We start from the raw sequence: 43394 nt of genomic DNA, 5'->3' as shown, positions 1-43394 counted from the left end.
TTCCGGCTGTCTGTGCGCCGCCAGGGACTCGAACCCCGGACCCGCTGATTAAGAGTCAGCTGCTCTAACCAACTGAGCTAGCGGCGCCTGCTGACAGAGAAGACTCTAGCAGCGCCGTGCGGCCGAGCCAAAATCGAATACCGGTCGCCCGGCGTTCACCCGCCGGTCACGACGGCCGCCCCGGCGGGAACCGGCGCGCCCGGCTCGCGCGCCGCCCGGACGCAGGCCCACAGCACCACCGCGGCGCCGGGCAGCCGGGGGAGGCGTTCCGCCGGGGCGACGAGCCACCGGCCGGCGCCCTGCCCGGGGGAGTCCGGGCTGTTCACCATCCGCTGCAGGGGCGGCACGGTCACGGCGTCCCCCCGGCCGTGGCACAGCAGCGGCGGCACGTCCCGGGCCCACTCCTCCCAGGCCAGCAGCCGGCGCAGCCGGGGCGCCGCACCGGGCTGGACGAACAGCAGCACCCGCCCCCGGTGGACGGCCACCGGCCCGCTGCCCGGCCCGGACGCCCACAGCTCGTCCAGCACCCGGCGGCCGAACACCGCCGGCATGCTGATCACGTCGAACGCGCGCCCGCAGGGCAGGACGGACGGCGCCCAGGGGTGGCTCTCCCACAGGGCGCGCATGCTGCGCGGGTACTCGCTGGCGGAGGCGAGCCAGGCCTCTCCCGCCGCGCCGACGCACTCCACCGACGGGTGCGTCACCGAGGGGTACGTCACCGAGGGGTACGGCACCGACTGCTGCGTCACCGACTGCTGTGTCCAGATCTCCACGGGGAGCAGCCTGCGCGGTGCGGGCCCCCGGCGGGACGGAAAGCGCGGTTCCCCGGACAGCGCGGCCGGGGACGGCGTACCCTTCCCCGCCGCGCATATGCCCGGGGCCCGTGCCCGGCGGCGGCCGGGGGTGTCAGTCCTCCTGCCGGCGCGGCTGGAGCAGGGTGCGGCCGTACTCGATCATCTTGGCGGCGTAGTCCGGGGTCCAGTCGGCCCGCTGCGCGACCTCGGCGTCGGACAGCGCGTCGAACCGGCGCGGGTCGGCGAGCTGGGCGGCGGCGACCGCCTGGAAGTCGGTGGCCCGCTCGGCGGCGGTCCGGAAGGCCAGCGCCAGCTCCGTGGAGCGGCGCAGCAGCTCCGCCGGGTCCTCGATCGACTCCAGGTCGAAGAATCGTTCCGGCTCGGGTTCGGCGGACTGCGGCTCGAACAGCAGTTGCACCGGGCGTACGCGCCTGGTGGGCTCGGACGACTCTGGGGAGTCGGGCATGGACGGACACCTCCGGGTCTCGGACGGGGGGAAGGGATCGGCTCCGGGCTGCGCCGCCCGGTCGTGGCCGCCGTCCATTGTCTCGCGGCGGTGGCCGGTAGCGGAACGGTGCGCACGCGAGCGCTATTCCCCCGCGCACGCCCGGCGTGCGCCTCGCACGCCGCGCATCCGGATCGCATGCGAACCGGTTGTCCCGGTGTACCCGACCGTCCGACGAAGCCGGAGTGAACCCCGTGCGCGTGAGAAGAGGCCTTACGGCCGTCGCCCTTTCCGTCCTGTCCCTCGTGGGCGCCCTGCTCGCGGTCGCCGCCTCCGTCGCGCCGCCCGCCGCGGCCGCCGAGACGGCGCTGGTGGTGACCGGGCGGCCGAGCGCCCCCGGCGGAGTCTCGACGGCGACCTGCCCGCCCGGCACCCACCTGACCGGCGGCGGCTACCGGCTCCGGCCGGACGCCGCCGGCCCGGTGCGCGCCGACGGCCCCACGCAGGACGCGACCGGGTGGAGCGTCCAGGCGGAGCGGGGCACGGTGGTGGCCTACGCGGTCTGCGAGACCGAGGACTGACCGCCGGGGCCGGGCCGCGGCGGGCGGCCCGGCCCCGCGGCGGCTACCGCAGGCCCCGCGGCGGCTACCGCAGGTGGACCCGGTGGCCGCGCAGGTGCTCCAGCACCTGGTGGTTGGCCTCCCAGCCGTCCGGGAAGGCCACCGGGACGCCCAGCTGCACCGGCTCCGTCGCGGGGTGCTCGTCCAGCAGCTCGGCGATGCCGGCCCGGGCCACCACGATGCAGGCGTGCCGGTGCCGGGAGGCGAGCACGCAGAGCCGGCCGGTCTCCAGGTGGAAGGCGGTCGCGTCGGGGCGCCCGGAGAGCGGGTGCAGCACCACGGTGACGTCGTACTCGCGGCCCTGGAGGCGGTTCGCGGTGTCGACCGTCACGGCCGGCCCGGCCGCGCCGTCCACCGGCACGCCCGCCTTGAGCAGCGCCGCCCGCACGGCCGCCGCCTGGTCCCGGTGGGCGGTGCCGACGGCCACCCGGTCCGCGGTCAGCGGCGCCTCACCCTGCTCGGAGTGGGCGGTCAGCCCCCGCTCAAGCAGCCGCCGGACGGTGGCCGCGACGGCCGCCACGGCCTGCGGGTCGGTCCGTACGGTGTGCCGGGCGGGCAGTTCCAGCAGCGCCCAGCCGTGCTCGGCGGCCCGGTCGATCACCGCGTCCAGGGCCGAGCCGTCCGGGCGCTCGGCGGCCGTCAGCCGGCGGTCCCCGGGCCCGGTGCCGGAGCGGAACGGCGTGTACGGGTAGAACGCCCGCGAGATCAGCGGCGCGGCGCTGGCGGGCAGCCGCCAGGAGACCGGCAGCCGGTGCGGCTCGATCTCCGGGTTGTGCGCCAGCATCGTCACCACCGCACTGCCGGAGGGGTCGTACGACAGCCCGGCCCACTGGTCGGTGCCGACCACGGTGAACGGGTCCAGCTGGCCCGGATCGCCGACGAACAGCGCCCGCTCGAACAGTCGGGCCACCGCGAGCAGGGCGTCCGAGCGCATCTGGTACGCCTCGTCGACGATCGCGTGCCGCCACGGGGCCTCGGCCCGCACCCACTGCCACTTGGCCGAGGTGGAGATCACCACGTCGTGCTCGACCAGGTCGGCGGCCTTGTCGGAGGGCGTGACGTTGGCGTGCTTCAGCACCTCGGGGCCGGGCCGGGAGTCCGCGGCGTGCAGCCGACCGATCGTCAGCTCCGGCGCCTTCTCGGCCAGTCGGCCCACCAGGTCGTCCACCTGGCCGTTGGTCTGGGCGACGATCATCAGCCGCTCGCCGGCCCCGACCAGCTCGCGCGCCGCCCGTACCACCAGCGTCGACTTCCCGGCGCCGGGCGGGGAGTCCACCACCACGCCGCGCGGGGCGCCGGCCGGCGGACGGACGGTGGCCGCCAGGATCCGCGCCACCGCGGCGTCGGCGGCGGCGCCCGGGGCCTGCTCGCCGGGGACCTGTTCGGGGGGCATCGGACGGCTCACTCCCACTCCTCGGAGGCGGACGGCGCGGGTACGGGCGCGGCACCGGGCGGGCCGCCGTGGGTCCAGGGGGTGTCGTCCGGCTCGGGCAGCGGCGCGGACTGGCGCACCGTCAGCTCGAACAGGGTGAAGGTGACCGGCTCGCCGGGCTCGGGCAGGCTGCCCGGCTCCGGATCCTTCCGGCGGCCCATGCCGGAGAGCACCCGCAGGGTGAGCAGGCCCTCGGCGGCGTCCACCGCGACGATCTCCGCCTTCTGCGGGGACGCCCCGTGCACCCGGTGCACCTCCCGGCCGGGGTCCGCGTGCGGGCGGTCGACGGTGCGCACGGTGACCAGCGGGCGCGGCTTGGGGGAGCGGCCGGTGGTGTCCCGGTCCGGCACCACCTCCGTGACCACGCCGCTGAACGCCTCGCCGGCCAGTCGGTGCTCGGCCATCGCCAGCGGGTCGTCCAGCGCCTCCTGGACGTCGAGCCGGGCCTGCTCGCGCTCGCGCTGGGCGAGCTTGCGCGCGGCGGTGACGGCGTCGTCCTGCCGGGGCTGCGGCGGCTCGCCGGCCGCCAGCCGGTCCCGGTGGCCGGTGTAGGACCAGCGGTCGCCCGTCCAGCGCTCCGCCAGGTGGCCGGCCGGCGGCAGGGCGCGCAGCAGGTCCAGGCCCTGCCAGACGTCCCGCCAGGTGGGCAGCAGGACGGCGGCCAGCGCCTCCTCCAGCGCCGTCACCGCGGCCCGCACGGCCGTCCGGGCGCGGGCGGCGGCGGCCTCGTCGCGCTGTTCGGTGCCGTGCTGCAGGGCGTTCACCGCGGCGTCGTAGCGGGCGATCGCCGGGGCGAGCACGGAGGCGTCGAAGTGCGGGTCGGTGGCCGGGCCGGCCGGCGGGTGCAGCAGCTGCCCCCGGTCGTCCCGGGCGGACTCGGCCAGCTCGGCCGCCTCGGCGCCGGTCAGGCCGGGCGGCGGGAGGTGCCAGGCCAGCCGGGCCGCCAGGTGCTGGTCCTCCAGGTGGCTCTGGCCGGTCGCCCAGTGCCGGGCCAGCAGGCCGGTCATCGGCAGCAGCACCGAGGAGCCGGGCACCTGGGCGCGGTCGGTGAGGTGGGTCAGCCAGCGGCCGAGCAGCGGCACCCGGGCCGGCGCCGGGTACGGGCCCGGCTCCTCGTCCTCGGCGGTGCGGCGGAAGCGCGTCGAGCGGCCGATCAGGGCGAGGTGGTGGATGCCGGCGCTGTTCGGCACGATCAGCTGCGGGGCGTCCGTGCACAGCTCGCGGAAGACCTGCGTCTTCTCGCCGGTCTCCGGGTCCTTCTCGGAGCCCTCGATCCGCTCGACGTCCTCGGCGAAGGACTCCAGGTAGGGCAGCAGGTCGGCGGCCAGCTCGGCCAGGAAGTCGAACCGCAGGGTGCGGTTGAGCGGCTGCGGCACCAGGTGCAGCCGGGGGGCGTCGCGGTCGGTGCCGAGCATCACCGCGAGCGGGGCGCCGGACTCGCCGGCGGCGGTCAGCGGGACCAGCACCATCGGCCGGTCGGACAGGTGCCGGTGCCGGACGGTGGCCAGCGGCTCGGCCCGGCCGCTGCGGACGGCCTCCAGCCGGGCGAGGGTGGTCAGCAGGCTCATGCCGGAGCCCCCGCGGAGCCCGTCCCCGGCGCACCGGCCCCCGGCGCACCGGCCCCCTGCGCACCGATGCCCAGGGCCTCGGCGCGCAGGGCGGCCGCGTAGGCCAGCCGCTCGGCGGCGTCGTCCGCGCCGTCCAGGTCCTCGCGCTTGGTGCCGGCGGCGGCCAGCGCCCCGGCGACGGTGCGGATGCTGCCCAGCTCGCCGCGCACGCCCCGGCCGAGCTGTTCGACCCGGTCTTCGCAGCGGGCCCGGGCGCGGCAGTGGAAGCCGAGTTCGCAGGTGGAGAGGCAGTCCGGGCTGTACGCGGCGGGCACCGCCTCGACCGCGGCGGCCAGCTGCTCGGCCGTCCGGGCCGGCTCGCCGTCCTCGTCGGCGGCCAGGTCGAAGTCGGCGCCCGGCGGCAGCAGGGGCAGCAGCCGGCCGATGCCGGTCATCCGGCCCAGTTGGCGGCGGGTGGTGGCCAGTTCGCGGCGGACGTCCACGGCGACCGCCGTGGGCCGGTTGCCGAAGTCCTTCGGGCAGACCAGCAGCACGCTGGTGCGCGGACTGCCCGGCAGCCGCTGCTCGGTGTACGGGTCCTCGGCGAGCGGCTGCCCGGCTGCCGCGGCGGCGGCCCGCTGGAGCGCCAGCACGTACACGGCGGCCTGCCGGGCGGCGGCGCCGACCTTGGCCGGGTCCGCGCTGCCGTCCAGCACCGGGAAGGACTTGATCTCGACCACCGTGCACCGCCCGCCGTGCACCACCAGGGCGTCCGGCTCCAGGTAGGCGGTGCTGCCGGCCACCTCCAGCCGCAGCATCGGGTGGTCCAGCAGCGTCCAGGCCCGCGGGTCGGCGGCGGCCCGGGCCAGCGCCTCGGCCGTCCGGTCGGCGCGCACGGCCGGGCCCGAGCGGTGCAGCAGGTCCGGTACCAGGAGCGGGGCGTGGCCGTCCGCCGGGAGGCCCAGGTGGTGGCGGAGCGGCTCCAGCAGGGGCGCGTAGCCGTCCGCCTTCAGCCGGGACTCGAAGACCAGGCCGCGGGCGATGGCGAAGGGGGACTGGCCGAAGGGGGCGGGGCGGCCGAGCCGGGCCGCCAGCGCCGACTTGTCGACCCCCGCGGCGTCGAGCACCGCGCGGCGGTGGCAGCCCGGATTGGCGGCGAGCGCGGCGAGGGAGCGGGCGTTCAGACTGCGCTGCGGGGCCGGTCCGCGCAGCTCCGCGAGCCGCTGGGCGAGCGGCTCAGCGGGCCCGCGGGGCGGCACGTTCGTCGAGACGTTCATGGTGCGGCCCAGTGTCGCATCCGGGTCCGACAATCCGGTGCGGACCGGTCGCTTCCGGGGCCGCCGGGGCGGCCCCGCGATCGTGGCCGCCGTCCGGGTGGGGGATCATGGAGCCCGGTGCTCGATGGTGAGACCGCCGACCGTTGCCACCGCCTGCCTGCCGCAAGGAGCCCCCATGCCCGCCCGCATCGTGCTGGTCCGCCACGGTGAGACCGAGTGGTCCGCCACCGGCCGCCACACCGGCCGCACCGACATCCCGCTGACCGAGGAGGGCCGGGCGATGGCCCGGGCCCTCGGCGCCCGCCTCGCCAAGGCCCCCTGGAACGGGCTGCCGGACGCGCTCGTCTACACCAGCCCGCTCGGCCGGGCCAAGGAGACCTGCGAGCTGGCCGGCTTCGGCGACCGCGCGGTGGAGCGCCCGGAGCTCATGGAGTGGGACTACGGCCGGTACGAGGGCCGCACCGGCGCGGACATCCGGGCCACCGACCAGCCCGGCTGGCTGATCTGGCGCGACGGCGTGCCCGGCGGCGAGAAGCTCTCCGAGGTGGCCGCCCGGGTGGACGCCTTCCTGGCGGGCCTCAACGCGGAGCACGGCGTCCCCGACCAGGACACCACCGTGATGCACTGCGCCGACCGGGACGTCGTCCTGTTCGCGCACGGCCACCTGCTGCGCATCCTGACCGCCCGCTGGCTGGGCCTGGCGCCCGAGTACGCCCAGCGGTTCAAGCTCGGCACGGCCGCGCTCTGCGTGCTGTCCTGGGAGTACGGCGCTCCGGCGGTGGAGGTCTGGAACGACCTCTCCCACCTGGAGGGCCTGACCGCCGGGCACTGAGCCCGCCGTCCGCCCGGGGCGCCGTGCACCGGGCCGGCCCCGGCATGGCGTCAGGCGGCCGCCGCTCGGTCGTACTCGGCCAGGAACCGGCCCACCTCGGGCACGGCGCCGTGCGGGCGCAGCCGCCCGGCGGTGTCCGCGAGCATGCTCCGGATCCGGGCCGAGCGGACGTCGCCGAACAGCGCGACGGCGGCCGAGCCGTGGTGCGCCGCGCCCGCCAGGTCCCCGCGGCCGAGCCGGTCGTGGGCCAGCTCGGCGGTGTACAGCACCCGGTTGCGGACGAAGTGCGGCTCCTGGAGCGCTATCGCCCGTCCGGCCCGCTCGCTGGCGCGGTCCCAGTCGCCGAGCGCCGACCAGCACTGCGACTCGAGGCCGGCGATCTCGGCCTCGCCGAAGAAGGACATCCACTCCGGGTCCTGCCCGCCGGGCCCCCGGTCGAACAGGCCGTACGCCCGGCCGAGCGCCCGCTCGCAGGAGGACCGGTCCCGGAGCAGCGCCCAGGCACCGGCCTCGCGCATGGCGAGCAGGGCGAGCAGCCGCTCGGAGCCCAGGCCCCGGGCGGCGACCTGCCCGGCCTGGGCGGCCCGCAGCGCCTCCCGCGGGCGGCCGGCGTCCCGGGCGAGGAAGGCGCTGTTGCAGAAGACGTGTGCCTCCAGGGCGGAGTCCCCGGCCATCCGGGCGGTGGCGAGCGCCTCCGAGTAGAACGAACGGGCGTCCGCGAGCCGGTTCGAGTCATGGGCCAACCAGCCGACGGAGATGGCGAGTTCACCCGCCCCGCGCTGGAGCCGGCGTTCCGTGTCGGGGGTGTACTCGCACTCGTTGAGCAGGACGTAGGCGTTGCGCAGCGACTGCCCGGCGAGCTCGTACAGGGCGTCGGCGCCGTGCGCGTCGTCGGCCAGCCGGATCTCCCGGACGGCCTGCTCCACGCCGAGTGCCTCGGCGGCACCCACCCGGCGCAGCGGTGTCACCGGCCCGGACCGTCCGGGCACCAGCGGTTCGCCGCCGAGCAGCGACGGTGCGGTGAACTCCGCACCGGGGGTGGCGCCTTGGCCGGTGAGCACGCCGGAGGCGCGGTCGGCGCCGACCGGGCGGCCGGCGGCCGCGGCGGGTCGGTCGATGCCGATCACGGCGGCCAGCGCGGTGGTGCCGCCGGCCAGGAACGTACGGCGACGCACGTCGTCGTTCTCCTCGTCGAGATAGGGCGATCCATCGGGCCCCCGGGGCACCGTCCCGGCGTTCGGCCTCGGGGGCCCGTCCGGAGCGGCTGGATCCGCGTACGGCGAGGCAGCGTACGGGAGTTGAGTGGAGAGTGGTGAGCGCGGGGCGGGCAGGGGCGGGAACGTCGGGTGGAGCGGAGGGGGTTCGCCCCGCCCGTCGGGCCGGTCCGCCGGGCGGCGGCGGACGGCGGACCGGGGGGCGAAGCCGAGGTCGGTGAGCGTGCGGTCCGGCCACATGTGCCGGAACACCCGCTCGTAGGCGTAGTTGGGGCAGCGGATCTCACCGGACTCGACCCGCCCGACGTAGCGGGCGTCGCAGGACACGTGCTCCCCGATCTCGCGGGCGGCCCTGCGGACGGCCGTGGCGAACTCGCCGGGTGAGCGGTCGCCGCGCAGTGCGCGCATCACGAGGTTGGGGGTCGGTCGGTTCGGCTCGGCCGGTGGGGTGGCTGCCATGGGCCGAGAGTACTCGGAGTCACCGACCGGACACATTCGGTTGGTGGGACATGTGCTGACAACTCCGGGCAAAAGGGGCGATGTTGCGGGATATCTGCCATGAAATGCCATGCCTTGCTGTAAGGCGCCCCGTGGCCTGCGCCACGGCCCCCGCGTTGTCCTGGTACGACGAGAAGCCCGCGTCGTCGCCCGGCCCGTCCCGGCCCGGCGGCCCCCAACGGCCGTGCTTCCGGACCCGACCAGGTACAGGAGGGCCACGATGGCCACCGGACTGCCGCAGTACCGACCCGTCCTCGGGGGAGTGCTCGCCGGCGCGGCTCCCGCCCTGCTCCCCGAACCCGCCGAGGACCGGACCGCCGGCCGGGGGCCGGGCGGAGGCGGTCGCGTCCCCCGCGGCGGCCACCGGCGGGAGCGCTCCCTCCCCGACGAGGGCGTCCTCGTCACCGGCTGCGACACCGTGACCGTCGCCCTGCGGCACGGTCTGGAAGCCGTCGACATCCTGAGACTGCGCCGCGCCTGCGGAGCCGTCCTGCAGAGCCGCAACGGCAGCACCGTCTCCTTCCTCGTCCCGGCGGGCACCTGGGAGACCTGGCACCTGCCCGGCAGCTCCTGTACCGCCGGCGCCCTGGTGCCCGCCGCCACCGACCCCCGCTGGGTGATCCCCCCCTCCGGCACCGGCCCACGGGCCCGCTCCACCGACGCCTGGGTCCTGCGATCCGCCCTCTGCGAGGCCGCCTGCACGCTCACCGCGGGCGGCCTCGGCCCGTTCTAGCGGGCGGCCCGCGCGGACCCGGCCGACCCCTCCGCGGGCCCCGGCCGGACCCCGGGGCACGCCCCTGACCAGCGGGTGTCCTCCGGCAGCGGAGATAATGGCCGCCATGGGACGAAGCAGCAGGGCCGCGCGCGGCCCGGAACCCGAGGCCGCCACCGGACCGGGCGGGCGCAGCCACGCCCAGGGCCCGCTCAGCCGGCCCGTCGGTTCCGGACTCGCCGAGCTGCGCCCCGACCGCGACCGCCCCGCCGCCTGGTCGCTGCTGATCGACGGCGCCCCGCAGTCCCTGGTCGACCTCGCCGACCCCACCCGCCTCGGCTTCGAGTACCAGCGCCGGCTCGGCCACCTGATCGACCTGGTCGCCCCGCCCGGCCGCCCGCTCACCGTGCTGCACCTCGGGGGCGGCGCCCTCACCCTGGCCCGCTACACCGCCGCGACCCGGCCGCGCTCGCGCCAGCAGGTCGCGGAGATCGACACCGCGCTCACCGAACTCGTCCGCGCCGAACTCCCCCTGGAGCGCGGCTGGCAGATCAAGGTGCGCGGCGCGGACGCCCGGAGCGTGCTGGAGCGCACCCCGGAGGGCAGCGTCGACCTGGTGATCACCGACGTCTTCTCCGGGGCCCGCACCCCGGCCCACTGCACCACCGTCGAGTTCACCGCCCTCGCCGCCCGCGCCCTCGCCCCCGGCGGCTGGTACGCCGCCAACATCGCGGACGGCGGCGCCCTGCCCTTCGCCCGCTCCCAGGTCGCCACCCTCGCCGCGGTCTTCCCCGAGCTGTGCCTGATCGCCGACCCGGCCGTGCTGCGCGGCAAGCGCTTCGGCAACCTCGTCCTGGCGGCCGCCCACACCCCGCTCCCGATCGCCGAGCTGACCCGCCGCGCGGCCTCCGACTCCGCCCACGCCCGGGTCGAACACGGCCGCGCCCTCACCGACTTCGCGGCCGGGGCCGTCCCGGCGACGGACGCCACGGCGGCCCCGTCCCCGGAGCCGCCGCCGGGGGTGTTCCGCTGACGGCCCGCCGGCCGCGGCCCCGGTCCCGGCCGGGCTGAGGCCCGACGCCGGTGGGGCGGCGCGGATCGGCGGCCGGGGGGCGCGTGCGCGGCGCGGGGTTGCGCGCCGCCCGGAGCTGCGCGCCGCGCACCGGAAAACCGTTGGCGGACGATCGAGTCGCGGCCGACAATGGCGCTGCCGTCCGCCGCCACCGATCCGAGGGGTGCCATGGAGATCAGACCGGCCCGGCCCGAGGAGGCCGCGCAGCTGACGGGCATCGCGCTGCGGTCCAAGGCGTACTGGGGCTACGACGAGGCGTTCATGGCCGCCTGTCGCGCGGAGCTGACGGTGGACGCCGGGCTGATCGAGCGGTCGGCCACGGCGGTGGCCGAGGAGGGCGGGCAGCTCCTGGGGTTCGTCGCGCTCTCCGGCGTGCCGCCGACCGGGTCGCTGGACCTGCTCTTCGTCGAGCCCGGGGCGATCGGCCGCGGTGTCGGCCGGGCCCTGTTCGAGCGGGCCCGGGGCCTGGCCGCGGCGCTCGGCCTGCGCCGGCTCACCATCGACTCCGATCCGAACGCCGAGCCGTTCTACCGCGCGATGGGCGCCACCCGGATCGGCAGCGCCCCGTCCGGCTCCATCCCGGGGCGCGAACTCCCGCTGCTCGCCCTGGACGTGGCCGCCGCCCGCGGCCTGTCTGACAACTGATCACCGTGCTGGTTCGCGGAGCCAGCGGACCGGGGAGGCCAGGACGACTCCGGCGCGGTGACGGTCGGCGAGCTCGTCGGGCCCGGTCGCGATCGCACGGAACTGCTTGAGGCGGGCGAAGCATCGCTCGACCACGTTCCGGTCGTGGCGGGCCGCCCGGCTGGAGTACGCCGTGTCGCCCAGCAGGCGGTTCGGTGCCGTGCGCGGGCGGCCCGTGGCGGCGCGCGGGATGCGGATGCCGTCGAGGGCTCGGCCGAACGCGGTGGCGTCGTCGACGCTGCCCGGGTGAGCACGACCGACAGCGGCAGGCCCCGGCCGTCCGTCATGAGGTGGAGCTTGGTGGTCAGCCCCCTCGGGACCTGCCGAGGGCCCGGTGCTTGTGCGAGCGTCCCGTACCGCTCGGGGAGACCACGCCGCGGGCCCCGGTCCGCTCACCGCCCGGATCCCGCGCCGCCGCAGGTGCTCGCGGATGGCCTCGACGGGTAGGCCCGGTCGCCCAGGACCACGACGGGTCGGGTGCGGGGCCTGCCGGTCGCCCTGGGCACGCGCAGGGCGGCCATGACGTGTTCGAACGCGGGCGCGCCGCCGGCCTGGCCGGGCGTGAGGTGGGAGCACAGCGGGCGGCAGCGGCCGTCCGCGGCAAGGTGGATCTTCGTTGTGAGTCTGCCGCGCGGGCGTCCGAGGGCGTGGTGGCCGGGTTCGTCGGCCGGGGCTCCTTCTGGCGGGCCCCGGCCGCGTTCTGGTGCGCTCGCACGATCGTGGAGTCGACCGAGACGACCCGGTCCAGGTCTCCCTCCGCGTCGGCCCGGGCGAGCAGGGCGGTGAAGACCCGCGCCCGGGTTCCGTCGATCGCCCGGTTCCGAAACCGGGTGTGGACGCCCTTCCAGGAGCCGTACCCGGCGGGCAGGTGCACCCACGGCGAGCCGGTCCGGAACCTCCAGGCGGTCGCACCGATCACCTGCCGGTGATCGCGCCACCGCCCTCCCCGCCTCGGCGTCCGGTCCGGTAACAACGGCTCTGTCCGCGCCCACTGCGCGTCAGTCAACGGCACGACCAGGCCAACGACCCGATGATCGGAGAGAAATGCCTTAGCGGCTCTCCCACGGCGGCCGCGCCCGGCCGCCGTGGGAGGCCGTCCTCGCCGGTGCCGGGCCCGCGTCCTCGTCGCCGTACAGGGCGAGGCCCGGCCCGCGCGCCGGGCGGGTGCGGGGGCCGTTCAGTGGCCGCTCGGGAGCCCGCGGTGCTTGCACATGGCCGCGCCGGTGAGCAGCAGCCCGGCGGCGATGGGGGCGAGGACGGCGGTCGCGGTGGCGGAGCCGGCGCCGGAGGCGGCCGCCGCGGCGGTGTCGGCGATCGCCATCGCCGCCGGAGCCGGACCGAGGCCCGGTGGGGGAGGCGGCGCGGGCGCGGGGCCGGGGGCCGGGCCGGGGTCGCCGTCCTCGACGGAGGTGGCCGCCGCCTCCCGGAGCAGGGGGTCCGCCGCCGCGGCCTCGCGCTGCCGGGGGACGGCGGGCTCGGCGGCGCCCTCACGGCGGCGGGCGGCGGGGTGTGCGTCGGCGGGGCCGTCCTCGCGGGAGGCACGGGGGCGGTCGGTCCGGGCCTGGGCGGGGGCGGTGTCGAGCAGCCCGGAGGCGAGTGCGAAGGCGTCGGGCACGGCCGCCCGTTGGCCGGGAAGCGGCAGCCCACCGGCCCGGATGCGCTCCTGGAGGGTCCCGCTGACCGCCCCTGCGGCCCCCGCGGCACCGGCGATCCCGCCGACCGGGCCTTCGCCGACCGGCCCGGGGGAGCGGCCCGGCGTCCCACCCGTCGGTGGCCCGGAGCCGACGGGGTGTTCGGCTGACTGCCCGTCGAGGGCGGGGCCGCCGAGGGCGGGGCCGCCGGGCGCCGGCCGGTCGAGCAACGGCGCGGCGTGCAGGGCGCGGCGGACGGCGGGCCGGGCCGGGTCCGGCAGCGGTTCGACGGCGGCCGCGCAGGCCCCGGGAGCGCCGACGCCCCAGAGCTGTGCGAGCAGGGCCCCGGCGGCCGCGACGATCCGCGGGCGGGGCAGCCACCGGGCGATCCCGCGGTGGGCACCGGCGACGCCGCCGGGGGCGGGTACCTGGGCCTTGGTCGCGTGATTGGCTCGCACGTGAATCGAGAACGAGCGGCGGGGCGGTGAGGTCACGCCGCCGTCACGGACAGTCATCGTCCGGGGGCCCCGGGGCCACTGCTCCCGGGGCTACCGACCGGCCCGGGGTCAGGAGTTGGGGCGCAGGGTCCAGGTGACCGTCATCACGCCGGTGACGGCGCCGTCGGCCCGGGTGATCTCGACGGTGACCGGGAACTCGGGGCGGCCGCCCGCGTCCAGCTCGGCGACGACCTCGGCGGCCGGGCGGCCGAGCAGCGCGGTGGCGGTGACCTCGCCCATGGCGAGCTTCTTGTACGCGATCTCGGCGTTCACGGCGAGCGGCACGGCCCGGGACAGCTGGTCGCCGAAGGCGGCCAGCACGATGCAGCCGCTGGCGGACTCGGCCAGCGTGAACATCGCGCCGGCGTGCGGGCCGCCGACGTGGTTGTGGAACGCGGCCTGGTCCGGGAGCCGCAGCACGGCCCGCTCCGGGGTGGTCTCCAGGTACTCGAGCTTGAGGGTGTGCGCCATCGGCACGGTGGAGTCGAGCAGCTGGCCGATCGTAGGTGTGGTCATGGCGACGATGTTACTAGTCGGTAGCTTCTGGGGGCAGGGGTGCGGAAGAGTCGATCGGGCGGGCGTGTGTGAGGGAGCGCACATCCCGGCAGGGGGCGTACGGCTGACGCCGCGCACGGTCGGCGCCGTGCGCCACGGCCGGGGCGCCGTGCGGCTGGGGCGGCGGACAACTGAGGCCGCGTACGGGCGGGGAGCGCGAAAACGCCTGAGGGGCCGATCTCTTGAAGAGATCGGCCCCTCAGGCTCTGGGGTGAGTGACGGGACTCGAACCCGCGGCCACCTGGACCACAACCAGGTGCTCTACCAACTGAGCTACACCCACCATCTGTCCGGTCCGTTCCCGCTCTCGCGTTCCCGTTCCGACAGGAAGAACTCTACAGGATCCGAGAGGGTGCTCGCGCCAGGGTTTCGTCCCGGCCGGGGCGGCACCCCCGCGGCCCTGCGGCCGGGCTCGCCGGGGCGGCTCCGGTGGGCGGTTCCACCGGGCGTTCCCGGAGCGGGCCCACCGGGGCGGCCCCGGGCTCAGCTCTCCGGGGTCCGGTACTTCGCGGCGATCGCGCGCGCGACGTCGGAGTCCGGACCGGGCTGCGGGACGAACACCGCCTCGCGGTAGTACCGCAGTTCGTCGATGCTCTCCCGGATGTCGGCGAGCGCCCGGTGGTTCCCGCCCTTCGGCGGGCTGTTGTAGTACGCCTTCGGGTACCAGCGGCGGGCCAGCTCCTTGATCGAGGAGACGTCCACGATCCGGTAGTGCAGGTGCTTCTCCAGGGCCGGCATGTCCCGGGCCAGGAAGCCGCGGTCGGTGGCCACCGAGTTGCCGCACAGCGGGGTCTTCCCGACCTCCGGCACGTGCTCGCGCACGTAGGCGAGCACCAGCGCCTCGGCCTCGGCCAGGGTCACGCCCTGCTCCAGCTCCTCCAGCAGCCCGGAGGCGGTGTGCATCGCGCGCACCACCTCGGGCATGTTCGCCAGCGCCTCCGCCGGCGGCCGGATGATGACGTCCACGCCCTCGCCGAGGATGTTCAGCTCGGAGTCCGTCACCAGTACCGCGACCTCGACCAGGGCGTCCCGGTCGAGGTCGAGGCCGGTCATTTCACAGTCGATCCATACCAAACGGTCATTCACACAACTCACCCTACGGCGCGATCACGCGCCGCGGGGACCGGTGGAGCCGAGCGGGGTGCCTCGGCCTGGTGCTCCTCCGGCCCGTCGTGACCGCCGTGCCCGCCCGGGTGCTCGCCCTCCCGCCCGGGCAGGACCGCATGGCCGTCCCGTCCGGCCCGGCCCTCGCGCGCCGCCCGGGAGCCCTCGGCCGAGGGCCGGCCGGCCTGGCCGCGGACCTGCGGGGTCCGCGCCTGGCGGCCGCGGAGCTCACCGGGCCCGGCGCCCGGCTGCCCGGCCTGCGCCGGCATCCGTCCGGTGGTCGCCCCGTGACCGCGCCCGGCCGGGCCGGGCTCGTCCGCGGGCCGCTCGGCCGCGCTCCGGTGCCCCTGGCCCTGGCCGCGAGCCCCCGGCTGGGGGAGGCCGTCCTCCGCCGCCGCGTGCTCGGCGGTGCGCGGCGGACGCCCCGTCCCCGCGCCGGCCTGCGGCGGAACGACCGGCGGCCGCAGCGGACCGCGCCCTGCCGCACCCTGCTGCCCGGGGTGCGACTGCTGCGCGGCCTGCTGGTGCGGGTACGGCTGCCCCGCACGGGCGTGGAAGGCCTGACCGGTCGGCGTCCCGACCTGGCCCGGACCGAACCCGCCGGACTGCCCGTGCCCTCCCGGCTGCCCGTGCCCGGTCTGCTGGCCGTGCGGCACCGGCTGCCCGTGCGGGCCGACCGGCACCGGCGCCCCCGGACCGGCCGGGAACGGCTGCGCCGACGGCACGCCGTGGGCCCCGCCGAACAGCGGCCCGCCCGCCGGGGAGACCGCGCCCGCCGGGTGCGGCAGTGCTCCGGACAGCCGCAGGTCGCCGAGCACGCCGGTGGCCGTGGGCGGCTGCTGACCGGGCCGGCGGGCCCGGTAGCTGGTCCGGTACGCGGCCGGCGACACCCCGAGCTGGCGGCGGAAGTGCCCGCGCAGCGCCACCGGCGAACGGAACCCGCACCGGCGCGCGACGTCGTCCACCGACAGTTCCGAGGTCTCCAGCAGCCGCTGCGCCTGGAGCACCCGCTGGGTGATCAGCCACTGCAACGGCGCGCTGCCGGTGAGCGTGCGGAACCGCCGGTCGAAGGTGCGCCGGCTCATGTACGCGCGAGCCGCCAGCACCTCGACGTCGAACTGCTGGTTGAGGTTCTCCAGCGCCCAGGTGACCACCTCGGCCAGCGGGTCGTTGCCGATCTCCTCCGGTAAAGACTGGTCGATGTACTGGGCCTGTCCTCCGCCGCCGCGGCGGCTCGGCACCACCAGGCGGCGGGCCAGCGCGTTGGCCGCCTCGGCACCGTGGTCGCTGCGCACCACGTGCAGGCACAGGTCGATGCCGGCGGCGGTGCCGGCCGAGGTGAGCACGTCGCCGTCGTCGACGAACAGCTCGCGCGGGTCGACGTGCACCCGGGGGTAGCGCTTGGCCAGCGTCGGCGCGTACATCCAGTGGGTGGTCGCCGGGCGGCCGTCGAGCAGTCCGGCGGCGGCCAGGACGAAGGCGCCGGTGCAGAGCCCGATGATCCGGGCGCCCTCGTGGTGGGCCTTGCGCAGGGCGGTGATCGCCTCGACCGGCGGCGGCTGGGAGATCGAGCGCCAGGCCGGTACGACGATCGTGCCGGCGCGGGCCAGGGCCTCCAGGCCGTACGGGGCGGAGAGGGTCAGGCCGCCCGTGGTGGCCAGCGGGCCGTCCTCCCCGGCGCAGACCAGCAGGCGGTAGCGGGGTACCCCGGCGTCCTGGCGGTCCACCCCGAAGACGGAGAGCGGGATGGAGCTCTCGAAGATCGGGGCGCCGCCGAAGATCAGCACCGCGACGGTCTCCCGGCGGCGCCGGCCGGACAGCTTGCGGGGGGCGGAGGCCGCCGACGGGGGCGCGGAGCCGTTCGCGCCGGGGCCGCCGTGGCCCAGTGGACCGTGGCCGGAGCCACCGCCGAGCGCGAGGCCGCCGAGCGGACCGCCGCCCGCCCCGGGGGCGGCCCCGGGGGCGCCGTTCACACCCGGGGCACCGCTGCCGTAGCCGGAGTGGCCCGAGTGGCCGGCAGGTCCGGCATGGCCGAGCTGGCCGCCGTAGCCGGGGTGGCCGGAAAGGCCCGGGTGGGCGGGGTGACCGGGATGGCTGGAATGGCCCGGGTACTCGCCGCCGTAGGGCTGCCCGGAGCTGACGGGGCCTCGGCCGGCGGGCTGCCCGCCGAAGTGCTGTCCGCCGAAGCCCGACTGGCCTCCGTAGCCGGACTGGCCCCCGTAGGGAGCCGCTGCGCCGTGCTCGGCCGCGCCCGGCACCGCGCCGGGGCCGGCTCCGGCGCCCGCCCCGGAGGACGGCACCGCGGAGTACGAGGAGTGCGAGCCGGTGCCCGGGGAGCCGGAGGTGCGGGTGGTGGCGATCGACGCGGTGCCAGTGCTTCTCGCGGACCGACCCGCGCTGCCGGCCGCCGCCTGGCCGCTGTCAGGACCCGCGTCGCTCCTGCTCACCCTGCTCAAGGCGCTCAAGCCCCCTCGGTGGTGTGGTGTGGGTGGTGCGGCACTGCTGGCCAAGATCGAAATCTATCGGGTGGACCGTTGCCGTTGTGACAAGTTCACCATCCGACGCTATGTCGACATGGCAATTTGGCGTGATGCATTCGATCACGAAGCGTGGCACCCGTCGACCTTTCTGGGAAGAGGGCCGGGGCAACGGTGGCTTGTTGTCGCGGGACGCTTCCTGGGGCGTCCGGCTCCGGCGCGCCCGGCCGGCTGGTCTGGGCTGCGGATTTGCCCAAGCGGGAGGGATCGGCGCGAAATTGACCGAAAATCGGCGGTGCACGAGGGGGCGCACAGGGAGAAGTCGTGCGCCTCCCAGGCTTCATCCGGCCAAGCCCGGTACGGCAGAACCGGGAACCGGACCGCCGGGTTACGGTCCTGCGGTGAACACCGACAGCCGGCTCGAACGGGCCAACGACAACGCCGCGGCCTTCTGGCTCGCCCAAGCCCGCGTCCACGGTTGGCAGTCCCGCACCCGCCCGGGGCTGACCGCCGTCCGGTGCGCCCGGACCCCGGACGATGCGCACCGCATCGTGGTGACCCGCCCCTACGAGGAACCGGCCGCCGTCGCTCGGGAGTTGGCGGAGCTGATGGCCGAGTGGTCGACCATACGCTGCACGGTGGAGGACCCGTACGAGGGGCTCGACCTCACCGGACTCGGGGCCACCCGGATGCCGGTCATGCCGGTGATGGTCCGGGACCCGGGGCCGGTCGAGGGTGCGGCCACCGCCCTGCCCGCGGTCTCGCAGGCTTCCGGGGGCGGCAGCCTGACGGTCGATGAGGCGCGGGACGGCGACACCTTCGCGCTGGTCGAGCGGACCATCGTGGAGGGCTTCCCGCTGCCCGCCCGGCAGCCCTGGGTCCGGGCCGAGGCCCTTCCGGAGCGCCTGCTGGAGACACCCGGCTGGCGGGGCTGGCTCGGCCGCGTCGACGGCGCGGTGGCGGGCACCTGTCTGACCTACGACGACGGCCGGGCCACCGGCGTCTACTGGGTCGCCACCCTGCCGGACCAGCGCGGCCGGGGCGTGGCGGGCGCCGTCCTCCGGACCGCCCTGGCCCACGCGCACCCGGACCGCCCGGCGACCCTGGTCGCCACCTCGCTCGGCGAGCCGCTCTACCGCAAGCTCGGCTTCGTCGAGCGGGCCCGGACGTGTTGGTGGACCCGCACACCGGCGCCGACGGCGGCGTAGCGGCGGTGGGCCCGCTCGGTGGGGCTGCCCCACCGGATGCCCGGGTTCGTCGTGCGGGCCCGCACCTGCGGCCGGACGCGGACCCGGCCCCGGCCCGGACCCTGACCCGGACTCCGACCCGGACGCCGGTGCCGGAGTAGCGGCGGCGGGCGGGGCGGGGTGATGGGAAGCCAGGGGGCGGGGGCGCGATAGGGGTGCCTTAGGGGCGAGGGCGAGGGCGAGGGCGGGGGCGAGGAGGCGCGGGGAGGGGCTCGGGGGTGCGGGAGGGGCCGGCCGAGGTGCTACCGGGCGGCCGTCGTGCTGGGCACCGCCGGGGATGCGGTGACGGGTGGGGCTGCGGACAGGGCGGTCGGTGGTACGGCGGGCGCGGTGAAGGCAACGCCCGTCCCGATCCTGCCGTCCGTCCCGCTCCCGGCGCCGGGGCCGGTCTCCGCGCGGGTCTCGGGGCGGTCAGAGGGGCGGCCCCCGTGACGGCCCTCGGCGATCACGGCAAACCCGCCGGATCGGTTTCGGACACCCGGCCCGCCTGCGGAGGCGGATCCCCCGCCGGCCGCGGCGGTAGCGGGAACGGATGTGCTCGGGCCGTCCAGGGCGGCCATCGCGGGACGTACGCCGGACCGTGCGCCGACCAGCGCCGTCGCGTGCACCGGCATGCCCGCCGCCTTCCGCAGCGGCCCGCCGGAGCGGACGCCGGGCCGCGGCGCGGGCGCGTTCCGCGCGGCGAGGACCTGGCCGACGGCCTCGGGCAGACCGGCCGCCTTCAGCGTCGGCCGGTAGCCGCTCTCCGCCCACGGCCGGCCGTGGTGCAGCCAGACGCTGCGCAGCCCGGTGAGCTCGGCGCCCGCGATGTCGGCGGGGGCGTGGTCGCCGATCATCCAGGTGTGCTCGGCCCAGTCGCCGGTGGGGGCGACGCCGCACCGCTGGGCGGCCATCTCGAAGATCAGCGGGTCCGGCTTGACGCAGTCGGCCTCCTCCGAGATGACCCAGCCGTCGACCAGCGGGCCCAGCCCGGTCCGTCGGATCTTCTCCAACTGCGGCCGGGTGCCGCCGTTGCTGACGATCCCGAGCGTCCAGCCGGCGTCCCGGGCGGTGCGCAGCGCCTCGATGTGCCGGGGCGGACAGTGGATGTGGGAGTTGATGCCGCGTCGGTAGTGGGCGATCAGGAACTCGGCGGAGACGTCCAGCCCGTAGCGGCGCCGGACCGCCGACAGTACGGTGCTGCGCGGTACGTAGCCGCCGCCGTCGAGGGTGACGAACCATTCGAGGTCGCCCGGCGGGAGATCGTGTTCGGACAGGAAGTCCTGCGCCCAGGCCCGGTAGGCGGCGTCCCGGGGCAGCAGGGTGTTGTCGAGGTCGAACAGGAGCAGGGGCATGCCGAGCATGGTGCCAGCGGTCGCGCCTATGCACCTGGCAAATGCCAGACGCCGTCGCGAAGCCGTAGGGAGTGGCTGAAACGGCCTGCGCGTGCCTGGGGCGGGGGTGGTTCCCGGGGTGGCCGGGGCTGTGGGGGCGGGGCTTTCGGGCAGGTCGGTGGGCGGGCCGGAGGTCACCGTTCGCGACGCGCCGCAACGGATCGTCGCCGATCCATGACAGTCCGGTCACGGTGTTCCGTGGGGCTGTTGCGCCGTCCGGTCCGCTCAGTCAAGCTCCAGGGAACCTCCTTTCCGGAGGGGGCGCGATCGCCTGCGGGCGGGGCGCATTGCCTCGGCGGGCGCATCCCCCTTTCGCGGGAACAACGTCGCTCCGGAGCTTCCTCGCTGGGCGGGGCCCCAAGCCCGTCGTATTCTGAAAGGAACAGGTCACATACGGTGCTGCGCGGCGCAGACCGACGTCATCCCGTGGGCGGGCCTGCTGCCCGGGCAGCGTTGTTCTCCTCTCCTGTCGGCCCCTCTCCATCGAAGAGCCGTGAGCCATGGCTGGTTTTGAGCCTCCCCGACCGGTGGAACCGGACACGTCCCGCAGCGTGGGCCCGGCCGGTGGTCCTGCCTCCGAGCCCCGCGGTGACCACCCCGGCGCCGACCGCGGCGACAGAGCTGGCAGTGACGACAGCGACGGCCGTACGGACGGCCCTGCCGACGACGGGCACGCCGAAGCCCAGCCCCGCGCTGACGCCCGTGGGCGCGTCCCGGGCGTGCGGAGGGGCCATGAGCCAGCCGCCGGCCCCGAGGCCCCCGGCGCACCCGTCGGGCCGGTCAGCCCCGACGGCGCGGAGAACGCCGGAGCGACGGGAGCAGCAGGAGCGGTCGGAGCGGCCGACGCGACGCTGCCGACGGGCCCGGGGCGGCCCGCCCCGGGGCACGACGGCCCGGTGGGCTTCACACGCGCTCTGCGCGGCCTCGCCCGTCGGGGCAGCCTCGCCCGCCGTGAGCGCTCGGGGCCTCGCCAGCGGCGTGGTGCAGCCCCGGCCGACCCCTCCGGGGCTCCGGTGACGGGCCGCCTGGGCCCGGGGGCCGAGTACCCGGAGGCGGCTTCCGGCGGGACCGGCCCGCTGGGCGGGCGGGCCGACCCGTCCGGGCAGGACATCCCGGCGCCGTCCCTCGACCCCGTGTTCCAGCACGGCGTGGTGGTGGGCTTCGACGGCTCGCTGTCGAGCGAGCGCGCCCTCGCCTACGCCGTCGGCATGGCGCGTCGTTCGCAGTGCGGCCTGGTGATCGTGCACGTCGCCAACCGCCTGCCCGCCACAGTCTGGGCGGGCTGCGAGCCACCCGTGTTCGTCGACCTCCCCGACCACCGGACCGAGGTCCTCGGCTTGGAGCTCGCCTGCGCGGACTTCCTCACCGGGGTGCCGTGGATCCTGGTCGAGCGCGGCGGGGACATCTGCCACGAGATCGAGGAGGTCGGCCGTGAGTACGCCGCCGACGCGATCGTCGTCGGCACGACGCACGGCCTGCTCGGCAAGATCTTCGGCTCGGTCTCCGGGCGGCTGGCGCGGCGGGCCAACCGCCCGGTGATCGTGATCCCCTGAGGCCCGGTTCCGGCGGCTTCCCACGAAGCCACCGCAAGGTCTCCTCCTGATGCCCTCCTCTGCCGCGCCGCTCCTCAACTCCCGTTGTGGAGCAGCGCCTTGTCCGGTATGGCGGCCCGGCAGGCTCGGGTCGGCCCGGAGGCGACCATCAGGATGTGGCCGTCAGGCGCCGACGCCGAGCTCCCGGGCGATGAGCATGCGCTGGACTTCGGACGTGCCCTCCCCGATCTCCAGGATCTTGCAGTCGCGCCAGAAGCGGGCGACCGGGAACTCGTTCATGAAGCCGTACCCGCCGTGGATCTGGGTCGCCTCGCGGGCGTTGTCGACGGCGGCCTCGGACGAGTACAGCTTCGCGATCGCGGCCTCCTTCTTGAACGGTTCGCCGTGCAGCAGCCGGGAAGCAGCGTCCCGCCAGGCCAGGCGGGAGGTGTGGGCGCGCAGCTCCATGTCGGCAAGCTTGAACTGGATGGCCTGGTTGGCGCCGATCGGCCGGCCGAAGGCCCGGCGCTCGCCGGCGTACTTCACGGACTCGTCGACGCAGCCCTGGGCCAGGCCGGTGGCCAGGGCCGCGATCGCGATGCGGCCCTCGTCGAGGATCCGCAGGAACTGGGCGTAGCCTCGGCCACGCTCGCCCAGCAGGTTGGCCGCGGGAACGCGGCAGTCGGTAAAGGACAGTTCGCGGGTGTCGGATGCGTTCCACCCGACCTTCGAGTACTTCTTCGAGACCTGGAAGCCGGGGGTCCCGGTGGGCACGATGATGGAGGAGATCTCCCGGGTAGGCGAGCGGAATTCGCCCTCTTCACTCGAACGAGCGATCGGTTCGGTGAGCGCGGTGACGGTGACCAGTCCGGTGATGTCGGTGCCCGAGTTGGTGATGAAGCACTTGGTCCCGTTGATGACCCACTCGTCGGTGGCCTCGTCGTACCGCGCGGTGGTCCGGGTGGCCCCCGCGTCCGATCCGCCCTCCGGCTCGGTGAGGCCGAAGGCGCCGAGGAGTTCGCCCGAAGTCAGCCGGGGCAGCCACGTGCGCTTCTGCTCCTCGGTGCCGAACCGGTAGATCGGCATCGCGCCGAGCGAGACGGCGGCCTCCAGGGTGATCGCCACCGAGGAGTCGACGCGGGCGAGTTCCTCCAGGGCGAGGCCGAGGGCGAAGTAGTCGCCGCCCATCCCGCCGTACTCCTCCGGGAAGGGCAGGCCGAAGAGCCCCATCTGCCCCATCTCGCGGATGATCTCGTACGGGAACTCCTCCCGCTCGTAGAACCCGCCGATCTTCGGCGCCACCACGTCCTGGGCGAACTCGGCGACGGTGCGCCGCAGTTCCTCGTACTCGCTGCTGAGCCTGTGGTCGAGCATGGTGATCCTCCTGGCGCCCGGCCGGGTCGGCCGCGGACGTGAGCGGGGTGACCGGCGTCCGTCGGACGGTGTGACGGTCGCACGGTGCGATAAGCGGACGGTCTGTCGGGTGGTGCGGGTGGTGCGCGGCACCGGCCGGGTGGTGCGGGCGGCCGGCGCCGGGGCGGCAGCGGACGGGTCAGCCGCCGGTGGGGCCGAGCAGTGCCTGGACGGTGCGGGAGGGGCTCGGCCGGCCGAGGCGCTCGGCCATCCAGCCGCTGGTCGCCACGAGGGAGCGCAGGTCGACGCCGGTCCTGACGCCGAGCCCGTGCAGCATCCAGACCAGGTCCTCGGTGGCCAGGTTGCCGGTGGCGCTCTTCGCGTACGGGCAGCCGCCCAGGCCGCCCGCCGAGGCGTCGACCGTGGTGACGCCCTCGCGCAGCGCCGCGAGGGTGTTGCTGAGCGCCTGGCCGTAGGTGTCGTGGAAGTGCACGGCGAGGCGACCGACCGGGACGCCGGCCCGCGCGAAGCCCGCCAGCAGGGCGGTGACCTGGCCCGGGGTGGCGACACCGATGGTGTCGCCGAGGCTCAGCTCCGTGCAGCCGAGCTCCAGCAGTCGCACCCCGTACCGGACCACCTGGTCGATCGGGACGGGGCCCTCCCACGGGTCGCCGAAGCACATCGAGAGGTAGCCGCGGACCGCGATGCCGGCCCCGGTGGCCCGGCTCACGACCGGGCGGAACATCTCCATGGCCTCGTCCGCCGAGCGGTTGAGGTTGCGGCGCGCGAAGGTCTCGGTCGCGCTGGCGAACACCGCGATGTCGGCGGTGCCGTGGGCGAGCGCGCGCTCCAGGCCGCGCTCGTTGGGCACCAGCACGGGCAGCCGCAGGCCGGGGTGGCGCTCCGGCAGACCGGCGAGCCGGGGTACCAGCTCCTCGGCGTCGGCCAGCTGGGGTACCCATTTCGGGTGAACGAAGCTGGTCGCCTCGACGGTGCGCAGACCGGCCTGTGCGAGTCGGGCGATGAACTCGGCCTTCACCTCGACCGGCACCAGGGACTTCTCGTTCTGCAGGCCGTCGCGCGGCCCGACCTCGTGGATCCGGACCTCCTCGGGCAGCCCGGGGGCGCGGACCGGCTCGGGCAGGCCCAGGTCGAGGGCGTCGGGCTCGCGGGCGGCGGCGGTCACGACCGCACCTCCGCGGGCTCGGCGGGCTCGGCGGGGGCGGCGGCCGGCTCGGTGGCCGTGCCTCCGGCCGTCGCATCCCTGGCGGTCGCGTCCCCGACCGTGTCTCCGGCCGTCGTGTCCTCGACCGGGGCGACCACCACCAGCAGGTCCTCCATGGCGACGGTGGCCCCGGCGGTGGCCCGCAGCTCGGCCACCACGCCGTCGTGCGGCGCGGCGATCACGTGTTCCATCTTCATGGCCTCCAGCACGAGCAGGGGCTGCCCCTTGCGCACCGACTCGCCCGCCGTGGTCTTGACGACGGTGACGGTGCCGGGCATCGGGGCGGTGAGGGCGCCGTGGTGCGCGCCGGCCCCGGCGGCGCTCTCGACGACCGGGTCGTAGGCGTGCAGCGGCCAGGCGTCGCCGTCCAGGCCGAGCCAGGTCACCGGTCCGGCGGCGAGGCCGGGGGCGGCGTCGGTGGCCAGCGAGAACGTGGTCCGCAGGCCGTCGACGGTCAGGTGCAGCCGGTCGCCGGCCAGGGTCGCGCGGGCGCGGTGAACGGGGCCCTCGTCGAGGCGGAGCTCCAGTGCGCGGGCGGTCCCGGCGGAATTGTCAGTGGCATCGGCTACGTTGCCCGCAGTGATCGAACGGACGCGCACCGCCACCGGATCCTGGCCGGGGGTACGGAGGCGGTGGGTGGTCCAGGCGGGCGTGCCGCCCAGGCGCCAGCCGGAGGGAAGGGAGAAAGGGTCGGTCCATCCGCCGGGATCGGCCGGCGGGGCGAGTTCCAGGTGCCGTGCCAGTGCGGCCGCGTAGTAGAGGAGGTGAGCGGGTGACGGCGGTTCCACCGCACGGGGTTCGACTGCCGCCGTGGTCGTGTCCGGGGCGGCCGCGTTCGTCGGGGAGTACGGCGAGGTGAGCAGGGCCGGCTGCTCCTGGGCCGTGCGCTCCACGAGGCCGGTGTCCAGCCGGCCGGCGGCGACCTCGGGGTGGGCGAGCAGTCGGCGCAGGAAGCCGGCGTTGGTGGTGACGCCCAGGATGCGGGTGTCGGCCAGCGCCGCGCGGAGCCGGCGCAGCGCGGTCGGGCGGTCGGGCCCGTACGCGATGACCTTGGCGAGCATGGGGTCGTAGGCGCTGGTGACGACGGTTCCGGGGGCGATCCCGGAGTCGACGCGGATGCCCTCGCCCCGGGGCTCGTCCAGGGCGAGGATGCGGCCGCCGGTGGGCAGGAAGTCCCGTTCCGGGTCCTCGGCGCAGAGGCGGGCCTCGATGGCGTGGCCCAGGAAGGAGATGTCGGACTGGCTGAAGGAGAGCGCCTCACCGGCGGCGACGCGCACCTGCCACTCGACCAGGTCGAGCCGGGCCGCGTCCGCACCGACGGCGACGGCGAGCTCCGTGACGGGGTGTTCCACCTGGAGGCGGGTGTTCATCTCCATGAAGAAGAAGTCCCGCACCCCCTCGGCGGCGGAGGCGGGGGCGTCCGGGTCGATGCCGGGGACGATGAACTCCACGGTTCCGGCACCGGTGTAGCCGCAGGACTCGGCGGCGCGGACGGCCGCAGCGCCCATCGCGGCGCGGGTCTCGGCATTGAGGAGAACGGAGGGAGCCTCTTCGATCAGTTTCTGGTGGCGGCGCTGGAGGCTGCACTCGCGCTCGCCGAGGTGGACGGTGGTGCCGTGGGCGTCGGCGAGCACCTGCACCTCGATGTGGCGCGGCCGGTCGACCCACCGTTCCAGCAGCAGGGTGTCGTCGCCGAAGGCGGTGCGGGCCACGCGGCGGGCGGCGGCGATCTCGGTGGGCAGGTCGGCGCGGTCCCGCACGAGGCGCATGCCCTTGCCGCCACCACCGGCTGACGGCTTGAGCAGCACCGGGTAGCCGATCTCGTCGGCGGCGGCGACGAGGTCCTCGTCGGTGGGTGAGGTGGCCTGGCTGCCGGGCACCACCGGGACGCCGGCGGCCCGGACGGCCTCCTTGGCGTTGATCTTGTCACCCATCAGCTCGACGGCACCGGGAGGTGGTCCGATGAAGACGAGGCCCGCGTCGGCGCAGGCACGGGCGAAGCCGGGGTTCTCGGCGAGGAAGCCGTAGCCGGGGTGCACGGCCTGGGCGCCGGTGCGGCGGGCGGCGGCGAGGATCCGGTCGGTCCGCAGGTAGGTCTCGGCCGCCGAGCTGTCGCTGCGGTCGGCCGGGCCGAGCCGGACCGCGACGTCGGCCTCGCGGACGTGCGGTGCGTCGGCGTCCGCGTCGCTGAACACGGCGACCGAGCGGACGCCGAGCCGGCGCAGGGTGCGGATCACCCGGAGGGCGATCTCGCCGCGGTTGGCGACCAGAACTGTGTCGAACATGGGAGGCGTTCCTCCGGGTCGAGGGGAGCCGTACGAAGGAGGTGGTGTGAGCGGCCGGGGCACCGGCCGGGGTGGCCGGTGCCCCGGGGTGTCACCCCCGGAAGGGCCGGGGCGTCACCCCGGGAGGGCCGGGGCACGGACGCGGGGGTGACTCCGGGCGGGATCACATGCGGAAGACGCCGTACGGAGCGGGCGGTGCCAGCGGGGCGTTGGCGCAGGCGGTGAGCGCGAGACCGACGACGGTGCGGGTGTCCATCGGGTCGATCACGCCGTCGTCCCAGAGCCGGGCGGTGGCGTAGTAGGCGTTGCCCTGGCGCTCGTACTGTTCGCGGACGGGGCGCTTGAACTCCTCCTCCGCCTCGGCCGGCCACTCCTCGCCGTGCGCCTCCAACTGGTCACGGCGGACGGTGGCGAGGACGGAGGCCGCCTGCTCGCCGCCCATCACGGAGATCTTGGCGCCCGGCCACATCCACAGGAAGCGAGGGGAGTAGGCCCGGCCGCACATCGAGTAGTTGCCGGCTCCGTACGAGCCGCCGATCACCACGGTCAGCTTCGGGACGCGGGTGCAGGCCACGGCGTTGACCATCTTGGCGCCGTGCTTGGCGATGCCGCCCGCCTCGTACTGCCGTCCGACCATGAACCCGGTGATGTTCTGGAGGAAGAGGAGGGGGATGCCGCGCTGGTCGCACAACTCGATGAAGTGGGCGCCCTTCACGGCCGACTCGGCGAACAGCACGCCGTTGTTGGCGACGATGCCGACCGGGTGGCCGTGGATCCGGGCGAAGCCGGTGACCAGGGTGGCGCCGTACTCGGCCTTGAACTCGGCGAACCGGCTGCCGTCCACCAGGCGGGCGATCACCTCCCGCACGTCGTAGGGCGTGCGCGGGTCGACCGGCACGGCGCCGTACAGGCCGGCCGGGTCGACGGCCGGCGCCTCGACCGGGGCGAGCGGCCACGGCCTGGGCCCGCGCGGGCCGAGCCCGGCGACGATCGTGCGGACGATGGAGAGGGCGTGGGTGTCGTCCTCGGCCAGGTGGTCCGTCACCCCCGAGGTGCGGGAGTGCAGCTCGCCGCCGCCCAGCTCCTCGGCGGTGACCACCTCGCCGGTGGCGGCCTTCACCAGCGGCGGGCCGCCCAGGAAGATCGTGCCCTGGTTGCGGACGATCACGGCCTGGTCGCTCATCGCCGGGACGTACGCGCCGCCGGCCGTGCACGAGCCGAGCACGGCGGCGATCTGCGGGATGCCCGCGGCGGAGAGCCTGGCCTGGTTGTAGAAGATCCGGCCGAAGTGGTCGCGGTCCGGGAAGACCTCGTCCTGCATCGGGAGGAAGGCGCCGCCGGAGTCGACCAGGTAGACGCACGGCAGCCGGTTCTCCAGCGCGACCTCCTGGGCGCGCAGGTGCTTCTTCACCGTCATCGGGTAGTAGGTGCCGCCCTTGACGGTGGCGTCGTTGGCGACCACCACCACCTCGCGTCCGGCGACCCGGCCGATGCCGGCGATCACTCCGGCTGCGGGCGCCGCGCCGTCGTACATCCCGTCGGCGGCCAGGGGGGCCAGTTCCAGGAAGGGGGAGGCCGGGTCGAGCAGGGTGTCCACCCGGTCGCGGGGCAGCAGCTTGCCGCGGGCGGTGTGCCGGGCGCGGGCCTTGGCACCACCGCCCAGGGCGGCGGCGTCGAGCTTCGCGCGCAGTTCGGCGACCAGCGCCCGGTGCGCCTCGGTGTTGGCGCGGTACGCCTCGGAGCCCGGGTCGGCGGAGCTGCCGAGCCGGGGTGCCGGTGCGGCGGCCGCGGAGGGTGCGGCGCCGGGCGCCGCCGCCGTGCCGGTCGCTGCGCCGAGCCGGACGCCGGTGGGTGTGCCGGCGGTTGAGATGACCATTCCCAAGAGCTCCCTTGCCCTCGGCACCAGGTGGCAGCCGGGTGCGTCCGCCCGTGATCACGTTAATTAACGTTAACTTACGCGCCCAGGTTAACGGCGGATAACCCGACTGTCTACGATGGACGGCATGCCCAACGTCCCCGCCGCCTCCGCACTGCCCCGCCGTGACCAGATCCGCCGGGAGGCCGCGAGGCTGTTCGCCGCCCGGGGCTTCCTGGGCGTCGGTGTGGACGAGATCGGCAAGGCCGTCGGGATCAGCGGCCCCGGGCTCTACCGTCACTTCGCGGGCAAGGACGCGATGCTCGCGGACCTGCTGATCGGCATCAGCGAGCGCCTGCTGGACGAGGGGCGCCGCCGGGCGGGCGGCGGCGAGGGCCCTGCCGCCACGCTGGACGCGCTGATCAGCGGCCACGTCGACTTCGCGCTGAACGACCGGGACCTGATCACCCTGCACGACCGCGAGCTGCTGAACCTCAAGGAGGAGGACCGGCGCACCGTTCGCCGGCTCCAGCGCGGTTACGTCGAACTGTGGGTGGACGTGGTCCGGCAGGCCTATCCGCCGCTGGCCGGCCCCGCCGCCGAACCGGTGGCGCGGGCCGCCGTGCACGCCGTCTTCGGCCTGATCAACTCGACCCCGCACAGCCTCGGCCCGCACCCCGAGCAGGGTGAGCGCAGCGGCCTCCAGCGCGACGGCATGGCCGCCCTGCTCCACGCCCTCGCCCACGGCGCGTTCGCGGCGGCTGCACAGTCAGCGGCCGCGCAGGCAACGACCGCCCAGACAGCGACCGCCCAGACAACGACCGCGCGGGCAACGACCGCGCGGGCAACGGCCGAGAGTCCGACGGCCGCGGACGAGGCATCCCCGGAGTCGGTGGCCGTGAACCCGGCCGCCCTGTCCGTCGACGGTCCGGCATCCGCGGAAGCCTGAGCCGGACAGCCGGACAGCCGGACAGCCGGACAGCCGGACAGCCGGACAGCCGGACGGCCGGACGGCCGGGGGCTCGCAGGCTCCGCAGGCTGGCGGCCCAGGGTGCCCCCTGTGCCAGGCCGCCCCGGGGCCTAGTCCCAAAGGACGGCGCCGAAGCCCACCCCCGGCCGCTGGGCGCCACGCGTCCCGTCGGCGATCCTGGAGCTGACCCGGGGGGGGGATGGGCCGTACGGGTGGTAGCCGGGAATCACTGCAGGCCACCGACTGTTGGCCAGTCCGCCGGACCGGACGATCCGGGTCGCCCGGGCCCGTCCCGAACCCGCCCGGATCGGAAACGCCGTGGCGACCACCCGACGAAATGGTTAGCATCCCTAAATATGCCTGAGACTCACGGATCCACGGTGGAGCAATCTCCGAGCGGCCCCCCGGGCCCCGGCCCGACCCAGGCGGCCCCCGGCGACAGCGGGCAGGCTGCCGTCGGGACGACCGGGCCGGCCGGCTGGCTGCGCCGCCTGGTCGGTTACAGCTGGCGGTCCCGCCGCAGCCTGCTGCTCGCCTTCGGGGCCTCGCTCCTCGGCATGGCCGTCACCGCGCTGGTGCCGCTGGTCACCAAGCTGATCATCGACGACGTCATCGTCGCCCACACCCGTTCGCTGGCCCCCTGGGCGGTGGTGCTGCTGCTCGCGGCCCTCGTGGTCTTCGGCTGCACCCAGGTCCGCCGCTACTACGGCGGCCAGCTCGCCCTGGACGTCCAGCACGACCTGCGCAGCGACCTGTTCCGCTCGCTCGGCCGGCTCGACGGCCACCGCCAGGACCGGCTGGACACCGGCCAGGTGGTCGGGCGCGCGACCTCCGACCTCCAGCTCGTCAACGGCCTGCTCTCGATGCTGCCGATGATGACCGGCTACCTGCTGATGTTCGTCATGTCGCTGGTCGTGATGGTCTGGCTGTCCCCGCCGCTCACCCTGATCGCCCTGGTCATGGCCCCTGCGCTGTGGTGGGTCTCGGCGTTCAGCCGCAAGCGCCTCTTCCCCGCCACCTGGGCGGCCCAGCAGGAGGCGGCCGCCGTCGCGGGGGTGGTGGACGGCGCCATCGGCGGTGTCCGCGTGGTCAAGGGCTTCGGCCAGGAGGCACAGGAGCTCGACAAGCTGGAGGCGGCCTCCCGCAACCTCTTCGCGGCCCGGCTCCGCTCGATCCGGCTCAACGCCCGCTACAACCCGGCGATGCAGGCGATCCCGGCGCTCGCCCAGGTCGGCGTCCTGGCCTTCGGCGGCTGGCTGGCCGTCGACGGGCGGGTCACCCTCGGGACCTTCGTCGCCTTCTCCACCTACGTCGCCCAGATGACCGGCCCGGTGCGGATGCTGACCATGGTCATCACCGTCGGCCAGCAGGCCCGGGCCGGGGTCGAGCGCGTCCTGCAGCTGATCGACGAGCGCCCGCTGGTGCAGGAGCGCCCGGGCGCCCTCACGCTGGACCTCGCCCGCACCCCGGACCCGGCCCCCGACGGGAGCGCGGGCAGCACCCAGGAGAACGGCACCCCGGTCGGCACTCCGGTCGGTACGCCCGCCGACACCCGGGCCGGAGCCCCGGCCGGCCCGCGGACCCCCGTCGGCCCGCGGACCCCCGACGTCGCCCTGGAGTTCGACCAGGTCGAGTTCCGCTACGACCCCGAGCACCCGGCCCCCGTCCTGCACGGCCTCAGCCTGAAGCTGGCCCCGGGCGAGACCCTCGCCCTGGTCGGCGCCTCCGGCTCCGGCAAGTCGACGGTGGCCCAACTGGTGCCCCGCTTCTACGACCCGGCCGCCGGCACCGTCCGCCTCTACGGTCACGACCTGCGCGACCTCACCCTGGACTCGGTCCGTGCGACGGTCGGCATCGTCCCCGAGGAGAGCTTCCTGTTCTCCGAGTCGGTCCGCACCAACATCGCCTACGGCCGCCCGGACGCGACGGACGAGCAGGTGGTCGCCGCCGCCCGCGCCGCGCAGGCCGACGAGTTCGTGCGGGCGCTGCCGGACGGGTACGAGACCAAGGTCGGCGAGCAGGGCCTCACGCTCTCCGGCGGCCAGCGCCAGCGCATCGCCCTGGCCCGGGCGATCCTCACCGACCCCCGGATCCTGCTGCTGGACGACGCCACCTCGGCGGTGGACCCGCAGATCGAGGCGGAGATCCACGACGCGCTGCGCTCGGTGATGACCGGCCGCACGACGCTGCTGATCGCCCACCGCCGCTCGACCCTCCAACTCGCCGACCGGATCGCCGTCCTGGAGCGCGGCCGACTGCTGGACCTCGGCACGCACGAGGAACTCGAAGCCCGATGTCCCCAGTACCGGGCCCTGATCACCGACCCCGAGGCCGGTCACACCGGCCGACAGGCCACCCCCGGAACGGCAGCCTCCCGAGCGGAGGCCCCCGCAGCCGCCCCCGTACCGGCCGCCCCCGTACCGGTCGCCCCCGCACCGACGGCCGCCCCCGAGCCCGCTTTCGCGGCGGCGCCCGGCCGGACGGCGAGCGGCGGAGCCAAGGCCACCCCCGCCCTGGCCACCCCCGCCCTGGCCAAGGCCGCCGGCACCGCCGAGCCCGACCTCCTGGACAAGGTCGCGGCGCTCCCGCCCGCCACCGACACCCCGGCCGTCCCCCGTGCCGAGGCCGAGGCCGGCGACCCCGACTTCACCCTGCGCCGCCTGCTGCGCCCCTTCCGCGTCCCGCTGCTGGTCGCCCTCCTGCTCGTCGCCCTGGACGCGGCGGCCGGACTGGTACTGCCGGTGCTGATCCGGCACGGCATCGACGAGGGCGTCCGCAAGGGCCTGATGTCCGGCGTCGCGGTGGCCTCGCTCACCGCCCTGGTGGTGGTCCTGCTGGACTGGGCGGTGCAGGGCGCGGAGAACCGGGTCAGCGGCCGTACCGGCGAGCGCGTCCTCTACACGCTCCGGCTCAAGATCTTCGCCCACCTCAACCGGCTCGGCCTGGACTACTACGAGCGCGAGCTGACCGGCCGGATCATGACCCGGATGACCACCGACCTGGACTCGCTGACCTCCTTCCTCCAGACCGGCATGGTCACCGCCGTGGTCAGCCTGCTGACCTTCGCCGGGATCTTCGCGGCCCTGCTGGTCATCGACGCGGGCCTGGCCCTGGTGGTCTTCGCGGTCCTGCCGCTGCTGGTGATCGCCACGCTGGTGTTCCGCAAGAAGTCCAAGGACCAGTACGAGCGCTCCCGCGACCTGATCAGCGCCGTCAACGCCGACCTCCAGGAGAACGTGGCCGGCATGCGGATCGTCCAGGCCTTCCGCCGCCTGGACACCAACACCGACCGCTTCGTGGCCCGCGGCATCGCCTACCGCGAGGCGAGGGTCCGGGCCCAGCTGTACATCTCGCTGTACTTCCCGTTCGTCCAGTTCCTCTCCAGCGTGGCCGCGGCGCTGGTGCTGATCGTCGGTGCGGCCCGGGTCGACGCCGGGACGCTGACGGTCGGTGCGCTGGTCGCGTACCTGCTCTACATCGACCTGTTCTTCGCGCCGGTCAACCAGCTGTCCCAGGTGTTCGACGGCTACCAGCAGGCCTCGGTGGGCCTCGGCCGGATCCGGGAGCTGCTGCGCACCCCGACCACGACCGCCGAGGCGGCCGACCCGGTGCCGGTGGCGAAGGGCCTGCGCGGGGAGATCTCCTTCGAGGGGGTCGGCTTCGCCTACAACGGCGGCGCGGACGGCGCCCCGACCGTGCTGAGCGGCGTGGACCTGCACATCCCGGCCGGGCAGACGGTGGCGCTGGTCGGTGAGACGGGTGCCGGGAAGTCCACGCTGGTGAAGCTGGTCGCCCGGTTCTACGACGCGACCGAGGGCACCGTCCGGGTGGACGGGGTCGACCTCACCCGCTACGACCTGGCGCAGTACCGCCACCGCCTGGGCGTGGTGCCGCAGGAGGCGTACCTCTTCGCGGGCACGGTCCGCGAGGCGATCGCCTACGGCCGGCCGGAGGCCTCGGCGGCCGAGGTGGAGGCGGCGGCCCGGGCGGTCGGCGCCCACGACATGATCGTCCGGCTCCCGGGAGGCTACGAACACGAGGTGGCCGGCCGCGGGCGCAACCTCTCGGCGGGCCAGCGCCAGCTGATCGCGCTGGCCAGGGCCGAGCTGGTCGACCCGGACATCCTGCTGCTCGACGAGGCCACGGCGGCGCTCGACCTCGCCACCGAGGCGGCGGTCAACCAGGCCGCGGACCGGCTCAGCGGCGGTCGGACCACCCTGGTCATCGCCCACCGGCTGACCACCGCCGAGCGCGCCGACCGGGTGGTCGTGCTGGACCACGGCCGGGTGGTCGAGGACGGCACCCACGCCGAACTCCTCGCCCGCGGCGGCACCTACAGCCGGCTCTGGCAGGCCTTCGTCGCCGACGGCCACCCGGCGGCCGAGGCCGTCGCCGCCGGATAGGTCCGCGCCCCGCCGGGAGAGCGCCCGGCACCCCGAGCCGCCCCGACGGTCCCGCAGGCGCGGGGCCGTCAGGCGGCGATCAGCGCGGCCAGCAGCCCCGAGGCGTCGATCCCGCGCGGCAGGTCGCTCACCTGCCCGTCCCCGACCTCGACCACCCGCCAGCCGGAGCCGTCCGCCCGGCTGGCGAGGTCGGTGGTGACGAAGCGGCAGCCGAGCCGGCGGACCAGCGCCGGGACGTCGGCGAGGTCGGGCTCGACGGCCCGGCGCGGGGCGTCCGGGTGCGGTCCGACCAGGACGGGCCGACCGTCCAGCCACCACACCCGGGCCTCCGCGGCCCGCCCGCCCCCGTCGGCCCCGCCGGCCGCGCCGTCCGTACCTCCCGCGCCGCCCGTACCTCCCGCGCCGTCCGTACCGCCCGGGCCGCCCGTACCTCCCGGGCCCTCCACCGGGACGCCCGCGCCCTCGAACTCCTCGTACTGCCGCAGCACCACGCCACCCGCGAGGAACTCGCCCTGGAGTTCGACGAACCGGTCCACCACCCGGCCGACGGCCGCCAGGTCGGCCAACTCTGGTACGTAGCAGGCCTCGTACCACTCGTGTTTGCGCGACTTCACGTAGTCCTTGACGATCGCCGGCCCCTGCCCGCCGAGCCTGGCCGCGGCCTCCGCCAGCTCCGCCGGTCCGGGGGCCACCGCTGCGTCGGAGGGGATCCACGCACTGGCCGGGGTCGCTCCCTCGAACACGTCGTACCAGCCGGGCAGTTCGTGCGCGGCCGCGTAGCCGGGCGGGCTGGTCAGCAGGGTGCCGCCGCGGGCGGCGAGCGCCGCGGCGAAGTCGGCGTACCGGGCGGAGGGCAGCATCCAACCCCGGTACCAGAGCGGGCCGCTGCCCTGCGGCACCCGCCGGACGGCCTCCTCGGCCCGCCCGGCGAGCAGCTCGTCGTGGTCGACCAGGTGGTGCTCGCCGCCCAACTCCCGCAGCGTCCTGGCCTCCCACGCGAAGTGCGGGTCGGGTCGGCGCGGGTGGAGCGGATCGGACGGGAAGATGATCGCGGGTACGGGCATGGCCGTCAGGGTACGGCGGACCGGACGGCCCCGCGGCCGCCACGACGAGCCGGCCGGCGCGAGCACCCGACCGGAGTGCCGAAACCGCTCGACGGTCCCCGGCGGCCGCTGCGAGAGTGTCCCGATGCGACATCTGCTGCGCTCCCGCACCCGCAGGCCGAGGCAGGCGGCCCGCACGGTGGTCCTGGACGGGAACGGTTCGGTCTTCCTGCTCCGTTCGGACAACGACGAGGTCGGCGTTCACTGGACCATGCCGGGCGGCGGACTGGAACCGGGCGAGACCCCGTGGGACGGCGCCCGGCGCGAGCTGTGGGAGGAGACGGGCTGGAGCGACCTCGAACCCGGCCCGCTGCTCTGCACCTGGGAGCACGACTTCACCTGGCACGGCACGCCGGTCCGCCAGCACGAGCACATCTACCTCACCACCGGCCCGCACCGGGGCCCGGTCGGCGACGTCAGCGCGGTGCACGCCGTCGACCGGATCCTGGACTGGCGCTGGTGGACCGCGGCCGACCTCGCCGACGAGCACGCCGACGCGCTCTGGCCGCCCGCACTGCCGGAACTGCTGGCCGCGGTCCGCACGGGCTGGGCCGTGGACGGCCGGCCGCCGGAGCCCGTCGACCTCGGATACGTCCCGAACACCCCGGCTCCCGGGCGCCCCCGCCCGTCGGGAGTCTGACGCCAGACCCCGGCTAGGCGCGGGCGCCCCGCCGGGGGCGCCCGGCCGGAGCGGGCTCCCAGCCGTGCAGTTCCAGCTCCCGGTCGTGCAGCGCGGCGGGGTTCATCAACACCGTCAACCGGGCGCCGGCCAGCTGCTCGACGCCGAGTCCGGTCGCCGACAGCAGCTGTTCGGTCGGGACCGAGACGGCGATGGCGGGCCGCCAGGAGGGCAGCACCACCAGACAGGTGCCACGGCCGACCCGGATCGGCTGGGCCGTCACGCGGACCGGGGCGCGCTCCTCCGGGCGGCCGAGGGCCTCGGCAGGCCCGGGGCTGCCGCCGATCAGGATGCCGAGCGGAGGTTCGGCCCGTGGGTCCCCTGCGGCCGAGCCGGTCGCGGAGCCGGTCGCGGAGCCGGGCGCGTCGACGGCGGCGTCGACGGAGGCGGAGGCGGGGATGGCGGTGGGGGCAGCGGCAGCCGGGCCGCCGGCGACGGGCGCGACGGCTCCGGACGACGGCGCCTGCGCCCCCGGCCCCGCCCCCGCCGTACCGGCACGTCCGTCCGTCCACCCGGTGGCACCCGGCAGGGCCGTCCCGGTCGGGCCGGGCGCGGCCGTCTCCCGTGCGGTCGCCCCCTGCCCCGTCTGAGCGGCCTGCGGGTGCATCCGGCGCAGTCGTCGCGAGGGCGACGGCCGTCGGGAGCCGAGGATCCGCGGCTCCTCGCGTAGCGCACGCTGCACCGGTACGGAGCGGCCGGCGCCCGACGGCGGATCGGCGGGCCCGGAGCGGACGAGCCCGTCCTGGTGCTCCGCTTCCTCCGCGTCCAGGCCGAGCAGGGCCCGCACCTCGGCGACCGGTCGGCGGCACGCGTCCGCCAGCTCGGCGACGGAGCGGCCCTCGGCGTGTGCGGCGCGCAGCCGGCCGGCGAGTGCCGCCCTCAGCCGCGCGGTGGTCGGGTCGTCCCCGGTCGGGGCGGACGGCGCCGGCGCGTCGTACCGGCTGCGCGGCTGCGGCACCGAGTCCGGGCGCACCGTCGGCTCCGGGGCACCGGGTACGGCCGCCCCGGGCTCGACGGCGGTCGCGATCGAGCACACCGGGGCGGTGGCCGTCCCGAGCAGGTCGGCCAGGGCGGGCGGGGGTGAGGATCCGGCGCTGTCCCGGGGCGGCCCGGGTAGGGACGGGTCGGTTGCGGCGGGGTGGAGCGAAGTCATCTGCGGGCCCTTCGGGAAACGGTCCCGACGATCCTCCCGCACCACGCGATCAGCTCCAAGCGTCGAACCCGGCGGTGTGCGCGACACCACCGTGACACCACCGCGGGACCGTCACGGGACCGTCGCGGAATCACCCGCGGATCACCCGCGGATCACCCGCGGATCACCCGCGGACCGCCCAAGGCGGCGCCGGGCGAACACTGTTGCCCACGGCCGGAACGCTGCCGTGTGCCGCCCGCCGCGGGGCCGTCGCCGGCCGTCGCCGCCTGTCCCTCCGGCCCCGCCGGGTGGGATCAACTGCCGGGCGCGACGAAGCCCTTGAGGTCGGCAAGCACCGCGTTCGCGGCCATCACGCCGAGCCCGAGGAACCAGGTCTCGTCCGAAACCGGCCGGGCCTGACTGGACTTGACCGCACCGAGCGTCTTCCAGAGCGCGCCGCCCAGCACCGCGTCCTGGTTGGTCGAGCTGGGGCTGCCGTACACGCCGTAGAAGATCCAGTCGGCGTCCGCCTTGTCGATCTGCTCCGGGCTGACCTCGACCGCGAGCTCCTGGACCTGCTCGATCGCGGGCTGCGGCAGCGGCACGTCGGTGAGGATGGTGCCGATGAACGAGAGCTGGGCGTAGAGGCGGGTGCGGCCCGGCATGAAGCGCAGCGGCGTGATGGTGGGCCGCTTGTCGCCGAGCTTGGCGCCGATCGCCGTGGCGGCCGCCTGGTACGCGTCGAGCTGGGCCTTCGCCTCCGCCTCCAGGCCGAAGGCGCTCGCGTTGAGCAGGAAGTTCTGCTTCCAGGGGTAGCCCGGGCGCAGCGAGAAGACGGTCGGCGCGATCTTCGACAGCTGCGCGTACTGGTCCTGGGCGCGCAGCTGGCTGCCGAGGATCAGGTCCGGCTTGAGCGCGGCGATGGCCTCCAAGTTGAGGCTGTTGATGGTGCCGACGGCGGCGGGGCTGCCGGCCTTGTCCTTGAGGTAGGACGGCAGGGACTTGGAGCCGTCGGTGTACACGACGCCGACCGGCTGGATGCCGAGGGCGACGACGTTGTCGAGCTCGCCGGTGTCGAGCACCACGACCCGGGTGGGCCTGGCGGGGAGCACGGTCTCGCCCATCGCGTGCCGGAGGGTGCGAGGGTAGACGCCGGGGGCGGCGTCGGTGCCGAAGCCCTTCATCTTCTCGATCACGCTGGCGTAGTCGTCGCCGCCCTGCTTGACCGACTTCTGGTTTGGGGAGGAGCCACCGCCGGCCGGGGTCGCGCCGCCGCTACCGCCCGCGCCGCCGGAGCTGCCGCAGGCGGTGAGCAGCCCGCCGAGGCCGAGGACCGCGCCGCCGGCGATCCCCGCGGAGAGGAACCGGCGGCGGGTGGCGGTGCGGGGGAAGGGGGCCAGGTCGTCGGAGGTGGGGGGCACGCGACGCTCCTTTCACGATCGATATTAGGTTAGGCAAACCTATCCGATAGGGGAGCGGGTGAGGGTGCGTCCGTTCATGCCAGGTGGGCAAACCAGGTCGAACCTTGGCAAAAGGGAGAAATTTTCTTGGCCCAACTCCTTTGAAACAAAGGTACATGGGGTGAATGGGTCGTAATTACAGCAACCCTGACCGCTGCTGCAGGAACGAATCGAAGCACGTGGTTGAGATCACCAAGGGTTGGTCTACTCAACCTTCCAGGTCCGCATCTAGGGTGCGCTGGTGTTTGATCAGCAGCTCTCAGAGCACACGAGCAGCGGCCGGGCAATGGCGCCCGGCGCTCCGCAGGGTGCCCCGGTCAGTGGCATCAGTGGTGGAGGTCCCGCAGATCAGGGGACCGCTGGGGGAGCGGGGGACAAGGGTCTACGGGGCGGTTCCGTCGGCCTGTTGAGCAGTGTGGTGCTGGGCGTCTCGACGGTCGCCCCGGTCTACTGCCTGACGGCCACACTCGGCCCGACGGTCACCGCGGTCGGCGTCCAGATGCCCGCGGTGTTCCTGGCGGGCTTCCTGCCGATGCTGCTCGTCGCGTTCGCGTACAAGGAGCTGAACAAGGACTTCCCGGACTGCGGCACGTCCTTCACCTGGGGCGTCCGGGCCTTCGGCCCCCGGGTCGGCTGGATGGCCGGCTGGGGCCTGACGGTCGCGACCATCATCGTGCTGTCCAACCTGGCCGGGGTCGCGACCGACTTCCTGTACCTGATGCTCGGGGAGATGACCGGCAGCAGTTGGGTCGCCGAACTGGACCAGAACAAGGCCGTCCACCTGCTCACGGTGGTCCTGCTGATCGCCGGCGCCACCGCGATGAGCTACCGGGGGATGACCGCCACCAAGTGGTTCCAGTACAGCCTGGTCGGCCTCCAGCTGGCCGTGCTGCTGCTCTTCTCCGCCATCGCCGTCGGCAAGGCCGTCTCGGGTGACCTTCCCGACTCGATCGGCTTCTCCTTCTCCTGGCTCAACCCGCTCCAGGTCAGCTCGTTCAGCGCGTTCACGGCCGGGCTGTCGCTGTCGATCTTCATGTACTGGGGCTGGGACACCTGCCTGACCATGAACGAGGAGACGCAGGGCAGCGCCAAGACCCCCGGCCGCGCCGCGATGATCTCCATGGTCACCCTGGTCGGCTCGTACCTGCTGGTCGCGATCGCCTCCCAGATGTTCGCGGGCGTCGGCAGCACCGGCAACGGCCTCGGCAACCCCGCGACCGCCGACAACGTCTTCGCCGCGCTGGCCCGCCCGGTGCTCGGCTCGCCGTGGAGCATCCTGCTCTTCCTGGCCGTCGTCGCCAGCGCCGCCGCCAGCCTCCAGACCACCTTCATCCCGGTGGCCCGCACCCTGCTCGCGATGAGCGCCTACCGCGCGGTGCCGCCGCGCTTCGGCACCGTCCACCCGCGCTTCCGCACTCCCGGCTACGCCACCGTGGCGGCGGGCATCGCCACCGCGGTCTTCTACGTGGGGATGAGCCTGATCAGCGAGAACGTCGTCCAGGACACCATCCTGGCGCTCGGTCTGATGATCTGCTTCTACTACGCGCTGACCGCCTTCGCCTGCGTCTGGTACTTCCGCCGCTCGCTGCGCACCGGTGCCCGCGACCTGCTGCTCAAGGGCATCGCCCCGCTCCTCGGCGGCGTGCTGCTCACCGCGGTCTTCCTCCAGACCCTCACCGACGCCTGGAACCCCGACTACGGCAGCGGTTCGCTCTTCGGCATCGGCTCGGTCTTCGTGATCGGCGTCGGCATCCTGCTGCTCGGCGCCGGGCTGATGACCTGGTACGGGTTCATCCGGCCGGAGTTCTTCCGCGGCGAGACGCTGCGCAAGGACACCCCGGCGCTGGTCGTCGAGGACTGACGCCGCTACTGTGGGCGCATGAAGAGCTTCGTGGGCCTGTGCTGGTGGCCGTCCTAGGACGGCCACCAGCACTCGCCTGAGCAGGGCCGTCCGGGATCGGACGGCCCTGCTGCGTTTCTCCGTAGGACGGGCTCCTCGCCCCGGACGGCCGCCACCGACCGCCCCGAGGAGAGACCTTGAACACCGCCGCTACCACCACCGTCACCGCCACCGCCGTGGCTGACGCCGCACCGACGCCCGTCCCGTCCGCGCCGCTCGACGACCCGACCGCCCACCGCGTGCTCACCGGGGACCGCCCCACCGGACCGCTCCACCTCGGCCACTACTTCGGCACCCTGCGCAACCGGGTCCGGCTCCAGGAGCAGGGCGTCGAGATGTTCGTCGTGGTCGCCGACTACCAGGTCATCACCGACCGCGACCTCGCCGACCGGCTCGCCGAGCACACCGAGGGCCTCGTCCTCGACTACCTCGCCGCCGGCCTCGACCCCGAGCGGGCGACGATCTTCCCGCACAGCGCCGTCCCCGCCCTCAACCAGCTGCTGCTCCCCTTCCTCAGCCTGGTCAGCGTCGCCGAACTGCGCCGCAACCCCACCGTCAAGGACGAGATCGCCCACTCCCGGCAGTCGGCGGTCAGCGGGCTGATGTTCACCTACCCCGTCCACCAGGCCGCCGACATCCTCTTCTGCAAGGCCGACCTGGTCCCGGTCGGCCAGGACCAGCTGCCCCACCTCGAAGTCGCCCGCACCGTCGCCCGCCGCTTCAACGAGCGCTACCCGCAGGCCGACGGCGGTGCCGTCTTCCCCCGTCCGCAGGCCCTGCTCTCCGAAGCCCCGATGCTGCTCGGCACGGACGGCGGCAAGATGAGCAAGAGCCGGGGCAACGGTGTCGCCCTCGGCGCCAGCGAGGACGAGACCGCCCGGATCATCCGCGGCGCCCGGACCGACGCCGACCGCCGGATCGGCTACGACCCCGTCAACCGGCCCGAAGTCTCCAGCCTCGTCCTGCTCGCCGCGCTCTGCCAGGACCGCGCGCCCGAGGCCGTCGCCGAGGAGATCGGCGACGGCGGCGCCGCCGCCCTCAAGCGCACCGTGACCGACTCCGTCAACGAGTTCCTCCGCCCGATGCGCGCCCGCCGCGCCGAGCTCGCCGCCGACCGGGGCCACCTGCGCCAGGTCCTGCGCGACGGCGCCGAGCGGGCCAATGCCGTCGCCGACGCCACCCTCGCCGAAGTGCGGGAGGTGATGGGGGCGGCGATCTGAAGAGCGCTCACGGCGATCGCCCGACATCGGCCGGTCGACACGGGGCATACCGTCAGCGGGCGGTCGCGGCCACGGCACGCGACCGCCCGTACCCCACCCCCCCGCGTCCGAAAGGTGGCCCGGCCCATGGACCGGCACCCGACCACACCCGGCCAGGCGCTGACCCGCCCGCCGCACCTGCGCCCCGGGGACCACATCGCCGTCGTCGCCCCCAGTGGTCCCGTCGACGCCGAACGCCTCGCCGCCGGGTGCGCGATCCTCCGCTCCTGGGGCCTGCGCGTCACGGTCGCCCCGCACGTCCTCGACACCCACCCCTCCCTCGGCTACCTGGCCGGCACCGACGCCGACCGTGCCGCCGACCTCCGGAGCGCGTGGCTCGACCCCACCGTCGACGCCGTCATCTGCGCCCGCGGCGGGTACGGCGTGCACCGCATCGTCGACCTGCTCGACTGGACCGCGATGCGCGCCGCCGCTCCCAAGCCCTTCATCGGTTTCAGCGACGTCAGCTCCCTGCACGAGGCCTTCGCCCGGCGGCTCGGCCTCGCCACCCTGTACGGACCGCTGGCCGCCGGGGCCTCCTTCGTCTCCGACGGCCCGACCGCCGAACACCTGCGCCGCACCCTCTTCGACCCCGCCGCCGTCACCCGGCTCACCTCACCCACCGCGGGGCCGCTCGTCCCCGGCCGGGCCCGTGGCGTCACGGCGGGCGGCTGCCTCCACGTCCTCACCGCCGAGCGCGGCACGCCCGCCGCCCGCCCCTCGTACCAGGGCGCCATCCTGCTGCTGGAGGACGTGAACGAGCACCCCTACCAGCTCGACCGGCTGCTGACCCAGCTCCTGCGCTCCGGCGCCCTCGACGGCGTGGCCGGCCTGGCCCTCGGTTCCTGGGAGGGCTGCGGACGACCCGAACGGGTCCGGGACGTGATGCTCGACCGGCTCGGCGGGCTCGGCGTCCCCGTGCTCGGGGAACTGGGCTTCGGCCACTGCCCCTCCACCCTCACCGTCCCGCTCGGCGTTCCCGCCCAGCTCGACGCCGACGCCGGCACCCTCACCCTGGACCTGCCCGCCCTCGCCGACCGCTGAGCCGGGCCGGCCCCGGGACGGGGGCGTCGGGGGAGCCGGTGACGAGGGGAGCTGGGTGTCGGGGCGCGCTGCGCGTCGGAGCGCGCCGAGTGCCGAGGGAGCCGAGTGCCGGGCGGAGCTGAGTAAGGTGCGGCCATGAACGAGGACCGCCTCACCGCCCTTGCCCTCGGCTTCCTCCGCGGCCTGGGCAGCAACGCCCGCACGATCCTCGGACTTGCCGGCCCGCCCGGCGCCGGCAAGTCCACCCTGGCCCGCCACCTGGTCGCCGAGGTCGAGCGCGCGGAGGGCCCAGGCTCCGCCGCCTACGTCCCGCTCGACGGGTTCCACCTCTCCGGCGCCCAGCTCGACCGCCTCGGCCTGACCCACCGCAAGGGCGCTCCGGCGACCTTCGACGCCCACGGCTACGTCGCCCTGCTGCGCCGCATCGCCGGGGACCGCTTCCAGGACATCTACGTCCCGGACTTCGACCGCGGCCTGGACGAACCCGTCGCCGCCCGCCACGTGGTCCACCCGCACACCCGGCTGGTCGTCACCGAGGGCAACTACCTCGCCTCCGTCGAGACCCCCTGGCCCGATGCCCGTCGACTGCTGCACGAGCTCTGGTACGTGCACACCGACGACGAGCTCCGCGCGGAGCGCCTGCTCCGGCGGCACCGCGACGGCGGGCGCGACGAGGCCACCGCCCGCCGCTGGGTCACCGGCAACGACCACCCCAACGGCGAGTACGTGAAGCCCGGCCGGGCGCTCTGCACCCGCACCGTCCCAGGGACGGATTTGCCTTCGGCACCGGACAGGGGTAGTGTTTTCTAGTCGCTCGACAGGGAGCACCGGACACGCATCTGCGCGGACGGTCCCGGGGCGGCCAATCCCCTGAAACACCACTTCCGGTTCGTGCCGGTCGTTTCGCTTTTCCGCGGCGCGGCCTGGTGCTTATTCGGCGTGCTCGTTTTATCGGATTGCGGCTGGATTCGCTTTTCGGAGCGGGGATCGGCTAGAGTTTGGAACGTCGGACGGGGCGTCAAACCCCGGAAGACACCGGCGAGTTGGATGAACGAAGCCCCGGAAACGGAGCGGAAAACATCTGATAAGCTGGAGACACGAAAGAACGAAGCCCGGAGGGCCTGCCGGAAGGCGGCGCGAAGGAAGCGTCCGTTCCTTGAGAACTCAACAGCGTGCCAAAAGT

General features: G+C 75.2%; 30 protein-coding genes, 2 tRNA genes and 3 pseudogenes. 14 read left to right on the top strand and 21 right to left on the bottom strand.

Annotation, left to right across the window (positions count from 1 at the left end; all coding sequences use genetic code 11):
• Positions 1-13: 13 nt before the first annotated feature.
• The 3 genes from ACH5AR_RS33410 to ACH5AR_RS33400 all read right to left on the bottom strand — a co-directional run bounded on the left by ACH5AR_RS33410 (position 14) and on the right by ACH5AR_RS33400 (position 1260).
• Positions 14-87: transfer RNA gene (locus tag ACH5AR_RS33410), tRNA-Lys, on the bottom strand.
• Positions 88-155: 68 nt separating this feature from the next.
• Positions 156-719, bottom strand: coding sequence for a bifunctional DNA primase/polymerase (locus tag ACH5AR_RS33405; RefSeq protein WP_396305286.1), 564 nt, complete (start codon positions 717-719; stop codon positions 156-158).
• 187 nt (positions 720-906) lie between these two features.
• Positions 907-1260, bottom strand: a complete 354-nt coding sequence (locus ACH5AR_RS33400; RefSeq protein ID WP_396305282.1) for a hypothetical protein — start codon at positions 1258-1260, stop codon at positions 907-909.
• Positions 1261-1499: 239 nt separating this feature from the next.
• On the opposite strand from ACH5AR_RS33400, the gene ACH5AR_RS33395 reads away from it, so the two are divergent.
• On the top strand, positions 1500-1820 hold the full coding sequence (locus ACH5AR_RS33395; protein WP_396305281.1) for a hypothetical protein: 321 nt from the start codon (positions 1500-1502) through the stop codon (positions 1818-1820).
• Between the two features lie 64 nt (positions 1821-1884).
• Here the strand turns inward: ACH5AR_RS33395 and ACH5AR_RS33390 are convergent, their stop codons facing one another.
• From ACH5AR_RS33390 to ACH5AR_RS33380, 3 genes are read right to left on the bottom strand one after another with little or no spacing between them, the layout of a single operon-like run.
• The gene (locus ACH5AR_RS33390) at positions 1885-3252 is read right to left on the bottom strand and encodes an AAA domain-containing protein (protein WP_396305280.1); all 1368 of its coding nucleotides are present in this window, start codon (positions 3250-3252) and stop codon (positions 1885-1887) included.
• An 8-nt stretch (positions 3253-3260) separates the two neighbouring features.
• Positions 3261-4859: a hypothetical protein gene (locus tag ACH5AR_RS33385; RefSeq protein ID WP_396305279.1), complete on the bottom strand. Its 1599-nt coding sequence runs from the start codon at positions 4857-4859 to the stop codon at positions 3261-3263.
• A complete protein-coding gene (locus ACH5AR_RS33380) occupies positions 4856-6115 on the bottom strand; it encodes a hypothetical protein (protein WP_396305278.1) in 1260 nt (419 codons plus the stop codon). The genes ACH5AR_RS33385 and ACH5AR_RS33380 overlap by 4 nt, the downstream gene beginning before the upstream one ends.
• 175 nt (positions 6116-6290) lie before the next feature.
• Here ACH5AR_RS33380 and ACH5AR_RS33375 point away from each other — a divergent pair, with 175 nt between their 5' ends.
• Positions 6291-6947, top strand: a complete 657-nt coding sequence (locus ACH5AR_RS33375) for a histidine phosphatase family protein (protein ID WP_396305277.1) — start codon at positions 6291-6293, stop codon at positions 6945-6947.
• A gap of 50 nt (positions 6948-6997) precedes the next feature.
• Here ACH5AR_RS33375 and ACH5AR_RS33370 read toward each other — a convergent pair whose 3' ends face one another.
• Positions 6998-8620, bottom strand: a complete 1623-nt coding sequence (locus tag ACH5AR_RS33370) for a tetratricopeptide repeat protein (RefSeq protein WP_396305276.1) — start codon at positions 8618-8620, stop codon at positions 6998-7000.
• Between the two features lie 259 nt (positions 8621-8879).
• On the opposite strand from ACH5AR_RS33370, the gene ACH5AR_RS33365 reads away from it, so the two are divergent.
• The 3 genes from ACH5AR_RS33365 (at position 8880) to ACH5AR_RS33355 (ending at position 11088) form a co-directional block, all read left to right on the top strand.
• Positions 8880-9392: a hypothetical protein gene (locus ACH5AR_RS33365; protein WP_396305275.1), complete on the top strand. Its 513-nt coding sequence runs from the start codon at positions 8880-8882 to the stop codon at positions 9390-9392.
• A gap of 106 nt (positions 9393-9498) precedes the next feature.
• Positions 9499-10404, top strand: coding sequence for a spermidine synthase (locus tag ACH5AR_RS33360; RefSeq protein ID WP_396305274.1), 906 nt, complete (start codon positions 9499-9501; stop codon positions 10402-10404).
• A gap of 207 nt (positions 10405-10611) precedes the next feature.
• Entirely contained in the window at positions 10612-11088 is a 477-nt protein-coding gene (locus ACH5AR_RS33355) for a GNAT family N-acetyltransferase (protein WP_396305273.1), read from the top strand.
• Here the strand turns inward: ACH5AR_RS33355 and ACH5AR_RS33350 are convergent.
• From ACH5AR_RS33350 to ACH5AR_RS33325, 6 genes and pseudogenes are all read right to left on the bottom strand, one after another.
• Positions 11073-12145: pseudogene (locus ACH5AR_RS33350) on the bottom strand (IS5 family transposase); the annotation flags it as partial. The gene ACH5AR_RS33355 and the pseudogene ACH5AR_RS33350 overlap by 16 nt on opposite strands.
• Positions 12146-12304: 159 nt before the next feature.
• Complete coding sequence (locus ACH5AR_RS33345; protein ID WP_396305272.1) at positions 12305-13216, bottom strand: hypothetical protein; 912 nt, start codon at positions 13214-13216, stop codon at positions 12305-12307.
• Between the two features lie 108 nt (positions 13217-13324).
• Positions 13325-13771, bottom strand: a complete 447-nt coding sequence (locus ACH5AR_RS33340) for a DUF4442 domain-containing protein (RefSeq protein WP_396305271.1) — start codon at positions 13769-13771, stop codon at positions 13325-13327.
• 246 nt (positions 13772-14017) lie between these two features.
• Positions 14018-14093, bottom strand: a tRNA-His gene (locus ACH5AR_RS33335).
• A gap of 200 nt (positions 14094-14293) precedes the next feature.
• Positions 14294-14896: an oligoribonuclease gene (gene orn / locus ACH5AR_RS33330; protein WP_396305270.1), complete on the bottom strand. Its 603-nt coding sequence runs from the start codon at positions 14894-14896 to the stop codon at positions 14294-14296.
• An 856-nt stretch (positions 14897-15752) separates the two neighbouring features.
• Positions 15753-16800: pseudogene (locus ACH5AR_RS33325) on the bottom strand (helix-turn-helix domain-containing protein); the annotation flags it as partial.
• A 992-nt stretch (positions 16801-17792) separates the two neighbouring features.
• On the opposite strand from ACH5AR_RS33325, the gene ACH5AR_RS33320 reads away from it, so the two are divergent.
• A complete protein-coding gene (locus ACH5AR_RS33320) occupies positions 17793-18599 on the top strand; it encodes a GNAT family N-acetyltransferase (RefSeq protein ID WP_396305269.1) in 807 nt (268 codons plus the stop codon).
• Positions 18600-18880: 281 nt separating this feature from the next.
• Here the strand turns inward: ACH5AR_RS33320 and ACH5AR_RS33315 are convergent, their stop codons facing one another.
• On the bottom strand, positions 18881-19972 hold the full coding sequence (locus ACH5AR_RS33315) for an HAD-IA family hydrolase (protein WP_396305268.1): 1092 nt from the start codon (positions 19970-19972) through the stop codon (positions 18881-18883).
• A 1115-nt stretch (positions 19973-21087) separates the two neighbouring features.
• Between ACH5AR_RS33315 and ACH5AR_RS33310 the strand changes: the two genes are divergently transcribed.
• Complete coding sequence (locus ACH5AR_RS33310) at positions 21088-21564, top strand: universal stress protein (RefSeq protein ID WP_396305285.1); 477 nt, start codon at positions 21088-21090, stop codon at positions 21562-21564.
• Positions 21565-21726: 162 nt separating this feature from the next.
• Here ACH5AR_RS33310 and ACH5AR_RS33305 read toward each other — a convergent pair whose 3' ends face one another.
• The 4 genes from ACH5AR_RS33305 to ACH5AR_RS33290 form a co-directional block, all read right to left on the bottom strand.
• Positions 21727-22917, bottom strand: a complete 1191-nt coding sequence (locus ACH5AR_RS33305; RefSeq protein ID WP_396305267.1) for an acyl-CoA dehydrogenase family protein — start codon at positions 22915-22917, stop codon at positions 21727-21729.
• A gap of 178 nt (positions 22918-23095) precedes the next feature.
• A complete protein-coding gene (locus ACH5AR_RS33300; protein ID WP_396305266.1) occupies positions 23096-24082 on the bottom strand; it encodes a hydroxymethylglutaryl-CoA lyase in 987 nt (328 codons plus the stop codon).
• Positions 24079-26406, bottom strand: a complete 2328-nt coding sequence (locus tag ACH5AR_RS33295) for an acetyl/propionyl/methylcrotonyl-CoA carboxylase subunit alpha (protein ID WP_396305265.1) — start codon at positions 26404-26406, stop codon at positions 24079-24081. Before ACH5AR_RS33295 ends, ACH5AR_RS33300 begins: the two co-directional genes overlap by 4 nt.
• A 163-nt stretch (positions 26407-26569) precedes the next feature.
• A complete protein-coding gene (locus tag ACH5AR_RS33290) occupies positions 26570-28282 on the bottom strand; it encodes a carboxyl transferase domain-containing protein (protein WP_396305264.1) in 1713 nt (570 codons plus the stop codon).
• Between the two features lie 127 nt (positions 28283-28409).
• On the opposite strand from ACH5AR_RS33290, the pseudogene ACH5AR_RS33285 reads away from it, so the two are divergent.
• Positions 28410-29036, top strand: a pseudogene (locus ACH5AR_RS33285) (TetR/AcrR family transcriptional regulator); the annotation flags it as partial.
• Positions 29037-29587: 551 nt separating this feature from the next.
• A complete protein-coding gene (locus tag ACH5AR_RS33280; RefSeq protein ID WP_396305263.1) occupies positions 29588-33634 on the top strand; it encodes an ABC transporter ATP-binding protein in 4047 nt (1348 codons plus the stop codon).
• Positions 33635-33702: 68 nt separating this feature from the next.
• Here ACH5AR_RS33280 and ACH5AR_RS33275 read toward each other — a convergent pair whose 3' ends face one another.
• Complete coding sequence (locus ACH5AR_RS33275) at positions 33703-34698, bottom strand: ATP-grasp domain-containing protein (RefSeq protein WP_396305262.1); 996 nt, start codon at positions 34696-34698, stop codon at positions 33703-33705.
• Between the two features lie 124 nt (positions 34699-34822).
• Here ACH5AR_RS33275 and ACH5AR_RS33270 point away from each other — a divergent pair, with 124 nt between their 5' ends.
• Positions 34823-35377, top strand: a complete 555-nt coding sequence (locus ACH5AR_RS33270) for an NUDIX hydrolase (protein WP_396305261.1) — start codon at positions 34823-34825, stop codon at positions 35375-35377.
• Between the two features lie 13 nt (positions 35378-35390).
• Here ACH5AR_RS33270 and ACH5AR_RS33265 read toward each other — a convergent pair whose 3' ends face one another.
• Positions 35391-36569 (bottom strand): hypothetical protein, encoded by a 1179-nt coding sequence (locus tag ACH5AR_RS33265; RefSeq protein WP_396305260.1) that lies wholly within the window; start codon positions 36567-36569, stop codon positions 35391-35393.
• Positions 36570-36862: 293 nt separating this feature from the next.
• Entirely contained in the window at positions 36863-37969 is a 1107-nt protein-coding gene (locus ACH5AR_RS33260) for an ABC transporter substrate-binding protein (protein ID WP_396305259.1), read from the bottom strand.
• A 325-nt stretch (positions 37970-38294) separates the two neighbouring features.
• On the opposite strand from ACH5AR_RS33260, the gene ACH5AR_RS33255 reads away from it, so the two are divergent.
• The 4 genes from ACH5AR_RS33255 (at position 38295) to ACH5AR_RS33240 (ending at position 43021) form a co-directional block, all read left to right on the top strand.
• The gene (locus tag ACH5AR_RS33255; protein ID WP_396305284.1) at positions 38295-39869 is read left to right on the top strand and encodes an APC family permease; all 1575 of its coding nucleotides are present in this window, start codon (positions 38295-38297) and stop codon (positions 39867-39869) included.
• A 215-nt stretch (positions 39870-40084) separates the two neighbouring features.
• A complete protein-coding gene (gene trpS, locus ACH5AR_RS33250) occupies positions 40085-41128 on the top strand; it encodes a tryptophan--tRNA ligase (protein WP_396305283.1) in 1044 nt (347 codons plus the stop codon).
• Positions 41129-41254: 126 nt separating this feature from the next.
• Positions 41255-42211 (top strand): LD-carboxypeptidase, encoded by a 957-nt coding sequence (locus ACH5AR_RS33245; protein ID WP_396305258.1) that lies wholly within the window; start codon positions 41255-41257, stop codon positions 42209-42211.
• A gap of 135 nt (positions 42212-42346) precedes the next feature.
• On the top strand, positions 42347-43021 hold the full coding sequence (locus ACH5AR_RS33240) for a nucleoside/nucleotide kinase family protein (RefSeq protein WP_396305257.1): 675 nt from the start codon (positions 42347-42349) through the stop codon (positions 43019-43021).
• Positions 43022-43394: the final 373 nt, after the last annotated feature.

Source organism: Kitasatospora sp. NPDC018619 (assembly GCF_044391605.1).
Lineage (GTDB): Bacteria > Actinomycetota > Actinomycetes > Streptomycetales > Streptomycetaceae > Kitasatospora.
The sequence above is the reverse complement of the archived record's forward strand: the minus strand, read 5'-3'. Positions and strand labels throughout refer to the sequence as shown.

Coding starts and splice junctions, on each gene's coding strand:
- ACH5AR_RS33295 (WP_396305265.1), bottom strand. CDS start 26,406: ATGTTCGACACAGTTCTGGTCGCCAACCGCGGCGAGATCGCCCTCCGG.
- ACH5AR_RS33375 (WP_396305277.1), top strand. CDS start 6,291: ATGCCCGCCCGCATCGTGCTGGTCCGCCACGGTGAGACCGAGTGGTCC.
- ACH5AR_RS33280 (WP_396305263.1), top strand. CDS start 29,588: ATGCCTGAGACTCACGGATCCACGGTGGAGCAATCTCCGAGCGGCCCC.
- ACH5AR_RS33315 (WP_396305268.1), bottom strand. CDS start 19,972: ATGCCCCTGCTCCTGTTCGACCTCGACAACACCCTGCTGCCCCGGGAC.
- ACH5AR_RS33360 (WP_396305274.1), top strand. CDS start 9,499: ATGGGACGAAGCAGCAGGGCCGCGCGCGGCCCGGAACCCGAGGCCGCC.
- ACH5AR_RS33265 (WP_396305260.1), bottom strand. CDS start 36,569: ATGACTTCGCTCCACCCCGCCGCAACCGACCCGTCCCTACCCGGGCCG.
- ACH5AR_RS33255 (WP_396305284.1), top strand. CDS start 38,295: ATGGCGCCCGGCGCTCCGCAGGGTGCCCCGGTCAGTGGCATCAGTGGT.
- ACH5AR_RS33370 (WP_396305276.1), bottom strand. CDS start 8,620: ATGGCAGCCACCCCACCGGCCGAGCCGAACCGACCGACCCCCAACCTC.
- ACH5AR_RS33340 (WP_396305271.1), bottom strand. CDS start 13,771: ATGACCACACCTACGATCGGCCAGCTGCTCGACTCCACCGTGCCGATG.
- ACH5AR_RS33400 (WP_396305282.1), bottom strand. CDS start 1,260: ATGCCCGACTCCCCAGAGTCGTCCGAGCCCACCAGGCGCGTACGCCCG.
- ACH5AR_RS33290 (WP_396305264.1), bottom strand. CDS start 28,282: ATGGTCATCTCAACCGCCGGCACACCCACCGGCGTCCGGCTCGGCGCA.
- ACH5AR_RS33240 (WP_396305257.1), top strand. CDS start 42,347: ATGAACGAGGACCGCCTCACCGCCCTTGCCCTCGGCTTCCTCCGCGGC.
- ACH5AR_RS33305 (WP_396305267.1), bottom strand. CDS start 22,917: ATGCTCGACCACAGGCTCAGCAGCGAGTACGAGGAACTGCGGCGCACC.
- ACH5AR_RS33365 (WP_396305275.1), top strand. CDS start 8,880: ATGGCCACCGGACTGCCGCAGTACCGACCCGTCCTCGGGGGAGTGCTC.
- ACH5AR_RS33270 (WP_396305261.1), top strand. CDS start 34,823: ATGCGACATCTGCTGCGCTCCCGCACCCGCAGGCCGAGGCAGGCGGCC.
- ACH5AR_RS33385 (WP_396305279.1), bottom strand. CDS start 4,859: ATGAGCCTGCTGACCACCCTCGCCCGGCTGGAGGCCGTCCGCAGCGGC.
- ACH5AR_RS33390 (WP_396305280.1), bottom strand. CDS start 3,252: ATGCCCCCCGAACAGGTCCCCGGCGAGCAGGCCCCGGGCGCCGCCGCC.
- ACH5AR_RS33355 (WP_396305273.1), top strand. CDS start 10,612: ATGGAGATCAGACCGGCCCGGCCCGAGGAGGCCGCGCAGCTGACGGGC.
- ACH5AR_RS33245 (WP_396305258.1), top strand. CDS start 41,255: ATGGACCGGCACCCGACCACACCCGGCCAGGCGCTGACCCGCCCGCCG.
- ACH5AR_RS33380 (WP_396305278.1), bottom strand. CDS start 6,115: ATGAACGTCTCGACGAACGTGCCGCCCCGCGGGCCCGCTGAGCCGCTC.
- ACH5AR_RS33275 (WP_396305262.1), bottom strand. CDS start 34,698: ATGCCCGTACCCGCGATCATCTTCCCGTCCGATCCGCTCCACCCGCGC.